General features: G+C 57.2%; 56 protein-coding genes (1 of these 56 running past the window's edge). 30 read left to right on the forward strand and 26 right to left on the reverse strand.

Annotated features, from left to right (window positions below):
• Positions 1-797 precede the first annotated feature (797 nt).
• From ABFB09_RS07145 to ABFB09_RS07190, 10 genes are all read left to right on the forward strand, one after another.
• A complete protein-coding gene (locus ABFB09_RS07145; protein WP_347000819.1) occupies positions 798-1,739 on the forward strand; it encodes a bifunctional riboflavin kinase/FAD synthetase in 942 nt (313 codons plus the stop codon).
• Complete coding sequence (gene tyrS / locus ABFB09_RS07150; protein WP_347000820.1) at positions 1,732-2,955, forward strand: tyrosine--tRNA ligase; 1,224 nt, start codon at positions 1,732-1,734, stop codon at positions 2,953-2,955. The genes ABFB09_RS07145 and tyrS overlap by 8 nt, the downstream gene beginning before the upstream one ends.
• 28 nt (positions 2,956-2,983) lie before the next feature.
• Positions 2,984-4,072, forward strand: coding sequence for an alanine--glyoxylate aminotransferase family protein (locus ABFB09_RS07155; RefSeq protein ID WP_347000821.1), 1,089 nt, complete (start codon positions 2,984-2,986; stop codon positions 4,070-4,072).
• Between the two features lie 61 nt (positions 4,073-4,133).
• Complete coding sequence (serA, locus tag ABFB09_RS07160) at positions 4,134-5,711, forward strand: phosphoglycerate dehydrogenase (RefSeq protein WP_347000822.1); 1,578 nt, start codon at positions 4,134-4,136, stop codon at positions 5,709-5,711.
• Between the two features lie 26 nt (positions 5,712-5,737).
• Positions 5,738-6,334 carry a pyridoxal 5'-phosphate synthase glutaminase subunit PdxT gene (gene pdxT / locus ABFB09_RS07165; RefSeq protein WP_347000823.1) on the forward strand — a complete coding sequence of 199 codons (597 nt, stop codon included), beginning with the start codon at positions 5,738-5,740 and terminating at the stop codon, positions 6,332-6,334.
• Between the two features lie 155 nt (positions 6,335-6,489).
• Positions 6,490-6,624 carry a DUF5679 domain-containing protein gene (locus ABFB09_RS07170; protein WP_347000824.1) on the forward strand — a complete coding sequence of 45 codons (135 nt, stop codon included), beginning with the start codon at positions 6,490-6,492 and terminating at the stop codon, positions 6,622-6,624.
• 150 nt (positions 6,625-6,774) lie between these two features.
• A complete protein-coding gene (locus ABFB09_RS07175) occupies positions 6,775-7,893 on the forward strand; it encodes an inositol-3-phosphate synthase (RefSeq protein WP_347000825.1) in 1,119 nt (372 codons plus the stop codon).
• Between the two features lie 44 nt (positions 7,894-7,937).
• Complete coding sequence (locus tag ABFB09_RS07180; RefSeq protein WP_347000826.1) at positions 7,938-9,119, forward strand: glycosyltransferase family 4 protein; 1,182 nt, start codon at positions 7,938-7,940, stop codon at positions 9,117-9,119.
• Between the two features lie 3 nt (positions 9,120-9,122).
• Positions 9,123-9,719, forward strand: coding sequence for a CDP-alcohol phosphatidyltransferase family protein (locus ABFB09_RS07185; RefSeq protein ID WP_347000827.1), 597 nt, complete (start codon positions 9,123-9,125; stop codon positions 9,717-9,719).
• Positions 9,720-9,812: 93 nt separating this feature from the next.
• Positions 9,813-11,096 (forward strand): adenylosuccinate synthase, encoded by a 1,284-nt coding sequence (locus ABFB09_RS07190; RefSeq protein ID WP_347000828.1) that lies wholly within the window; start codon positions 9,813-9,815, stop codon positions 11,094-11,096.
• Between the two features lie 74 nt (positions 11,097-11,170).
• Here the strand turns inward: ABFB09_RS07190 and ABFB09_RS07195 are convergent, their stop codons facing one another.
• From ABFB09_RS07195 to nusA, 12 genes are all read right to left on the reverse strand, one after another.
• Positions 11,171-11,797 carry a GNAT family N-acetyltransferase gene (locus ABFB09_RS07195; RefSeq protein WP_347000829.1) on the reverse strand — a complete coding sequence of 209 codons (627 nt, stop codon included), beginning with the start codon at positions 11,795-11,797 and terminating at the stop codon, positions 11,171-11,173.
• Between the two features lie 17 nt (positions 11,798-11,814).
• Positions 11,815-12,501, reverse strand: a complete 687-nt coding sequence (locus ABFB09_RS07200) for a GNAT family N-acetyltransferase (RefSeq protein WP_347000830.1) — start codon at positions 12,499-12,501, stop codon at positions 11,815-11,817.
• Entirely contained in the window at positions 12,491-13,399 is a 909-nt protein-coding gene (gene dapA / locus ABFB09_RS07205; protein ID WP_347000831.1) for a 4-hydroxy-tetrahydrodipicolinate synthase, read from the reverse strand. Before dapA ends, ABFB09_RS07200 begins: the two co-directional genes overlap by 11 nt.
• A gap of 2 nt (positions 13,400-13,401) precedes the next feature.
• Entirely contained in the window at positions 13,402-14,421 is a 1,020-nt protein-coding gene (locus ABFB09_RS07210; protein WP_347000832.1) for an aspartate-semialdehyde dehydrogenase, read from the reverse strand.
• Between the two features lie 107 nt (positions 14,422-14,528).
• Entirely contained in the window at positions 14,529-15,320 is a 792-nt protein-coding gene (dapB, locus tag ABFB09_RS07215) for a 4-hydroxy-tetrahydrodipicolinate reductase (protein WP_347000833.1), read from the reverse strand.
• A 90-nt stretch (positions 15,321-15,410) separates the two neighbouring features.
• The gene (locus tag ABFB09_RS07220) at positions 15,411-17,615 is read right to left on the reverse strand and encodes a polyribonucleotide nucleotidyltransferase (RefSeq protein WP_347000834.1); all 2,205 of its coding nucleotides are present in this window, start codon (positions 17,613-17,615) and stop codon (positions 15,411-15,413) included.
• Positions 17,616-17,673: 58 nt separating this feature from the next.
• Entirely contained in the window at positions 17,674-17,937 is a 264-nt protein-coding gene (gene rpsO, locus ABFB09_RS07225) for a 30S ribosomal protein S15 (RefSeq protein ID WP_347000835.1), read from the reverse strand.
• A 99-nt stretch (positions 17,938-18,036) separates the two neighbouring features.
• Positions 18,037-18,939: a tRNA pseudouridine(55) synthase TruB gene (truB, locus tag ABFB09_RS07230; RefSeq protein WP_347000836.1), complete on the reverse strand. Its 903-nt coding sequence runs from the start codon at positions 18,937-18,939 to the stop codon at positions 18,037-18,039.
• A 220-nt stretch (positions 18,940-19,159) separates the two neighbouring features.
• Complete coding sequence (gene rbfA, locus ABFB09_RS07235) at positions 19,160-19,525, reverse strand: 30S ribosome-binding factor RbfA (protein WP_347000837.1); 366 nt, start codon at positions 19,523-19,525, stop codon at positions 19,160-19,162.
• Positions 19,522-21,291, reverse strand: a complete 1,770-nt coding sequence (gene infB / locus ABFB09_RS07240) for a translation initiation factor IF-2 (protein WP_347000838.1) — start codon at positions 21,289-21,291, stop codon at positions 19,522-19,524. The genes rbfA and infB overlap by 4 nt, the downstream gene beginning before the upstream one ends.
• Entirely contained in the window at positions 21,284-21,574 is a 291-nt protein-coding gene (locus tag ABFB09_RS07245) for a YlxR family protein (protein WP_347000839.1), read from the reverse strand. The genes infB and ABFB09_RS07245 overlap by 8 nt, the downstream gene beginning before the upstream one ends.
• Positions 21,561-23,060 carry a transcription termination factor NusA gene (gene nusA / locus ABFB09_RS07250; protein WP_347000840.1) on the reverse strand — a complete coding sequence of 500 codons (1,500 nt, stop codon included), beginning with the start codon at positions 23,058-23,060 and terminating at the stop codon, positions 21,561-21,563. Before nusA ends, ABFB09_RS07245 begins: the two co-directional genes overlap by 14 nt.
• Before the next feature lie 210 nt (positions 23,061-23,270).
• Between nusA and ABFB09_RS07255 the strand changes: the two genes are divergently transcribed.
• From ABFB09_RS07255 to ABFB09_RS07300, 10 genes are all read left to right on the forward strand, one after another.
• Positions 23,271-23,726: a hypothetical protein gene (locus ABFB09_RS07255; protein WP_347000841.1), complete on the forward strand. Its 456-nt coding sequence runs from the start codon at positions 23,271-23,273 to the stop codon at positions 23,724-23,726.
• On the forward strand, positions 23,723-24,433 hold the full coding sequence (locus ABFB09_RS07260) for a M28 family peptidase (RefSeq protein WP_347000842.1): 711 nt from the start codon (positions 23,723-23,725) through the stop codon (positions 24,431-24,433). The genes ABFB09_RS07255 and ABFB09_RS07260 overlap by 4 nt, the downstream gene beginning before the upstream one ends.
• Before the next feature lie 285 nt (positions 24,434-24,718).
• The gene (locus ABFB09_RS07265; RefSeq protein ID WP_347000843.1) at positions 24,719-26,101 is read left to right on the forward strand and encodes a reductive dehalogenase; all 1,383 of its coding nucleotides are present in this window, start codon (positions 24,719-24,721) and stop codon (positions 26,099-26,101) included.
• A gap of 153 nt (positions 26,102-26,254) precedes the next feature.
• On the forward strand, positions 26,255-26,722 hold the full coding sequence (locus ABFB09_RS07270; RefSeq protein WP_347000844.1) for a metalloregulator ArsR/SmtB family transcription factor: 468 nt from the start codon (positions 26,255-26,257) through the stop codon (positions 26,720-26,722).
• Positions 26,719-27,201, forward strand: a complete 483-nt coding sequence (locus ABFB09_RS07275; RefSeq protein WP_347000845.1) for a permease — start codon at positions 26,719-26,721, stop codon at positions 27,199-27,201. Before ABFB09_RS07270 ends, ABFB09_RS07275 begins: the two co-directional genes overlap by 4 nt.
• Entirely contained in the window at positions 27,198-27,779 is a 582-nt protein-coding gene (locus ABFB09_RS07280) for a permease (RefSeq protein WP_347000846.1), read from the forward strand. Before ABFB09_RS07275 ends, ABFB09_RS07280 begins: the two co-directional genes overlap by 4 nt.
• Positions 27,779-28,879, forward strand: a complete 1,101-nt coding sequence (gene arsB, locus ABFB09_RS07285) for an ACR3 family arsenite efflux transporter (RefSeq protein ID WP_347000886.1) — start codon at positions 27,779-27,781, stop codon at positions 28,877-28,879. Before ABFB09_RS07280 ends, arsB begins: the two co-directional genes overlap by 1 nt.
• Positions 28,880-29,008: 129 nt before the next feature.
• Complete coding sequence (locus tag ABFB09_RS07290) at positions 29,009-29,230, forward strand: hypothetical protein (protein ID WP_347000847.1); 222 nt, start codon at positions 29,009-29,011, stop codon at positions 29,228-29,230.
• A gap of 142 nt (positions 29,231-29,372) precedes the next feature.
• Positions 29,373-30,401 carry a permease gene (locus ABFB09_RS07295; RefSeq protein ID WP_347000848.1) on the forward strand — a complete coding sequence of 343 codons (1,029 nt, stop codon included), beginning with the start codon at positions 29,373-29,375 and terminating at the stop codon, positions 30,399-30,401.
• A 19-nt stretch (positions 30,402-30,420) separates the two neighbouring features.
• A complete protein-coding gene (locus ABFB09_RS07300; protein WP_347000849.1) occupies positions 30,421-30,660 on the forward strand; it encodes a thioredoxin family protein in 240 nt (79 codons plus the stop codon).
• 19 nt (positions 30,661-30,679) lie between these two features.
• Here the strand turns inward: ABFB09_RS07300 and ABFB09_RS07305 are convergent, their stop codons facing one another.
• The 5 genes from ABFB09_RS07305 to ABFB09_RS07325 all read right to left on the reverse strand — a co-directional run bounded on the left by ABFB09_RS07305 (position 30,680) and on the right by ABFB09_RS07325 (position 33,179).
• Positions 30,680-31,162, reverse strand: a complete 483-nt coding sequence (locus tag ABFB09_RS07305) for a GNAT family N-acetyltransferase (protein ID WP_347000850.1) — start codon at positions 31,160-31,162, stop codon at positions 30,680-30,682.
• A gap of 9 nt (positions 31,163-31,171) precedes the next feature.
• Positions 31,172-31,681, reverse strand: coding sequence for a Holliday junction resolvase-like protein (locus tag ABFB09_RS07310; RefSeq protein ID WP_347000851.1), 510 nt, complete (start codon positions 31,679-31,681; stop codon positions 31,172-31,174).
• Entirely contained in the window at positions 31,639-32,202 is a 564-nt protein-coding gene (pyrE, locus tag ABFB09_RS07315) for an orotate phosphoribosyltransferase (RefSeq protein WP_347000887.1), read from the reverse strand. The genes ABFB09_RS07310 and pyrE overlap by 43 nt, the downstream gene beginning before the upstream one ends.
• The gene (gene lepB, locus ABFB09_RS07320) at positions 32,198-32,812 is read right to left on the reverse strand and encodes a signal peptidase I (protein WP_347000852.1); all 615 of its coding nucleotides are present in this window, start codon (positions 32,810-32,812) and stop codon (positions 32,198-32,200) included. Before lepB ends, pyrE begins: the two co-directional genes overlap by 5 nt.
• Positions 32,813-32,987: 175 nt before the next feature.
• Positions 32,988-33,179, reverse strand: a complete 192-nt coding sequence (locus ABFB09_RS07325; RefSeq protein ID WP_347000853.1) for a hypothetical protein — start codon at positions 33,177-33,179, stop codon at positions 32,988-32,990.
• A gap of 353 nt (positions 33,180-33,532) precedes the next feature.
• On the opposite strand from ABFB09_RS07325, the gene ABFB09_RS07330 reads away from it, so the two are divergent.
• A complete protein-coding gene (locus tag ABFB09_RS07330; RefSeq protein ID WP_347000854.1) occupies positions 33,533-34,282 on the forward strand; it encodes an SIMPL domain-containing protein in 750 nt (249 codons plus the stop codon).
• A gap of 176 nt (positions 34,283-34,458) precedes the next feature.
• Here the strand turns inward: ABFB09_RS07330 and ABFB09_RS07335 are convergent, their stop codons facing one another.
• The 5 genes from ABFB09_RS07335 to ABFB09_RS07355 all read right to left on the reverse strand — a co-directional run bounded on the left by ABFB09_RS07335 (position 34,459) and on the right by ABFB09_RS07355 (position 40,452).
• The gene (locus ABFB09_RS07335; protein ID WP_347000855.1) at positions 34,459-35,907 is read right to left on the reverse strand and encodes a DUF2779 domain-containing protein; all 1,449 of its coding nucleotides are present in this window, start codon (positions 35,905-35,907) and stop codon (positions 34,459-34,461) included.
• Positions 35,908-35,945: 38 nt separating this feature from the next.
• Entirely contained in the window at positions 35,946-36,716 is a 771-nt protein-coding gene (locus tag ABFB09_RS07340) for an ADP-ribosylglycohydrolase family protein (protein WP_347000856.1), read from the reverse strand.
• A 92-nt stretch (positions 36,717-36,808) separates the two neighbouring features.
• On the reverse strand, positions 36,809-37,576 hold the full coding sequence (locus ABFB09_RS07345; protein ID WP_347000857.1) for an adenosylcobinamide amidohydrolase: 768 nt from the start codon (positions 37,574-37,576) through the stop codon (positions 36,809-36,811).
• Positions 37,577-37,579: 3 nt separating this feature from the next.
• Complete coding sequence (locus ABFB09_RS07350; RefSeq protein ID WP_347000858.1) at positions 37,580-38,992, reverse strand: radical SAM protein; 1,413 nt, start codon at positions 38,990-38,992, stop codon at positions 37,580-37,582.
• A gap of 44 nt (positions 38,993-39,036) precedes the next feature.
• Positions 39,037-40,452 (reverse strand): radical SAM protein, encoded by a 1,416-nt coding sequence (locus ABFB09_RS07355; RefSeq protein WP_347000859.1) that lies wholly within the window; start codon positions 40,450-40,452, stop codon positions 39,037-39,039.
• 242 nt (positions 40,453-40,694) lie between these two features.
• On the opposite strand from ABFB09_RS07355, the gene ABFB09_RS07360 reads away from it, so the two are divergent.
• A complete protein-coding gene (locus ABFB09_RS07360; RefSeq protein WP_347000860.1) occupies positions 40,695-42,914 on the forward strand; it encodes a UvrD-helicase domain-containing protein in 2,220 nt (739 codons plus the stop codon).
• A 137-nt stretch (positions 42,915-43,051) separates the two neighbouring features.
• Complete coding sequence (locus ABFB09_RS07365) at positions 43,052-44,131, forward strand: type IV pilus twitching motility protein PilT (protein ID WP_347000861.1); 1,080 nt, start codon at positions 43,052-43,054, stop codon at positions 44,129-44,131.
• 23 nt (positions 44,132-44,154) lie between these two features.
• On the opposite strand, the gene ABFB09_RS07370 is transcribed toward ABFB09_RS07365, so the two are convergent.
• Genes ABFB09_RS07370 through ABFB09_RS07385 form a run of 4 tightly spaced genes read right to left on the reverse strand, consistent with a single transcriptional unit; the run spans position 44,155 to position 48,127 of the window.
• Positions 44,155-44,901 carry an ABC transporter permease gene (locus ABFB09_RS07370; RefSeq protein WP_347000862.1) on the reverse strand — a complete coding sequence of 249 codons (747 nt, stop codon included), beginning with the start codon at positions 44,899-44,901 and terminating at the stop codon, positions 44,155-44,157.
• Complete coding sequence (locus ABFB09_RS07375; RefSeq protein WP_347000863.1) at positions 44,898-46,001, reverse strand: ABC transporter ATP-binding protein; 1,104 nt, start codon at positions 45,999-46,001, stop codon at positions 44,898-44,900. The genes ABFB09_RS07370 and ABFB09_RS07375 overlap by 4 nt, the downstream gene beginning before the upstream one ends.
• The gene (locus ABFB09_RS07380; protein WP_347000864.1) at positions 46,001-47,149 is read right to left on the reverse strand and encodes an ABC transporter permease; all 1,149 of its coding nucleotides are present in this window, start codon (positions 47,147-47,149) and stop codon (positions 46,001-46,003) included. Before ABFB09_RS07380 ends, ABFB09_RS07375 begins: the two co-directional genes overlap by 1 nt.
• A gap of 57 nt (positions 47,150-47,206) precedes the next feature.
• Complete coding sequence (locus tag ABFB09_RS07385; RefSeq protein WP_347000865.1) at positions 47,207-48,127, reverse strand: ABC transporter substrate-binding protein; 921 nt, start codon at positions 48,125-48,127, stop codon at positions 47,207-47,209.
• Positions 48,128-48,369: 242 nt separating this feature from the next.
• On the opposite strand from ABFB09_RS07385, the gene pyrR reads away from it, so the two are divergent.
• From pyrR to ABFB09_RS07420, 7 genes are all read left to right on the forward strand, one after another.
• Positions 48,370-48,915: a bifunctional pyr operon transcriptional regulator/uracil phosphoribosyltransferase PyrR gene (gene pyrR, locus ABFB09_RS07390; RefSeq protein WP_347000866.1), complete on the forward strand. Its 546-nt coding sequence runs from the start codon at positions 48,370-48,372 to the stop codon at positions 48,913-48,915.
• Positions 48,908-49,885, forward strand: a complete 978-nt coding sequence (locus ABFB09_RS07395; protein ID WP_347000867.1) for an aspartate carbamoyltransferase catalytic subunit — start codon at positions 48,908-48,910, stop codon at positions 49,883-49,885. Before pyrR ends, ABFB09_RS07395 begins: the two co-directional genes overlap by 8 nt.
• Positions 49,882-51,186 (forward strand): dihydroorotase, encoded by a 1,305-nt coding sequence (locus ABFB09_RS07400; protein ID WP_347000868.1) that lies wholly within the window; start codon positions 49,882-49,884, stop codon positions 51,184-51,186. Before ABFB09_RS07395 ends, ABFB09_RS07400 begins: the two co-directional genes overlap by 4 nt.
• On the forward strand, positions 51,183-52,280 hold the full coding sequence (carA, locus tag ABFB09_RS07405; RefSeq protein WP_347000869.1) for a glutamine-hydrolyzing carbamoyl-phosphate synthase small subunit: 1,098 nt from the start codon (positions 51,183-51,185) through the stop codon (positions 52,278-52,280). Before ABFB09_RS07400 ends, carA begins: the two co-directional genes overlap by 4 nt.
• Positions 52,277-55,504, forward strand: a complete 3,228-nt coding sequence (carB, locus tag ABFB09_RS07410; RefSeq protein WP_347000870.1) for a carbamoyl-phosphate synthase large subunit — start codon at positions 52,277-52,279, stop codon at positions 55,502-55,504. Before carA ends, carB begins: the two co-directional genes overlap by 4 nt.
• The gene (locus tag ABFB09_RS07415) at positions 55,491-56,279 is read left to right on the forward strand and encodes a dihydroorotate dehydrogenase electron transfer subunit (RefSeq protein ID WP_347000871.1); all 789 of its coding nucleotides are present in this window, start codon (positions 55,491-55,493) and stop codon (positions 56,277-56,279) included. Before carB ends, ABFB09_RS07415 begins: the two co-directional genes overlap by 14 nt.
• A gap of 72 nt (positions 56,280-56,351) precedes the next feature.
• On the forward strand, positions 56,352-57,671 hold the 5' portion of the coding sequence (locus ABFB09_RS07420) for an NAD(P)/FAD-dependent oxidoreductase (RefSeq protein ID WP_347000872.1). The gene runs 42 nt beyond the window's last position; 1,320 of the gene's 1,362 nt are visible here — the first part of the coding sequence; it begins with the start codon at positions 56,352-56,354; the stop codon falls past the right edge of the window.

The raw sequence follows: 57,671 nt of genomic DNA on the forward strand, positions 1-57,671 counted from the left end.
TGATCTGCCGTCATGTCTGACCGGGTCCGCCCTGGACGCGTCGGTGCGGGCGGCGCGGCTTTCCCCGGAACCGGATTCGACTCAATTATCGAAACCCACGATTAGCCTAAAGCTGAGCGACGGAATTGTTTTATGAATTTTTATTTATTGGGTAACAATGATGTCGCCGCAAACTCTACGTAACACTCATCAATGACCCCTCCGGGGAAGGGGGAGCCGGACGGGGTTCCGGGAAAATTCACCGGTCGCCAAGCAAAACGCACTTTTAAAAATAAATATGAAGCGGCTGAGCGTTGAAGAACCTCCCATCCGTGGATCCTTACCCTTCGACGTTGCTCAGGGCGAAAGGCCGTGTAGGATGACATGGGGGACGGCGAGGGTTAGGGACCAGGGCACGCAGCAGCGTGCCCCTACCGTGGGGTGGGTACGAATCCGCCCGTCGATGAGCACCTGTCCAATCTCTATTCTCTTGGAGAAATTGCCAAAGGCTCAACTATTCGGAAATTCCGAATAGTTCAAATAGAGGGAGCGCTAGATGGCAGCAATGCTTCATAAGCCCTTCGGCGTTGCTCAGGACGAACACGATGACGGTTTGTGGGGAGTTTAGGAAATGGATCCTCCGCTTGCGCGCAGGATGACAAGGGGGCGAGGGAGAGTCCGCCTCTCCATCCGCAACACACGACTCGTAACTCGTGATGCAATTCGATTGAGCTTTTTGGCCTTTCGTGCTAATATAAGCCATCATTTCCAGAAGTTTTTTAGAGGGGATAGTTGTCCCCTCTTTGGTTTATTGAAGATTGACGCAACTGGAAACCGAACTTAACGCTATCAAACCCGCCCGGCCGATGGTCCTGACCATCGGCGTCTTCGACGGCGTCCACCTGGGCCACCAGGCGCTTATCACCGAAACCATCACACAAGCCAAAGCCGGCGGCTATCTGAGCGGCATAGTCACCTTTGCGGGGCACCCCCGGTTGGTGCTGGGGATGCATAAGGAACTGCCGCATTTGACCTCGCTCGAGCAGCGCCTGCGCCTGCTCAGGGGTACGGGCATCGATCACGTCATCAGCCTGACCTTTACCGAAGAACTGGCAGCCCTGCCCGCGGGCGATTTTGTCCGCCTGCTGATCAGGCATCTCTCGATGAAGGGGCTGGTGATCGGGCCGGATTTCGCCCTGGGCAAGGGCCGCGAGGGTAACATCGAATCACTCAAAGCGCTGGGTGGGGAACTCGGTTTCAGCGTGACTGTGGTTCCGCCGCGATTGAAAAACGGCCACAAGGTCAGCTCCACTCTTATCCGTAAGGCCATGGCCGAGAGCGATATGAAGAAGGTCCACGATCTTTTAGGCCGCTGTTTCAGCCTGGAAGGCCGCGTGGTCACGGGTGAAGGCCGCGGCGCCAAACTGGGCATACCCACCGCCAATCTGGAAGTGGCCCCGGATCAGGCGCTGCCCGCGGACGGCGTTTACGTTACCGTCGCTTTCGTCCAGGGTAAATCGGTCCCCGCCATCACCAATATCGGCACCCGCCCCACCTTCGGCGCCGGGCGGCGGACGGTGGAGACCCATGTGCTGGATTTTGACGGCCAGCTTTACGGCAGTATATTGGAAATTGCTATAATAGAGCAGATCCGGCCGGAGGAAAAATTCGCTTCGGCCGATGCGCTCAAGACCCAGATAGCCAGGGATATTTTGAAAGCCCGGCAAATTCTCATGAAAACGGAATGCTCCGATGCTTGAACTGGATTTCATTTTAAAACGCGCCGTGAGTGAGATCATCTCCGAGGAAGAGTTGCGTAAACTGCTGGCCTCCGGGAAGAAACTAAGGCTCAAAGAGGGATTCGACCCCAGCTCCAGGGACATCCACCTGGGACATATGGTGGGACTGCGGAAACTGCGGCAATTGCAGGAACTGGGGCACCAGGTCGTGCTCATCGTCGGCGACTGGACCGCCCAGATCGGCGATCCCACCGGCGCCTCCGTCACCCGTCCCACCCTTACCGCCGAGCAGGTGCGCGTCAATGCCGAAACCTACATGCAGCAGTTCTTTAAGGTGGTCGATAAATCGAAGACCGAGGTCCGGTGGCAGAGCGAGTGGTTCGGGGATTTCTCCCTGGCCGACGTCATCAAGCTCACCAGCCGCTTCACCATCGCCCAGATGCTGGCGCGCGAGGATTTCAAGAAACGCTTCGAGTCGAACCGTCCCATCACGATAACCGAGTTCCTCTACCCCCTGCTCCAGGCATATGATTCGACGGCGATACAGTCCGATGTCGAGTTCGGCGGCAACGATCAGAAGTTCAACCTCCTGGTCGGCCGGGAGCTCCAGGCGATGGTCGGTCAAACGCCGCAGCAGGTTTTTATGACGCCGATTCTCACCGGCACCGACGGCGTCAAGAAGATGTCGAAGAGCCTCAACAATTATATCGGCGTGGCCGAGCCGCCGGAGACCATCTTTGGCAAGGTCATGTCCATCGGCGACGATCTCATCATCCAGTACTTCGAACTGCTGACCGACGTTTCCGATGAGGAACTGCGGCACTTCCAGCGCGACATGGAAGGCGGCCGGACCAACCCGATGCTGCTCAAGAAACGCCTGGCGCGCGAGATACTCTTACAGCTTTACACCGAGGACGAGGCGGCCGATGCCGCCGCCCAGTTCGAACGCGTCCACCAGCGGCGGGAACTGCCGGAGGAGATCGCCGAGTGCCGGGTGTCTTTCAACGCGATGCGCACCGGGGACTGCGATGAGATCGATCTGCCCTGCCTGATGCTGGCTACCGGCCTGGCGGCCAGCAAGGGTGAGGCCAAGCGTCTCATCGCCCAGGGCGGTGTATCGATCGAGGGTGAGAAGGTCACCAGTGAAAAAGCGGCCCTGGCCAGCGGTTGCGTCGTCAAAGCCGGCAAACGCCGCTTTGCCCGCGTCATCGATTCGGATATACTGAAAGCTTCTTAATTTTAGCGTATATATAGGAGAGCGAGCTGTGCAGAACTTACGTATTCCCGGTCCCACCCCCTGCCCCCCGGAAGTCCTGGCCGCCATGAGCCGTCAGATGATCAACCACCGCGGCGTCGAGTTTTCCGAGATGGTCAAAGAAGTCACCGCCAACATGAAGCAGGTCTTCCAAACGAAAAACGACCTGCTGCTACTTACCGGTTCCGGCACCGCCGGGCTGGAAGCCGCCGCTGTCAACATGCTCTCCCCCGGCGATTCGGTTCTTTCCGTTTCCATCGGTGTTTTCGGCGAGCGCTTCGCCAAGATCGCCCAGACCTACGGCGCGGTCGTCGTGCCGTTGAACTTCCCCCACGGCCAGGCTGCCGATGTCGATGCGGTTAAAAAGGCGCTCGCCAACAACCCGCAGGTCAAGGCGGTGCTGGTCACCCATAACGAAACTTCCACCGGTATCACCAACGACCTCAAGGCTATCTCCGCCGCCGTCAAGGGCGCCGGCAAGCTGCTGTTGGTGGACTGCATCAGCTCTCTTGGATCGGTTAACGTCCCGGTGGATGAGTGGGGCATCGATGTCGCCATCTCCGGTTCACAGAAAGGCTGGATGGTACCGCCGGGTATGGCCATGATCTCCGTCTCCGAGGCCGGCTGGCAGGCATATGCCCAGGCTAAAATGCCTCGTTTCTATTTGGACCTCGGCAAGGCCAAGGCCGGCCTGGAAAAAGGCCAGACTCCGTGGACGCCCAACGTGTCCGTGGTCTTTGCTTTCCAGGTCGCTCTCAAGATGATGCTGGAGGAGGGTATCGAAAATATCTTCGCCCGCCACGAACGCCACGGCAAGTTCACCCGTGACGGCGTCAAAGCATTGGGCCTGAACCTCCTGGCTGACGAGCGCTACGCCTCCAATACCGTGACCTCGGTGGTGGCCGACCGCGGCCTGGACGCCAAGAAGCTCAACAAGATCATGCGGGACGAATTCGATATCGTACTGGCGGGAGGCCAGGGACCGCTCGAAGGCAAGATCTTCCGTATCGGTCACCTGGGCATGGTCAAGGAAGCCGACCTCCAGGCCGTTTTCGACGCCCTGAAAGTCGCCCTGCCCAAGGCGGGTTTTACCGGATAAACGATATGGGCGGCCGTACGGTCGCCGCGATGCTGATGATTGAGGAGAATTTGATATTTTGATGAAAAAAGTACTCGTCGCCGACGCCCTTTCGCCCGCCGGGGTGGAACGTATCAAGGCCGTAGCCGAGGTCGATATCAGGACCGGTCTCAAGCCGGATGAACTAATCGCCGCCATCGGAGATTACGACGCCCTCCTGGTGCGTTCCCAGACACAGGTCACCGCGGCGGTCATCGAGGCCGGCAAGAAACTCCAGATCATCGGCCGCGCCGGCGTGGGCGTGGACAACATCGATATCAACGCCGCCACCGAGCGGGGCATCATCGTGGTCAACGCCCCCACCGGCAACACCATCTCCGCCGCCGAACACGCCATGGCCCTGATGCTGTCGCTGGCCCGCCATATCCCCCGCGCCAACTCCTCCCTCAAGAGCTGCCAGTGGAAACGCTCCGATTTCATGGGCACCGAACTCAAGGGTAAAACCCTGGGTGTCGTCGGCCTGGGTAATATCGGCTCTGAAGTAGCCAAGCGCGCCCGCGGTTTTGAGATGCGCGTCCTAGGGTATGACCCCTACGTCACCGAAGAACGCGCCCAGAACATGCAGGTTGAACTGGCCACCCTCGAACGTATCTATAAGGAAGCGGATTTCATCACCCTGCACGTGCCGCTGACCCCGCAGACCAAGAACATGATAGGCGCCAAAGAACTGGCCATGATGAAACCCTCAACCCGGATCATCAACGCCGCGCGCGGCGGCCTCATCGATGAAGAGGCGCTGGTGGCCGCCATCAACGCCAAAAAGCTGGCCGGCGCCGCCATCGATGTCTTCGTCCAGGAACCCTGCACCGAGAGCATCCTCTTCGGCGTCGATAACATCATCGTCACTCCCCACCTGGGCGCCTCCACCGCCGAGGCCCAGGACATGGCTACCTCCGATGTGGTGGATCAGGTTATCGCCGTGTTCAACGGCCGTCCGGCCCGCTACGCCGTCAACGCCCCCTACATCCCGGTGGAAAGCCTGCCGGTGATCGCTCCTTATGTAAAGGTGGCCCGCACCCTGGGACGGCTCTTGCAGCAGATGGCGGAAGGCCAGTTCAAGAGCCTCACCATCAAGTACGGCGGTGAGATCGCCGCATTCGAGACCCGCGCCCTCAAAGCCACTGTGCTGGGCGGCATCCTGGAGCAGATATCAGAGGAGCGGGTCAACGTGGTCAACGCCGATATCGTCGCCTGCAAGCGCGGCATCGCCATCGCCGAACAGAAGGAACCGGTGTGCGACAACTACCAGAGCCTCATCACCGTTCAGGCAGTCACCGCCGGCGGCCCGCTGGCAGTGGCGGCCACCTTCATCCGCGGTGAGGTGCACGTCGTCAAGGTCAACGAATACTGGATCGATATCGTTCCCACCGGCGGCTACTTCCTGTTCGCCGCCCACCGCGACCGGCCCGGTCTGATCGGCGCCGTCGGCAACATCACCGGCATGGCGGACGTCAATGTCAGCTACATGCACCTTTCGCGCCTGAAACCCCGCGGCCAGGCGATGATGGTGCTGGCACTCGATGAAGCCCTGTCCGACGCCAACCTCAAGCAGATCACCTCTCTTGATGGCGTTCAGACGGCAAAATTGGTGAAGCTGTAACGGAAATACGAAGCACGAAAAACGGCTTGAAGATCGGTGTTTTAGCTTTGCAGGGCGCCTTCGCGGAGCATATTTGCGTGCTGGAACGCCTGGGCGTCAAGGCCGTAGCGGTGCGAAGGGCGGAAGAACTCGACGCCCTGAGCGGCCTCATCATCCCCGGCGGCGAGAGCACTACCATGCTGAAACTGGCCGGCATTTACCACCTGGATGAGAAGCTCAAGGCCTTATCCGCCAAAGGCTTCCCTATCTGGGGCACCTGCGCCGGCGCCATCCTTTTAGCCGGAGAGGTCGGCAACACCAATCCCAATATGCCCGCAGGCCTGGGATTGATGAAGATTGTTGTCCGCCGTAACGCCTTCGGCCGCCAGGTGGACAGCTTCGAGGACAAGCTGAAGGTCCCCGCGCTGGGCGAAGCCCCTTTCCCCGCCGTCTTCATCCGCGCTCCTCTTATCGAAAGCGCCGAACCACCGGCGGAGGTATTGGCGCGCCTGGGCAACGGCGCCATCGTGGCGGTGCGGCAGGATAACCTGCTGGCCACCAGCTTCCACCCGGAACTCGGCCTCGACGACCGCTTCCACTGCTACTTCCTGAAAATGGCGGAGGCCTACCAGGCTTACCGGTGATTCCTGCTTTCATCGCTCCGACGATTTGAGGGTAATAATGCTGATAATATTCCAATCGCACAACTTTCCAGTGCCGTTAGCTTAAAACAGCTTGACAAGAAAGCCCCAATGCATGATGATATGGGGCTGGAACGACAATCCAAGGAGTCAGTCGAATGGAAGCCTATTGCGTTAAGTGCCGCACCAAGCGAGTGATCAAGGACGCCAAGAAAGTCACTCTCAAAAACGGCAAACCGGCCACTCAGGGCCTGTGCCCTGTCTGTGGCACTAAAGTCTTTCGCATCGGCTAGGGCGAAACAGCCGGTCATCCACCGGTTTAACGGCATCCGGATTACCTGATGCCGCCTGACACAACGACGTGTCTCCGGATCGTTATTGATAACGGTTTGTCTTTCTGCGTTTATTAAACGGGCTATTATTAGAAAGGAGTTCCAAATATCTTGGGCAAGATCAATGTCGCCATCATTGGCGTAGGCAATTGTGCCTCGTCTCTGGTACAGGGAGTCCACTACTATCGTAAGGCAAAAGAGAATGAGTTCGTCCCGGGCCTGATGCATGTCAACCTCGGCGGTTACCACGTCAGCGATATCGAGTTCGTGGCCGCTTTCGATGTGGACAAGAACAAGGTCGGCAAGGACCTGTCAGAAGCCATTTTCACCACCCCGAATAACACTTTTAAATTCACCGATGTACCGTTGTCCGGCGTCAAGGTGGAACGCGGCATGACCCATGACGGTCTGGGCAAATACCTCTCCCAGATCATCGAGAAAGCCCCGGGCCCCACCGCCGATATCGTCGGCATCCTCAAGGAAAAGAAAGTCGATGTCGTTATCAACTACCTGCCGGTCGGCTCCGAAGAAGCCACCAAATGGTACGTGGAGCAGGTCCTCGAGGCCGGCTGCGCTTTCATCAACTGCATCCCGGTGTTCATCGCCCGTGAAAAATACTGGCAGGACCGCTTCATCAATAAAGGTCTGCCCATTATCGGCGACGATATCAAGAGCCAGGTCGGCGCCACCATCGTGCACCGCGTCCTGACCCACCTCTTCCGCGAGCGCGGCGTCAAACTGGAGCGCACCTATCAGCTCAACTTCGGCGGCAATACCGATTTCATGAACATGCTGGAGCGCGAGCGCCTGGAAAGCAAAAAGATTTCCAAGACCAACGCCGTGTCCTCCCAGTTGGACTACAAGATGAATCCTTCCGATATCCACGTCGGTCCGTCGGACTACGTACCGTGGCTGGAAGACCGCAAGTTCTGCCACATCCGCATGGAAGGCCGCACCTTCGGCGATGTGCCCCTGCTGGTTGAATGCAAACTCGAGGTCTGGGACAGCCCGAACTCCGCCGGCGTGGTCATCGACGCCGTCCGCTGCGCCAAGCTGGCGCTGGAGCGCGGTATCAAGGGATCCCTTTTCGGCCCTTCATCCTACTTCATGAAATCACCGCCGGAACAATATTCCGACGCCTGCGCTCATGACGCCACCGAAAGCTTCATCGCCGAAAGTGTGGCGGAACTCAAAAAGGGCAAAAAAGCCGAAGCCAAAGAGGCCAAATAGCGACCGGTCTTGTCCAGTGATATGAATGGGACGGGAGGCGGCCGGTGAAAATAGCCCTGGTGGCACCGTATGATTTTTCTCATCCCGGGGGGGTAGCCAACCACGTAACGGCCCTTGAACGGCAGTTGACCGCGATGGGGCACAGGGTGGTGGTCATCGCCCCCGCGTCCCGTCCGGTGACCACTTTTGAAGACAGGTTCGTGCACATCGGAACGCCGCGGCCGATGCCCGCTTCCGGGTCGGTGGCGCGCATCACCATTTCGGTGCGTCTGGCCAACAAGATCAAGGCGGTCCTGGCCAAAGAGCAATTCGATGTCATCCACTTACACGAGCCATTCATGATCATGCTATGCTCGGCGATACTGCGATATTCCAAAACAGTCAACGTCGGGACTTTCCATGCCGCCGATGCCAGACCGGGTTACAGTTTCGGCGGGCCGATCACCAAATTCATTCTGAACCGTCGCGCCCGCAAATTGCACGGTCATATCGCCGTCTCGCCGGCGGCGCAGGATTACCACTCGAAGTACGTCAAAGCGGAATACACCATTATTCCCAACGGCATCGACCTGGGGCACTTCAACACATCGGTCGAGCCAATACCTCAATATTGCGATGGTAAGGTGAATATCCTGTTCGTCGGGCGCCTTGAAAAACGCAAAGGCCTCAACTATCTCATCGACGCCTTCAAAAAGGTGCACAAGGACCATCCGAACACCAGGCTGCTGATCGTCGGACCGGGCACCCGCTTGAGACCAAAATACGAGAAAATGGTACGCAACGCCCACCTGGAAAACGATGTCGTCTTTACCGACGGTGTCAGCTACACCGACCTGCCGCGTTACTATAAGACGGCGGACATCTGCTGCGCCCCGGCCACCGGGCAGGAGAGTTTCGGCATCATTCTTCTTGAAGCGATGGCTTTGGGTAAACCGGTTGTGGCTTCCAATATAGCGGGGTATGCAGGTGTGCTGACGCATGAGAAAGAAGGTCTGCTGGTCAAACCCCGTCACGCCCATGACCTGGCCAATGCCATTTCCCGGTTGGTCGAAGATGAACCGCTAAGACACAAATTAGGCCGCCAGGGACTGGAAACGGTCCAGAACTATGCCTGGGACAAGGTTGCCCGGCGGGTGGCTGAATACTACCGGTTGGTGCTGGCCAGATGTGGCAAACCCCAGCCGGCGGATGCCGATACCGCGCCCGTTGAACCACTGACAGTCTGATAGATGGAAGGCAAATTGACGCTTAACGACACCAGGCGCCGTATCGGCGGCGGCATGACCGCCGGTCTGTCACGGGCGCTGGCTAAAAGCCGCATCAGCCCCAATGCAGTGACCGTAGCCGGTTTCATCATCACGATCGGTGCGGCATATGTCATTTCCACCGGGGCTCTGCTGGCCGGCGGTCTGGCGGTGCTGTTTGCCGGTTTCTTCGATATGCTTGACGGGGCACTGGCGCGGGCGTCGGGCCGTGTTACCCGTTTCGGCGCCATACTGGACGCCACCCTGGACCGGCTTTCCGAAGCCGCCCTGCTGATCGGCGTCATGGTCTATTTTGCCCCGGACGGCAACACCTGGCCGATAATGCTCACCGGTCTGACCCTGGCCGGGTCCTTGACGGTGAGTTACCTGCGCGCCCGTTCCGAAGCTGCCGGGCTCGAAGGCAAGGAAGGTATTTTTACGCGTCCGGAGCGGGTTATCGTGCTGGCGCTGGGCCTGCTTTTCAACTGGCTCATTCCCGCGCTCATTATTATCTGCGTAATGAGCTATATCACCGTGGGCCAGCGTTTATCGAGCGCTTACCGTCAACTTGACGGTAAATGACACCTAACGCAGAGTCTGTTAAAATAACTCTTCGGTTTTCCCCTCTTCTAAGCGGGGAAAGTGTCCGGTCAATTAAGACCTAGGGGGGAATCTATGCCAGTAACAGTCATCGTCGGCGCCCAATGGGGCGACGAAGGAAAAGGGAAGGTTATTGACATGCTCGCGGAGCGTGCCGATGCGGTGGTGCGATTCTCCGGCGGCGACAATGCCGGCCATACGGTCATCAATTCGCAGGGCACCTTCAAATTACACCTGATCCCATCCGGTGTCTTCTATCCGGATTGCACCTGCGTCATCGGCAACGGGGTGGTGGTCAATCCCGATATTTTTGTCAGCGAACGGGATGAACTCAACAGCCGCGGCGTAAACACCGATAACGTTTACATCAGCGATCGCTCCCACCTGGTCATGCCCTATCACATCCTGCTGGACGGTCTTGAAGAAGCAGCCCGCGGCAAGAAATCTCTCGGCACCACTCTTCGCGGTATCGGACCGGCTTTCGCCGATAAGGTTGCCCGCATGGGCATCCGCGCCGGAGACCTGATGGATCGGGGCATCCTCAGAACCCGGCTGGAATACGTCCTGGAATACAAGAACCAGATTCTGACCAAGCTTTACGGAAAGCCCGCGATCGACATCGACGAGCTTTATGAGATTTGCTGCGGCTATGCCGAGCAGTTGAAATCCAATATCAGGGAAACATCGTCCCTCTTGAACGACATGGTCGATGAGGGCAAATCGGTCATCCTCGAAGGCGCTCAGGGCGCCCTGCTCGACACTGATTTCGGCACTTATCCCTATGCTACATCCTCGTCGCCGCTTTCCGCCGGCGGTTGCCTGGGCGCCGGTATCGGCCCTACCCGGATCGATAACGTGCTGGGTGTTTTTAAAGCTTACTGCTCCCGGGTCGGCGCAGGGCCTTTCCCGACCGAACTTTTGGATGCCACCGGCAACCGCATCCGTGACCTGGCTCATGAATACGGCACCACCACCGGCCGGCCGCGGCGCATCGGCTGGTTCGACGGCGTTGGGGCGCGTTTCAGTGCCCGCATCAACGGCATGACCGGTATGGCCATCACCCGGCTGGACATCCTCGATTCGTTTGACGAGATCAAGGTCTGCACCGCCTACCGCCTCAACGGCGATCTCATTCAGGATTTCCCGGCTGAACCGGCGGTGCTTAACCAGTGCCAACCGGTTTACGAGACACTTCCCGGCTGGCGACAATCGACGACCGGCATCACCCGGCTGGAAGACCTGCCAAAACAGGCCAGGGAATTCGTCGCCCGGTTGGAAGAGCTCGCCGGATGCACGGCCTGTTACGTCTGCATCGGCCCGGTGCGGGAACAGACCATCGAAGTGAGACCAATGCTCTAAGTAACTCCATCGCAATATTAAAAGGGGCTGCCATATGGCAGCCCCTTTTTTACTTCGGCTTATCTCGAATACGATCATTCACTGGACTTCGCCGGATCTCGAAGCATCAAATACATTTTAAAGTCTGAACCCGGCATGGTCTCCTCCCGGAGAAGCCGAAACCCCCACCGCCCGTACATCGCCACGTTTTTAAGATTCTGGGTTTCCAGGTAAGCGGGCATCCCTTCTTCGTTGAGTCGTTCGAGCACCTGATGAATTAACTTGCTGGCAAACCCGTGTCCCTGATGAGCCGGATCGACAGCCAGGAGGGCCAGGTACAGATGCCGCCTGGGCGCCAATTCCCTTCGCAATTTACCAAAATGAGCATCAACGGCAGCTTCTCTGAAGAGATGCTGCCATCCGCACCGCAGCGGTAGAAACGGCCAACCGGCCCGGAAGTGATCCAGGACGGACTCCGAGGCATCCGGTTGCACCCAAACGGCTATCCCCTCGCATCCCGGCGATGTCGCGTAAACTTCATATCCCTTGGAAAGCACCGCCAATTTCAAATAGTACTCGAATGAATAACGAAGATTGGGGCGTTTGGATGGGTCAGGGATCAGGTAATGGGTGGAAGGATCGCCGGCAAAGGCGCGGGCGCAGGCTAAAGAGGCGGGTTCGACCAGATCGAGGGTCAGGGGTGTTAACTCGTTTATATGCATCGGCATTCCCCGGCATGTTAAACCTGAAATAATGCCTCTGTCAACGGTGCGCTGACCTCTTCGGACATCGATACCGATGCAGGCATGACCGGGCGTGGCGGACGTAACATGGCGAACAACGGGAAATTGGTGCCCGGTATTACCGCTGTTTCTTTCAGTTCAAACCCGAAACGCCGGTACATCTCCACATTCCGGAGGCTCTGCGTTTCCAGGTAGCAGGGCATGTCGTCGTTATCCAGCCGATGCAGCATCGGACGGAGGAGCATACTTGCAAACCCTTGACCCTGAAATTTGGGATCGACGGCAATCAGATCCAATTGCATGACACGGTCCGGCGCATGGTCGCGCAGCAGCCGCTGGCTTTCTTTATTGGCCGCAACGCCACGCTGCATCGATGTCCAGCCGCAGTGCAACGGCAGAAATGGGTAACCGGCGCGCCAGCGCGTCAGCCATGAATCGGTTTCTTCAGATGAAGCCCAGCAAGCGACGCCTTCACAGCGCTTCGATGTCAGATAGACCTCGTTGCGGCCGAAATAGCTGTACCGCAGATAGTATTCGAAGGAGTAATGCAGGTGACGGCGCTTAGCTTCATCAGGAATGAGATACTCATTCGACGGGTCTTCAGCGAAGGCTCGAGCGCAAGTGTGAGATGCCGGTTTTGTTAGTTTCAGACTGAGCGGCGTCAGGAGTGCGTCAGCGGTCATACCTTGGCAGGTCAATGTGGATGCCCGCGAGGGTATCCCGTATGATGGCTGCCGTCTTATCATCTGCCTCGGTCAGGGGCAGCCTGAGGCCGCCGACCCTGAACCCAATATGATTCAATGCGTATTTTACCGGAATGGGATTAGCCACCACAAAAAGGTTGTTGAAAACGGGCGTCAGGCGGCGGTGAATAGCGGCTGCTTGAACGATATCCCCGGCAACGAAACTTTCCATCATCTGCTTGATCTGAGTCCCAACGAGGTGTGAGGCCACGCTGATGACGCCGTGGGCGCCGATAGCCATCATCGGCAGGATATCTGAGTCATTGCCGCTCCAGACGGTGAAATCCGGCCTAACCTTTTGAGTCTCATCGATGATCCGGGCGATCTCACCCAGGTTGCCGCTGGCTTCCTTGGTGCCGACGATGTTAGGGATCTTCGACAGGCGGATCGTTGTATCGGCGGAGAGTGAAGTGACGGTACGGCCCGGCACGTTGTAAAGGATGATGGGAAGGGTGGTAGCGTCGGCGACAGCCTTAAAATGGCGGTACAGCCCCTCCTGAGTGGGCTTATTATAGTAGGGCACCACCAGCAAGGCGGCGTCAACACCCAGTTTTTCGGCCTTAATGGTATTCTCCACAGCCTCCGCGGTGGAGTTGGAGCCGGTGCCGGCGATCACCCTGGCCGAACCGCCGACGGCGGCCCGCACAGCCATGAAAAGCTCATGCTCTTCTTCCCAGGTTACAGTGGGCGATTCACCGGTGGTGCCGGCGACAACTATGCCATCGCTGCCGGAAGCAACGAGCGCTTTGGCCAGCAACCTGGTCTGGTCGAAATCGATGCTGCCGTCGTCCTTGAACGGCGTAACCATGGCGGTGATAAGGCGTCCCAGTTCTTTCACGATCAGCCTCCCAGCCAGCCGCGCCGGAGCATTTCCTCGGCGATCTGAACGGCATTGAGCGCCGCGCCCTTCCGGACGTTATCGGCGACGATCCACATGGTAATACCGCCCACGTGAGACGTATCTTCGCGGATACGTCCGACATAGGTCTCATCGGTGCCGGCGGCCATCCAAGGGGTGGGATAAAGGCTTACGGTCGGATCGTCCAGCACCCGGACGCCGGGGGCTTTCGTCAGGATAGCGCGGGCATCGTCGGCGGACATGGGGCGTTCGAACTCGATATTCACCGCTTCGGAATGACCGATGAAGACCGGCACCCTCACGCATGTGGCGGATAAAAGCAGGTTGGGCAGATGCATGATCTTGCGCGTCTCCACCATCATCTTCCACTCTTCTTTGGTGTACCCGGTATCCAGAAAGGTATCTATCTCCGGGAGCAGGTTGAAGGCGATCTGATGAGGATAAACGTGCGGCGTTACCGCCTGGCCGTCTAGTACGGTGCGGCTTTGCCCGGTGAGTGCTTCTATGGCGGCGGTGCCGGTGCCGGACACGGCCTGGTAGGTGCTGACCACCACGCGCTTGATGGGGTTGACCTTATGCAGAGGCGCCAGGGCCATCACCATCTGAATGGTGGAGCAGTTGGGGTTGGCTATGATACCCTTGTTGTTCCGGGCGTCTTCCATGTTTACTTCCGGCACCACCAGCGGCACCCCGGACTCCATGCGGAAGGCGGCGCTGTTGTCGATAACCAGCACCCCTTTCCGCGCGGCGATGGGGGAGAAATGACGGCTGATCTCGGCGCCGGCGGAAAAAAGCGCCAGGTCAATATCGTTGAAACTATCGGGGGATGTTTCCTGAACTTCCAGTTCCTGTTCCCTGAACCACAGCTTTTTCCCGGCGCTGCGGTCGGAAGCGAGCAGGGACAGGCTCTTCACCGGGAAATCTCGTTGAGTCAGGACCTTGATGAATTCCTGACCTACCATACCGGTAGCCCCGACTATGGCCACTCGTAATTCTTTCAAGTGAGACTCCCTAAAAACAAAATTCGAAATCCGAAATTCGAAATCCGAACAAATTCTAACTCATTGAGAATCAAATTCCAAAACGGCTTTGTGGCCCGGAATAAGCACTAGAATCCCAGCAGTTTTTCCAGGCCGAAAATAAACCGGCCGGGATGCCTGGGTATCTCCCGTACCGCCGTCAGCACGCCGGGCATGAAGCTCTCGCGGTTGATGGTGTCGTGGCGAATAGAGAGCGTCTGACCCAGGGCGCCGAAGATCACTTCCTGGTGCGCCACCAACCCCGGCATGCGGACGCTGTGAACCGGTACACCGTCGATCTCCTCTCCCCGGCTCGGCCGATCGTTACCGGCAGACGGGGATTCAAAAGCCTTATCCCGGGAAGCCGCCATGGCCCTGGCGGTGGCGATGGCCGTGCCGGAAGGGGCATCCGCCTTCTTCTCATGGTGCAATTCGATTATCTCCGCCCAGTCGAAATGGCGGGCGGCAATTCGGGCCAGTTCCATCATGACGATGGCGCCCAGGGCGAAATTAGGCACTACGATAGCCCCGATGTTGTATTCCTTGGTGAGGTTCTCAATGCGGCTGAGCATCTCCGGGCTGAGGCCGGTAGTGCCGATGACCAGGGACACCCCGGCGCGGGCGGCGGTCTCCGCCGATTGCGGCACCGCCGCGGCCAGGCTGAAGTCCACCAGTACGTCCGGCCGGGTGGCCTCCAGGAGACTTGCGAGGTCGGCACTCAGGAGGATGCCCCCTGCGATACCATCGACGGTCGATGATGTGTCCCCAGCCTTGGAATCGCAAGCGCCGACCAGTTCAAGGTCAGGCGCCGCGGAAACGGCCTTCATGACCTCCCGCCCCATCTGACCCAGGGCACCCTGAACAGCTACTTTTATGGTCATACCGGTCAACCCTATCTTGCACCGAAATCCGAAACATTTTTCATTTGTTTCGGATTTCGTGATGCACGATTCGTATTTAACTTCTGTGTTTTATCTTCGGAAAGGAGGCCGTCCGCCGCCTTCCATGGGGGCGCCGGGTCCGGCGCGCCGGAAACCGCCCTGCTGGGGCGGCGGCTGGTTGCGCGCCATTTCTTCCTGCTCTTCCGGGGTCGGCGGCGCCAGAAGGGCGCGGCGGGATAGGTTGATCCGTCCCTGGGAATCTATCTCGGTGACCTTGACGGTGACCATGTCGCCGGTTTTCAGTATGTCTTCGACCTTGTCGACGCGGCGGTTGGCCAGTTCCGAGATGTGTACCATGCCCTCTTTGCCGGGCAGTATCTCGATGAAGGCGCCGAAGCTCATGATACGGGTAACTTTACCGGTATAGACGGTGCCGGCCTCGATGTCCTTGGTCAGACCCTCGATGATGGCGATGGCCTTCCGCGCGGATTCGCCGTCGGTGGCGCCGATGATCACGGTGCCGTCGTCCTCGATGTCGATGGTGGTCTTGGTTTCTTCAATGATGGAGCGGATGACGCGGCCGCCGGGGCCGATGACGGCGCCGATCTTGGAGGCATCGATCTTGAGCTTGTACATCCGCGGCGCGTAGGGGGAAAGGTCGGCGCGGCTGTGGCTGATGGCCTTGTCCATGACATCCAGGATGGTCATCCGGGCACCGCGCGCCTGGTTGAGCGTCTGCTCGATAACCTCAAAGCTGATACCCTTGAGCTTAATATCCAATTGAATCGCGGTGATACCGTCACGGGTGCCAGCCACTTTGAAGTCCATGTCGCCGTAGTTATCTTCCAGGCCTTCGATGTCGGTCAGGGTGACGAAGCGAGCGGGATCGGCGTCGTCGGTGATGAGACCTACGGAGATACCGGCCACGGCCTTTTTGATAGGCACGCCGGCATCCATGAGCGCCAAAGAAGAAGCGCAGGTACTGGCCATGGAGGTCGATCCGTTGGAACTCAAAGCTTCTGACACCAGTCTCAGGGCGTAAGGAAATTCAGCCTCGGACGGGACAACGGGTAAAAGCGCCCGCTCCGCCAGCGCCCCGTGGCCGATCTCGCGGCGGCCGGTGCCGATACGCTTGGTTTCGCCGGTGGAATAAGGCGGGAAATTATAGTGGTGGATATAGCGCTTGGAAGTATCCGGGGCGATGTTGTCCAGTTTCTGTGCCGCCTGGAGCGAACCCAGGGTGACGACGTTCAGTATCTGTGTCTGCCCGCGGGAGAAAAGGGATGAGCCGTGGACGCGCGGCAACAGACCGACCTCAGCGGAAAGCTCACGGATCTCTTCGATTCCCCGGCCGCTGACGCGTTCCTTCTTATCCAGTATGGTGGAGCGTACGAGTTGCCGGATCTTCTTGTCATAGGCGCTGATGATGGCGTTGCAGTCGAATTCGCCGCTGAGGGCATCGAGCAGTTCGCCTTTGATCTTCTCCAGGTTCTCCTGGCGCTGGGACTTGTCCGCCTGGTAGAAAGCGGCGGCCAGTTTGTCATCGACCATGGCGGCAACCTTGGCCAACAGGCCGGGATCGACCACCGGGGCATCCACATGCCACTTGGTCTTGCCGATAGCGGCGATGATCTCTTCCTGAAGGGCGATGATCTCCTGATTGGCCTGGTGGCCGAAGCGGATGGCTTCCAGCATCAGCGCTTCCGGGGCTTCATGAGCGCCGGCTTCCAGCATGGTGACCGCTTTTTTAGTGCTGGCCACCACCACCTCCAGCGTGCTCTCCGGCAGCTGGGAGAAGGTGGGGTTCAGCACGAACTGGCCGTCGATATAACCGACGTGCACCGCGGACAAAGGGCCTTCGAACGGCATCTCAGAGATGCCCAGGGCGCAGGAAGCGCCGATAACGCTCAGGACGTCCGGATCGTTCTCCTGATCCGCGGCCAGTACTGTGGCAATGACCTGGATCTCACGGCGCCAGCTCTTGGGCAGCAGCGGGCGGATTGGGCGGTCGGCCAGGCGGCAGGTCAGAATAGCGTTCTCCGATGGGCGGCCTTCGCGGCGGATGAAACCGCCGGGGATGCGGCCCGCGGCATACATCCGTTCTTCGACCTCAATGGTCAGGGGCAGAAAATCAATGCCGGGCTTGGCATCCTTAGCTATGGTGGCGGTAACCAGCACCTGAGTTTCGCCGTAGCGCAGAGTGACGGCGCCATTGGCCTGCCAGGCCATCTTGCCGCTTTCGATGACGAGCTTGCGCCCGCCGATGTTGCGTTCAAATGTTTTAACTATTGACAACAGACTCTCCTTGTTATATTTACAGTAATCCCGACCTTCCCCGGCTGGGGGGATCAGGTTACTTGCGCAGGCCGAGCTTAACGATCAGATCCTGGTAGCGGGTAGCGTCTTCCTGCCTCAGGTAGGCAAGCATGCGCCGCCGTTGACCGACCAGTCTCAGCAAATTGCGCTTGGTATGAGAGTCCTGCTTGTTGGCCGTCATGTGGGCGGTCAACTGAACGATGCGCGCGGAAAGGATGGCAACCTGTACCTCGGCGGAGCCGGTATCCTTGTCATGGCGCTTGAATGCATCGATTACGCTGACTTTGTCTTGTTTTTCCAATGTCTTTCCTCTTTATCTTTTATCAAACAAGAAGTATAGCACAATCCATCGTGGGGGTAAAAGATGAATAGATTGTGTGTCTTTATTTTCAACGGCGGTTTACTCCGCGCTCTCAGCGCCCGGCTGGTGGGCGATAAAAACCTTCAGCCTCAATTCCTCACCGGCCGTGTCCGCCACGGCCAGGAGTTCCCCGTCCGTCCGGTAAAGCCGGTAGGCCTGTTTGCCTGTTAGCCGGGCTGACAATTCCTCGGTCACCACGCCGCAGATGACTTTAGCGGCGGCAGGTTCGTCAAGTTCAAGCGACGGCAGGGCTGCGAGCGCCGTATCGACGGGTAAAAGAACAGCGGCCAGGTCATCGGGGGACGAGAGGTTGTCAAGGGGGATGGACTGTGTTATGTCAAATATGCCATAACGGGTGCGACGGAGACTCTTGAGGTGCGCCCCTACCCCCAGCCCTTGCCCCAGGTCATATGCCAGCGACCGGATGTAAGTGCCGCCGCCGCACTCCACGTCGATGGTGACCAGCGGTGAGGCGAAATCGACGAGAATCAGGCAGTGAATGGTGACCGGGCGGGCTTTTACTTCTACAGCTTCGCCGCGGCGGGCCATATCGTACATGGGGCGGCCGTTTTGCTTAAGGGCGCTGTAGATCGGCGGTACCTGCTCTATCTTACCCACAAATGATTTCAGGGCGGCTTCGACGGCACTCCGGTCGATATTTGAAGCATCGGCGCGCGCGGTGACAGCGCCTTCGGCGTCATAAGTATCGGTGGTCACGCCAAATTCGATAACGGCGCGGTAGGTCTTAGACACCTGGTGGAGGAATTCCACCGTCCGGGTAGCGCGCCCGATCGCCACCGGGAGCACCCCGGTAGCTAGTGGGTCCAGAGTGCCGGCGTGGCCGATGCGACAACGCCCGGTAAGTCTTTTCAAACGGGCGATGACCTGATAAGAGGTCATGCCGGGGGGTTTGTCTATGTTAAGCCAGCCGTTAAGACCCATTTTTCAAAATACTACCAATACTACAAATACCCGCCATCCCCCCGTTGTCTTTGTGAGCGGCAGCGAAGAATCTCAATGTTTTTGTTACCGATTTATTCAAGCCAATTCAGAGTCTCACGGATAGCCGAAACATGGAGTTGACCAAGATTTCGATCGAATCGAAAAAGACACCCTTTGGATTTTTGATATTTGGATTTGCTTAGATATTGGGTATTAGAAATTAGGTATCGTTCGGCGGTTCCGGTGGCGGCTGGTTGGCAACGTCAATAAGATGGCTGAGCCGCGCGCCGCGCTCAATGGAATCATCCCAGTAGAAGGCCAGTTCCGGGACATGCCGCAGGGTCAGAACCTTACCCAGTTCACCCCTGAAATAGCTCTTGGCGCCGGTCAGAGCCTTCAATATCTCTTCTTTGTTCTCCGAGGTGGTCAGATGACTGACGTAGATCTTGGCGAACGTCAGGTCGGGAGCGGTTTCCACTGCGTTCACCGAAAGAAACTCAAAGCGGGGATCGCGCACATCACGCTGCATGATGCGGCTCATCTCCTCGCGGATCAGCTGGTTGACCCTTTCGACCCGGTGGCTCAAGCGCTTTTCTCCTTGCGGATGAACTCAAGCACGTCGCCCACCTGGAATTCGTTGAATGTCTCCAACCCAACGCCGCCTTCGAATCCCGCCAGGACCTCGCGGACATCGTCCTTGAAGCGGCGCAGCGAAATCATGGGACTCTCCGCCAGCGCTTCACCGCCGCGCATCACCCGGACGCGGGCGCCGCGGGCGGCTTTGCCCTCAAGGACGTATATGCCGGCCACGTTGGCCTTTTTACCCGCGGAGAAGACAGCACGCACCTCGGCGCGGCCTTCGATGATCTCCTTGATCTCGGGTTCGATCAGACCCTTCAAAGCCTTGTCGACTTCCTCGATCAGCTTGTAGATGATGTCGTAATGCCGGACGTCGATTTTCTCAGCGTCGGCCAGGCGCTGAGCGCCGGATTCGATGCCGGTGGAGAACCCGATGACCAGGCCGTGTGAGGCGATGGCCAGCATGATGTCGTTCTCAGTGACGTTGCCGGTGCCGGAGTGAATGATGTGGACGGTCAGGTTCTCAGTCGCCAGTTTCTCCAGCGAGGTGCGGATGGGTTCGATACTGCCCTGGACGTCCGTTTTCAAAATGATGTTGAGCTCTTTGACCTTGCCGGAGGCGATCTGGTCATGGAGGCTGGCCAGGCTGACGGTAGCCGGCTTCTTAGCCGTCCTCTCGGAAAGCAACTGGCGCGCCTGCCGCTCGTTGACGGCTACGGAAAGAGTATCGCCGACGCCGGGTACCGCCGGGAGGCCCAGGATGGCGGCCGGGGTGGAGGGTTCGGCCTTGCGGATCTGCTTGCCCTGGTCATTGAACATGGCCTTGACCTTGCCGAAGATGTCGCCAACCACCACGATATCGCCCACCTTAAGGGTGCCGTTCTGCACCAGGACGGTGGCCATGGCGCCGCGATTCTTGTCCATCTCGGCCTCGATGACCACGCCGGTGGCGGAAGCGTTGGGGTCCGCGTGCAGGTCCTCGATCTCGGCTACCAGCAGCACGTTCTCCAGAAGATCGTCGATGCCGATGCGTTCCTTGGCGGAAGTGCCGACGGCGATGGTATCGCCGCCCCATTCTTCGATCACCAGACCCTGATCTGCTAGTTGCTGCTTGACGCGGTCGGCGTTGACGCCGGGCTTATCTATCTTATTGATGGCCACGATGATGGGCACACCGGCGGCGCGGGCGTGGTCGATGGCCTCCAGCGTCTGGGGCATTATGCCGTCGTCGGCGGCCACCACCAGGATGGTGATATCGGTAGCGCGGGCGCCCCGGGCGCGCATGGCGGTAAAGGCCTCGTGGCCGGGGGTGTCGAGGAAGGTGATCTTCTGGCCCTTGATCTCCACCTGGTAGGCTCCGATGTGCTGGGTAATGCCGCCGGCTTCGCTCTCCATGACATGAGTCTGGCGGATGGCGTCCAGGAGGCGCGTCTTACCGTGGTCGACGTGGCCCATGATGGTCACTACCGGCGGCCGCAGCGGCAGGTTTTTGAGTTCTTCCTGTTCCGGCCTCTTGCGCTTCAGCGCGGCAGACCGGACCGCCTGAGGCCGGGCTTCAATGCCAAAATCAGCGGCCAGTTTAGCCGCCGCTTCAAAATCTATCACTTCGTTGATGTTGGCCATCATGCCGTTACGCATGAGCTGCTTGATGACCTCGATGGGATGCTGCCGGAGGGTAGCGGACAATTGCCTGACGCTGATAGCCGGAGGCAGCTCCACTACCGGTCGGGCGGGCGCCGTATTGGTTGAACTGTCTCTTTTTTCTTCAGACACTTGACTGCTCCTTAATGATTTCGCTGATGGCCGCCTTCAGTGCCTCCCTGTCCTCTTTGGCGAGTTTGACCTTCAAGACGTGTTCCAGTTGATTGCCTTTGACGGCGGCGGCGAGACAAGCGGTTTCACGGCACAGATAAGCGCCGCGACCGGACGCCCTGCCGGTGGGGTCTGTCATCACCCGGCCTTCCGGGGTGCGTACGACACGCAGGAGACCTCGTTTGCCGCCGACGGTCCGGCAGGCGACACAGGTGCGCTGGGGTGTTCTCTTAGAAGTAGTCATCACCTAGATCGAATTCACCGGCGCCACCGCTGCGTTTCTTCTTGCCCCGGCTGCCATCATCGGTTTCCCTGCCGCCCCGGCGTTTCTTCTTTTCCGCGCGCTCTGCGGCACGTCCGAGGATATCCTCGGCAAAGCGGACGCCGGATTTACTTTCGGCCGGGGTCTGCGGAACCCGTTCCGCCATATCGAGCGAGAGCTTGAGACCGGCTTCCTCGGGTACCGGCGGTGCGGCCTGGGGCACGCTGACCAGCACCGGTTCCAGTGTCTCCGGCGGCAGTTCCGGCAGCTTCTCGACGGCTTTTTCCGCGGGTTTCTCCACCGGTTTGGCGGCAGGTTTCTGCGGCGCTTTCTCCGGGGCCGGTTCAACCGGCTTCTCCACCGCTTTTTCCGGCGCTTTCACTACTTCCACAACAGGAACCGCGACCTGAGGCGCTGGCGCTGGATGGGCGGCTTCATAATCTGAAATACTCTTAATATCGATGCGCCAACCGGTCAGTTTGACTGCCAGGCGAACGTTCTGTCCTTCTTTGCCGATAGCCAGACTCTGCTGCCGGTCCGGGATGATCGCCGTGGCCGATTTCTCAGCTTCGTTGACGATGACCCTGGCGACCTGAGCCGGGCTCAAGGCGTTGGCGATAAGGATAGCCGGATCGGCGTTCCAGGCAACGACATCGATCTTTTCACCATTCAGCTCGCTGACGATGTTCTGAATCCGGATGCCGCGCAAGCCGACGCAGCAGCCCACCGGATCGATCCCCGTCTGGCGGGCGGCCACGGCGACCTTGGAGCGGGCGCCGGCTTCCCGGGCAACCGATTTGATCTCCACCATGCCGGAATATATCTCCGGGATCTCCATCTCGAAAAGGCGGCGCAACAGGCCGGGATGAGAGCGGGAAACGACAACCACCGCCCCCTTGACCGTCTTGGCCACCTCTACCAGGTAGACCTTGAGGCGCTGGCCGGGACGGTAGCGTTCCGTGTGAACCTGTTCCGACGGCGGCATGACCGCTTCGGCGCGTCCCAGGTCGATTACGACCTGCTTGGGATCCGCGCGCTGGATCAGGCCGGAAACTATATCTCCGGCTTTACCCGCGTATTCATCGACGATGGCGGTGTTTTCGGCCTCATGCAAGCGTTGCAGGATGACCTGTTTGGCCGTTTGCGCAGCAATGCGGCCGGCGTCATGGGGCGTATCCTCGACGATCACCGGTTCGCCCAGTTGAATGCTGGGCTGGAGGCGCCGGGCTTCGGGCAGGGTTATTTCGGTGCGCGGATCGTTTACCTTCTCCACGACCGTTTTCTCCGCCCAGACCCGCACCCGGCCGGTTTGATGATCGATCTTGGCCTGAATGTTCTGATTGGGGGCAAAACTCTCTTTACGGTAAGCGGAGACAAGCGCCGCTTCCACCGCCGCCAGAACCACCTCTTTGGAGAGGTTTTTCTCGGCGGAGAGTTGAGTGATAGCGAGCAAAAAGTCGCTTTTCATCTCGTTTTTGCTCCCTCCTTCAATTATTCCTTACAATAAAAAAGTGGGATTTCAACCCACTTCACAGGTTCTCTTCAACTAACAAAACAGTATATCACGCCGATTAGCCTTTTGCAATAGGTATCACTCCTATATAATGCGTCATAGCCGCCATTCCGGAACGCCTTTCGGCGTCCTTTTGATGTCGAATCTGCTAAGGAGAGCTGATCGATGGAACGACATATCCTGGCAGGTAAAGCACATACCTATATAGACTCCATCTGCGCACCACCTCACCGGCGTACCGGTTCCGGCGGCAACCGGACCACCGTCGAGTTCTTTACCAAAACGATCGGTCAATGGGGTTATGCCACTGATACGACGCCGTTCCCCTGCCTGGATCACGAAACCGGAGCCGTTTCTCTCGCTCGCGAGGAACATGATTTTGAAGTTTTCATCAGCCCTTTCTCGCTGGCTGCCGATGTCGAAGCGCACCTGGTGGCGATCTCGACGGTAGAAGAACTAGCAGGTTGCGAGTGTCGCGACAAGATACTGCTCCTCAATGGCGCCATCGCCGCCGAGCAGTTGATGCCTAAAAACTTCACTTTCTATAACCCTGAGCACCATCAGCAAATCTACACCCTGCTGGAGGATAAACGGCCGGGGCGCTCTACCCGTTCCCCATGATCGAGGACGGGGATTTCGACATTCCCTCGGTTTATTGTGCCGACACTACCGGCGAGGCCATCGCGCGTCACGGCGGCGAGGTATTTCATTTGAAAGTCGAGGCCAGCCGCATCCCTTCAGCGGCTTCGAACGTCATCGCCCGGAAAAACCCCGGCACGGCGGCGAAAGTAGTCGTTTGCGCCCACATAGATACCAAGGAAACCACCCCCGGCGCCATCGATAACGCCTCAGGGATCGCGACGCTGCTGCTCCTGGCCGAGTTGATGAAAGACTACGAGGGACCTCTGGGGATCGAGATCACAGCCATCAACGGTGAAGACAATTACAGCGCCGGCGGCGAGATGGACTATCTGCGGCGCTACAGCGACCGGCTGCCTGAGGGTTTATTCGCCGTCAACATCGACGCCGCCGGTTACATCGAGGGAAAAACCTGCCTTTCCTTTTATAACCTGCCGCCGGGCATCGAGGCGAAAGCACGGGAGGTTATCGAGTCAAATCCGGGCCTGATGGAAGGTTTCCAATGGTACCAGAGCGACCACATGGTCTTCGTCCAAGCCGGTCGCCCCGCCATAGCCGTTACCTCGGATAAATTCGTAGAACTGAGCGCCACGATCACCCATACGCCTAAAGACACCGTGGACATCGTCGACACCGGCAAACTGGTCGAACTGGCCGCGGCGCTCAACACCCTGATCCGAACCCTGTAACCACCAACCGTCATTATGAGCCGCAGCGAAATGAACTCAATGCCGTTACCAACTCACAACGCATGGTCGCTATCCTACCCTTTTCACGGTTAACGTCCCGCCCCGCCCCAGTATCAATTATTGCCCCCTTGTTATTAGTATTTGTAACTTTAGTCATATTATCATCCACGCGAATAGTGTATATTATGTCATGTAAGGTCAGACCACCAGGCGCAGCCAATGCAGAGGGTTGGCTCGCCAGCGTTACGGCCGGACCTAATAACACAACCTCGTGAAGGTATTAAAATGAAAACCTATCACACTACCGTAACCCGCCGCGATTTCATGAAGGCTTTAGGCCTGACGGGCGCCGGCCTCACCGCCGCCGCCACCGTCCCCTCTTTCGTCGATCTCGATGACGCCATCTCCCAGGGCGCCGTTAAACGCCCCTGGTGGGCTCGCACCGTCGAAACCCCCACCACCGAAGTTGACTGGCCTAATATGAAGAAGTTCTCCGAGGGCAACACCATGCGCGGCAGCGCCGCCAAATACATGCCCACCTATATCGACCAGGCCGAAACCGAACGCCGTGCAGCCTTGAAAAAAGAGGTCGAGGACGGCTACAAGGCCGACAAGAAAGCCGGTTACACTGTACGCGATTATGCGTTCAGTGGCTCCGCTGGCCAAGGCGCTGTCTCCAATTCGTTTATGGGCCCCATGAAGGCCAAGACCCCGCAGCAACTGGGTGTGGCCCCGTGGGAAGGCACCAAGGAAGAGAACGCCGCAATGTTGCGCACCGTTCTGCGCTTCTTCGGCGCCATGAGCGTCGGTTTCACAGAGCTCCATGAAGACACCACCATGAAACTGATGTACGAGAAAGGCCCTGGTAACAAACAGGAGTATATCTTCGCCGATGTCGATGAGCCGTCGGAGACGGCCACCGAACAGATCTTCCCCAGGAAGTGTCGCTGGGTAGTCACTATCGTCAATCAGGAGAGTCAGGAATTGTGGAAACGCAACCCCACTCCCCTCCAGGTGCAGATCCGCTACTCCCGCGCCCAGAACATCCAGGAGCAGTTCCAGGAGTTCATGCGCTCGCTCGGTTACCTCGCCCTGTCAGAGGGCGGTAACGGCACCGGTATCGCTCCGGCCTTCGGCGTCATGTCCGGCTTGGGCGAAATGGGCCGCATGAACCGCATGATCACCACCGAGTACGGCCCGACGGTCGGTATCTTCCGCTACGTCACCGACATGCCGCTGCCCGATGAAAAACCGATCGACGCCGGCTTCCTGCGCTTCTGCAAGACCTGTATGAAATGCGCCGATGCCTGCGGTGAGGGCGCCATCTCCTTTGAGAAGGAACCCTACTGGGAAGTCGTCGGCGGCTGGAACAACCCGGGTCACCGGGCCTGGTTCGAGGATTCACGCAAGTGCCGCGCCTACAAGATGCTGCCTGACTCCTGCAACGCCGGCAAATGTCTGTCGGTCTGCACCTTCACAAAATACGAAAAGGCAGGCGTTCATGGGCTAGTGAAGGCCGTCTCTTCAACCACCCCGGTCTTCAATGGATTCTTCCGCAACATGGACGACATCTTTTACCATGATGGTCTGAAGGACCCGGCTACCTTCTGGGAGACGCCGGTACCGGTGTACGGCATCGACGGTTCGATCGGCCTGAACACTCAGTAAACCGCGACAACCAGAGCTTCAAGGGAGGGGGGAATTCCCCCCTCCCTTTTTGTATTCCTACCGCATCAAGAATCAGATTATTCGAACTTCAGAGCCAGGCCCGCGCTCTCCCGTTGACTTGGAAATCGATCTTGCTTTATAATATATGCGTATATGCGCATATTAGACAATAACCCTGACCGCCTGGCCGATCTAATGAAGGCGTTATCCGACGCCACCCGGCTGCGCATCCTGAACCTGCTCATCGAGCGCGAATGCTGCGTCTGCGAGGTCATGCAGGCGCTTTCCATTTCCCAGACCCGTGCCTCTCGTAACCTGTCGCAGCTCTATGACGCCGGATTACTGGCGCAGCGGCGGGAGGGGTTATGGACTATCTACTATCTGTCGCCGGAGGCCGCCGCGGACCACCGCGGTCTCATCATTCAGGCCGTCGAAGAAGCGCTTAAGGACAATGACCAGGCGGCTGCCGACCGCCGCCGCCTGCGTGAGAGCGCGCGCCTCTGCCCACCGGCCGATCTGCCGGGGCTGGGTACATCGAACCATCCCGACATCGAAGAACCCGCCTGCCCGGTATCCTCCGGAACTGATTCCGGACAGGCGTCAATTAAAGGAGTAATTTGAGCAGCAACGCCATCATCTTCATATCCCTGGCTGCCGTCCTATCGGCGGTGTCGTTCTTTCTCGACCGGGACAAGACCGTCGCCGGCTTCAAGAAAGGCTGGCAGATGTTCAGAAAAATGCTTTTGCCTCTTCTCAACATCCTCATTATCGTCAGTGTAGCTCTGTACGCCATACCGCCTAGTGCCATCGATGAATACCTCGGTGCCGGGTCCGGTATCGGCGGCTTTTTCGTCGCCGCGGTCGTCGGTTCGATCGCCTTTATCCCGCCGTTTATTTCCTACCCCATCGCCTCGGGTCTTCTGCAGCAGGGAGCAACCTATGCCGTGGTGGCCACCTTCATGACCACTTTGATCATGGTCGGCATAGTTACCCTGCCTTTAGAGATACAATACCTCGGCCGCCGCGCAGCCATTGCGCGCAACGTACTCAATTTTTTTGCTGCCATCATCGTCGGTCTGGCTATCGGAGTCGTCCTGTGAAAACACTCGCCAAAAAGTACCAACCCTATATCTGGTTAGCCGCTTTCGGCGTAGCGACTATCGTTTCCTTCTCCCTGGGTTTCGATCCGGGCAAGACGGTCTTCACTAATTTCAGGGTGTCGGTCTTCGAGTTGCTGTCGTTCGTCCCTTTCATCTTCATCATCGTCGGGCTGTTTGATGTCTGGGTGCCCAAGGAAAAAATACAGAAACACCTCGGGAAGGACTCCGGCGTCAAGGGCATGTTCCTGGTAGTCCTCCTGGCCATGCTCCAAGCCGGACCGCTCTACGGCGCCTTTCCGGTGGCTTACGTCCTTCACAAGAAAGGTACCAGCGTCCGCAACATTTTCATCTACCTTGGAGCCTTCTCCTCGATGAAGATCCCAATGCTGGGCATCGAGATCGGCTACCTGGGCGTAGAGTTCACTTTAGCGCGGACGCTCATTTCACTCCCGCTTTTCATCGCCATCGGCCTATTGATGGAACGCTATCTGAAAGGCACTGAGTTCGAAGTGATGAACCCAGGCGAAAAACCATCGGCGCCGGCACAGGCGAACCTCCAACCCGCCGGGGGGAAATGATGAACCGGCCCGACGCAACCTGCGCCGTCACTCCGGACGCCGGATGCCCCACCACCCTGTCTTTCCTGGACCGGTTCCTTACGCTGTGGATATTTCTGGCCATGGCCGCCGGCGTCGGCCTGGGATTCTTCCTGCCGGGATTCGGCGATTTTATCGATTCGCTCTCGATAGGCACAACTTCGATACCCATCGCCATCGGCCTCATCCTGATGATGTACCCGCCCCTGGCCAAGGTGAAATATGAGGAACTGGGCAAGGTCTTCCGCAACTGGAAAGTGTTGCTGCTGTCGCTGATACAGAACTGGATCATCGGCCCCATCCTGATGTTCGCCCTGGCCGTCATCTTCCTGGCCGATTTCCCGGAGTACATGGTGGGCCTGATCATGATCGGGTTAGCCCGCTGCATCGCCATGGTCATCGTCTGGAACGAGTTAGCCAAAGGCGACTGCGAGTACGCCGCCGGGTTGGTGGCTTTCAACTCCATCTTCCAGATCGTGTTCTTCTCGGTTTACGCCTACGTCTTCATCACCGTGGCGCCGCAGTGGTTCGGCTTGGGCGGTGCCGTCGTCAATGTTTCCATAGGGGAGATCGCCCGCAGCGTGCTAATCTACCTGGGCATCCCGTTCTTCGGCGGCATGGCGACGCGGTACTTCCTATTGAGGCGCAGGGGTCGCAAGTGGTACGAAGGCAAGTTCATCCCCCGCATCAGCCCCATCACCCTGACGGCGCTCCTCTTCACCATCGTCGTCATGTTCTCCCTCAAGGGCGATGTCATCATCGAATTACCCCTCGACGTGGTACGCATCGCCATACCGCTCTTGATCTACTTCGTGTTCATGTTCCTGGTGAGCTTCTACATGGGGCGGCGCATCGGCGCCGACTATTCCCAGACGGCGGCCATCTCTTTCACCGCCGCCTCCAACAACTTCGAACTGGCCATTGCCGTGGCCATATCGGTCTTCAGCATCGGCTCCGGTGTCGCCTTCGCTGCCGTCATCGGACCGCTGGTGGAGGTGCCGGTACTTATAAGTTTGGTGAATGTGGCCCGCTACTTCCAGCGGCGGTATTTTCAGCCGCCGTTTACCGTAAACAAAATATAGAAGGAGATAAAAATGTCAGAACAACAGGTCAACATCATCGTATTCCCTGCCCCTCTATCCGGGTCGTGCTGAGGCCCCCAGGGACAATCGTCGGAGACGATTGAAGCGATCAAAACAGCCGTCGAGGGCGTGACCGGCGGGACCGCGGCCGTCATCGACGTTGAAACCATCGATGCCGATGACCCGGTCTTTGCCCCGGTAATCAAGGCTTTCGACGCCTACGGTACCTGGGCCCTGCCCGTCGTCACACTGAATGGCCAGGTAGTGTCGGTGGCAGTCTCCGCGCCAGGCCAGATAGCAGCGGCTCTAGACCAGGCACTCAAGGCCGCGGTAGACCCTTCCACAGCGTAGGGGCACATTGCGCATACACGGGTGTAGGGGCGGGTCTGAGACCCGCCCGCCCGGTCTCCCGTTTTGAAGGGACACGCCGTGCCGTGTCCTCCCAAGCCTCAATTTTAATTGTAAAATTTGAATAGTGTAAGACGATTGTAATTTGGACTTCATCTTAAATATGCTTTCAGGCGGCGTCGCTTCTCTCTTCGACTATCTATCGGCACACGTACTGACCTGCCTGGTGCCTGCCTTCTTCATCGCTGGTGGCGTTGCTGTGTTCATCTCAGCTCCAGCAGTGCTGAAATACTTCGGCCCCCAGGCCAACAAGTTCCTGAGTTATGGCGTCGCCTCGGTTTCCGGCAGTATTCTGGCCGTTTGTTCCTGTACGGTTTTGCCGCTCTTTGCCGGTATCTACAAACGCGGCGGTGGTATCGGTCCGGCCACAACCTTCCTGTTCTCCGGTCCGGCTATCAACATACTGGCTATCGTTTATTCTGCCCGCTTGCTTGGTTGGGATATCGGCTTAGCCCGGGCTATCGCCGCGGTATCGCTGGCTATCGTCATCGGCTTAATCATGGCTTACCTTTTCCGTAAAGACTCTGAAAACCAACCAGCTTCCGAACTGTTTGCCAGCGACGGTGATGATTCCAAACGGTTATGGCAGACGCTCCTTTTTTTCGGCACACTGGTCGGCATCCTAATCTTCGCCTCCGCCGCCAATTGGCCGGTAACCATTCTCCTGCTCGTCGCGTTGGGCTTGGTTCTCCGGCGCTATTTCAACCTTGATGAGATCAAACACTGGCTCCGGGAAACCTGGGCTTTCGTAAAACTGATCTTTCCCTGGCTTATCGGCGGCGTGTTCCTGGCTGGGGTTATCAGGACCATCATTCCGGCGGACCTTATTACCGGGGCGGTAGGCGAGAGCAACTTGTCTTCAAATATCCTGGCATCCGTTTTTGGCGCGCTGATGTACTTCGCCACGCTGACCGAAGTCCCCATCCTGAAGGCCTTTCTGGAATTAGGCATGGACAAAGGCCCTGCTCTAGCGTTGCTGCTGGCAGGCCCGGCGCTGTCACTGCCCAGTATGCTGGTTATACGTAAGATAATGGGCAATAAACGGGCGTTCACCTATGTTGGCCTGGTCGTTGTATCATCTACATTAGCGGGCATGATCTTCGGAATGTTCTAGAAGATAGGAGTATTGAACTATGAAAATTAAAATTCTGGGTACCGGGTGCCCCAAGTGTAACCAGCTGGAAGCCGTAACCCGCGACGCGGTAAAGGAATTAGGCCTTGACGCCGAAATCGAAAAAGTCAAAGACATCACTAAAATAATGGCTTACCCGGTGATGATGACTCCCGCGCTGGTGATCGATGAAAAAGTGGTCCTATCGGGTAAGGTGCCCGGTAAAGCCGATATAATCGCTCTATTAAAAAGTGCCCTGTAGAAGCAATCCCCTAAGGGTCCTACCGGGTAGAATTTTCCAACCGCTTGGTCATCTTGTAATACTCCAGCGGTTCCCCCTCCACCAGCTCCACCTCATGAGACTTGACCTCGTAGCCCAGAGATTGCCAGAAATGGCGAGACCCTATCGCAGCGTCGAGTTCCAACGATTCGATCCCCCGCCCCGCCGCCAGCCTCTCCAGTTCAACGGCTATCGATCTGCCGTAGCCCTTACCCTGATACTCCGGACGGACAAATACCCTCGATACATAGCCGCCGATGAGGCTGCCGGTAGACACCGGTTCGTTATCTATCCAGCCGATGACGATGTCCCCGGCGGCGGCGTCCTTGCGAATGTTTTCCGCCGAATGAAATTTGATGAAAAGCTGGATGACCGCGGGGGTGTAGTGTAGTCCGTAGGAACGTTCAACGGTGTTATGGATCAGGCGGAGGAGGTCCGGCAGATCATCTTCGGCGAAAGGTCTGATGGCAAGGGAATTCGGCATGGATAATGCTTATTCCAATGTTTCGTCGCCGTCAGGCTGACACCTTCGCTCGATAAGCTCCCATCTCACCATGCCGTCCTCGATAAGCTGCCTGATCTTGCGCTCGGCGGGGGTCAGCACGCAGTTCTTGCCGCTTTTGACCTCCACGATGACCACTTCCTTGGGGTCGCCGCTGGACAGGCCGGGGAAGACGACGAAGTCGATGGGACTGCCGATGAAGCGGGCCTCGGTGGGATCGTATTTGAACTCGGGGAGGAAGGGCGCCATCTGCTCGGTGAACTTGCCCCCCAGCACCGCCCGGCTCTGGGTTACCGCCTGTTTTGAGGAGTGGCCGATCTCCGCTTTCCAGTAGGCCTGCTCCTGCGCCTGCCACTCCCGGAAACGCGCCTCGAAACGCCATTTGATCATGTAATAGTTGACGGTGATGATGAGGAAGGCGGCCACCACCACCAGGACGATGATGAGCACCGTGTCCACTAGCTGCTCCCGGGTTTTTTTAGCGGGACGCCCGACCGGCACAGCGGGCAGTCCTCCGGCTCATAGGCCGGGGTGACGGCGCGCAGGCAGGCAAAAAGCGGCGCGCCGAAGTCATGCTGGTGTTCCGAGCGGTCCACCAGCACGCCGATGCCGACGATGTCACCCTGCTGTTTGTTGACCGCGTCGATGACCTCGCGCACGCTTTTGCCGGTGGTCAGCACGTCATCGACGATGAGAATGCGCTCGCCCGGCTTGATCTTGAAACCGCGGCGGAACTCGCGCTCGCCGGTAGCCATTTTCTCTGCAAAGGCCGCCGGCAGTCCCATCTGGCGGGCAACCTCGAAGGCCAGGATGATGCCGCCGGTGGTGGGGCCGACGACAAGTTCGATGTCTTTATTTTTGAAATGTTCAGCGATCATACCGCACAGCGGCACCGCCGCCGCCGGGTTTTCGATGACCCGGAATTTCTCCCAATAGACCGGCGAGTGCAGGCCGGAGGTCAGCAGGAAATGTCCGTCCAGTCGTGCACCGGACCGGATGAATAATTCTTCGACGTCGTTAATTTATATTCTCCCTGATCTTGCCGTAAACCCGCCGGGCCGGGAACAGTAATAACACCGGCACGAGCAGCACCCCGGCAACGATCTCTTCGAACTCATGGTTGGGGGCGCCGCCGAAACTGCCGAGAGGCCAGAAGACCACCCAGGCCTTGCCGTGAATATCCTCGCGGCTGACCGTCCAGCCCTGGGAAGAATCCAGGCTCACCGGTCGGTTGTCGCCCCGGACGTAGTATTCGCCCTCGGGAATGGTCACAGCGGGGTATGAGCGGTTGTCGCGGTTGACGATGTAGGGTTCGTCGAGTTCCTGGCCGTCGATGAAAATGATGCCGTTCCTGACCTCGACCGTGTCACCCGGCATGCCGATGATACGTTTGATGAATTCGCGCCCATCCTCGTAGGGTGAGGGAAAGACGATGATATCGCCGCGTTCTGGCTCGCTGAAAGCATAGCTAACCTTGCTGACCAGCAGCCGGTCCTCATCCATCAGGTTAGGCTCCATGCTGGTGCCTTCGACGATGGAATTCTGTAAGGTAAACTGAAAGATAATGAAGATAGCCAGCGCCCCGACAAGGACATAGGCGATCTCTATAAGTGCCGCTTTAAGTGCTTTCAAAATGTCTCCAGAATTTTCCTAATTATAACAGCCGGAGCCGCCGCGTCAACAATTCCTGGGACGGTTAACGGCATTCTTTGCCCGTGTCCGTAAAAAACAATGAACGAGGGAGGCTTCATCTCCCTCGTTCCGGTACCAGGCTAGACCGGTCTTTTTAACCATCACATCCGATGGTTTACCGGCATGCAGCTTCCATAACCCTGACGGAACCGGCTACCGGGGTCAGCGGCTCAATCTCCAACCTGCATGCTTCCTCGGAAGTCAGTTTCATCAGGTGACCGTTGACCATGATTTCCAGCAAGGTGGAGCGATGACCGATCCCATTCTGGTTGAATACCATGGGAATGATGCTTCTTATCTCGATCACGCCGTTGATCTTCAGTCCTGTCCGCTAACACCAACGATGGAAATCCGGGCTGCCTTTGATCTTCAACACCCTTGCTGACTGGCCTTCCTGCATCTCGGTTAACTTGTACATTCACTATCATCCTTTAGAGTTTCACTTTATCTCAGGCATCAGGATACACGGCCGGGCGGCGGAAAGATATCCGTACCTTTACCTAATTATTAATCAATAATCCCTTAGTCGCCTTCAAATTCTATCGAGAACCATCCGCCAAACTCCAATTTCTGGAAATTCTTTGACGCGCCCCCTATCCCAACCCCCAGCTCCGCCGTTATACTCTATGAAACCCACTAAACAGAAAAGGAGAACAGGAAATGAAAAGGGGAATTACCATCCTGGTCTCAGCGATACTGATCGTAGCGCTGGGCATCGGAGCGACCGGTTGGGCGGCGGCTCAATCCGGCGAGGTCATCAACACCACGCAACAGGTCGGCATCTGGGTCAACGGCACCGGTAAAGTGACCGCCACTCCGGATACCGCCAATCTGTCTCTTGGCGTCCAAGTGGAGGCCGCCACCATCACTGAGGCCAACCAGAAGGCCGCCGCAGCCATGGAATCCCTGATAGCCACCCTGAAAGGCCAGAGTGTGGCCGACAAGGACATCAAGACCCAGTACTTCAACGTCTATCCCGTGTATGATTACGACCGCGACACCGGCAAGAGCACCATCCGGGGTTACCAGGTGTCCAACAACGTTGAGGTCAAGGTCCGTGTCATCGCTAACGCCGGCCCGATCATCGATGCCGTCGTAGCCGTAGCCGGTGATGTCATCCGGGTCAACAACATCTACTTCACCATCGAAAACACTACCGCCCTGGAAGCGCAGGCCCGTGAACTGGCCCTGCTGGATGCCAAGGCCAAGGCCGAACAGATCGCCAACGTCACCGGCGTCAGCCTGGGTCAGATCAGCTTCGTCTCGGACAGCTCCAGCGGCAGCGGCCGAATCGCAATGCCCACCCCGTCCTTTGACGCCAAAGCCGGCGCCGAGTCATCCGTCACCCCCATCCTGCCCGGTGAGACCGATATCTTCATCCAGGTGCAGGTCATCTTCAACATCAACTAGTTCCCGCCTCCTCCATATGAAAAAGCGCCCCGCTCACCCCGGGGCGCTTTTCTTTTTTGAATCACTCTACCCTTCCAGCAACAACGAATCGGCTGCAATCAACTACCGTGTTACGTAAAATACCGCATCAAGTGGAGCAACATGTCAAGCAGTCTGTCGGATTTCGATATTCGGATTTAGGATTTTGGCCAATCAGGCGCGAATTCTCGAAGCCTCTCGACGATGCGAACCATCCCTTCCGTATCCTGGCCGCAATACTCCAGGAGGTCGGTGAAGACCTGCGCTCTCTCAGCCTCCGGCATGCCGCCAAAAACGGCGGCCATGAAGCGAAGGCTGGCTATCTGTCCGTTGCCGATGTTCAGGTCGTCGTAGCCGATGCCGGTCAGGGCGGGCAGGACGTATTTCAGGGAGGCGCTGCCGCGCTGGGCGGGGTGGTAGTAGTGGAAAGCGCGGAAAGGCACGATGAGATCCACCATGCGGGATACGACGTCATCCACCCATCCGCCGTATTCCGGGAAGGCCGCCGCCAGGTCCTTCAGTACCCCCTGCTCGAAGCTCTGGTTATAGACGACGACGTTGCCGCCCTCCCCCATGGCAGCTTTAAGGGCGGCGAGGAATTCCGGGCGGGGATCGTGGCCGCCGCGGGCCAGGAAATGGCGGTGCTCCAGAGCCTTCCCTTCTGCGGCGACGGCGTGGAGCGAGAACTGGAAAGGGATATTTTGGTACGGCCACATGCCGTCGAACAGTGGTATTGCCGTGGCGAAGGTCTCGAAATCGAGGTAGTAATGCGGGTAGCTTAGGGTCTCCAAAAACGTGGCGATGCCCTCGTAATCGATATGCGGTTGGCCGCACTCGACGCAGGTGCGCTGGATAACCTGCTTCTCGTTGAGTTTAAAATCCGCGGGGATATCGGCGATGGCGGTCACGCCGCTCCGGAGAAGTTCATCAGCTTTGGCGCCGATACGATAAAGGTCCGTTACCGGATGCTCCGGCATCGCCGCCCAACACTCGGTCTTCAGCGGGCAACTGTAGGGAGCGTCGCAGGTCCGTCCGATGTCAGGGTCGGGACACGGTCCGGCCATGGTCTCAAGCATGTCGTCCACCATATCGGCCATGCCTCCAGCCAGTTCGGCGACGTCCTCGGTGATTTCCTCGGCGATGAGCAGGGCGGCGGGGTCGATCTCACCCTGCTTCACGAAGTCCCGGTTGATATGCATCAGAAAGCAGCGGTTGATCCGGATGCCCGACTGGACGCAGACATAGCGCTGGAAAGCCACGTCGGCCTTGTTCTCGTCTTTGACCGAGGTGCTGCTCTTGACCTCGATGATATCCCAGCCACCGTCCTCCGACGGGTTAAGGATGTCGATGCGGGCATAAAGTTGCCCTGACTGCACCGCGGCTTCAAAGAGGGGCTTACCGTCAGCCAGGCGCGCCGCCGTTTCAGTCAGCATCTCCCGGAACCCGAGTCCGGCCATATCGACGCCACCGGGAAACAGCCGCTTGGCCATATCCCCGACCTCGTGTCCCTGGTCGAAGGTATGCTGGGTCACCATATCCGGCTGGGGGATCCGCTTCGGCTCGTTGACATAGACCCACAGGTAACGCGGGCATTGTAGCCCGGCCATGAATTTGGACTTGGTTAATAATTTAGCGGAGCGGTTTCTCACAGCTTGAACCTCTCGTTGAACTCATCGATGGTGCGCAGCAGCGGCGGGTCGAGGCGCTGCCTGGCTTCCACCGCGATGGCCACCGGCACACACCCGTAATATGCCTGGGCGATGCCTCCCGCGATGCAGGCGATGGTGTCCGAATCCCCGCCGAGGGAGACCGCCTGCCGCACCGCATCTTCGTAACCCTTGGATTCGAGAAAGGCGGTGATAGCCTGGGGTACTGAACCCTGGCAGGTCTCATCGAAACTATAGCGCGGCCGGATCTCCTCGATCGTCCGGGTCAGCTTATAACCGAAAGCGTCGGTGATGTACTCCCTGATGTAAGGCTTGTCCCAGCCCCGGCGGGCCAGGAAGATAGCGGCGGCCACCGCCTGAGCGCCCTTGATGCCTTCCGGGTGGTTGTGGGTCACCTCGGCACTGCGCCGGGCTTCCACCAGGACCTCATCCAGGGTGTCACAGGCAAAACCAACCGGCGATACGCGCATCGCCGAACCATTGCCGAAGCTGTTATAGGGCTTACGGTCATCCGATCCAAGCCACTCGGAGAAACGGCCACCATAACCGCGGTCGGGATAGCGGTTGCCGTATTCCTGTATGGTGCGAGCGTAGTCCCTGCCATGAAGGAGACAATCGGCGACGGCCACGGTCAGGACAGTGTCATCGGTAAAACGGGAATGCTGGGAAAATAGTTCGAAGTCATACCGCCGGGTGTTATTGAACTCGTACACAGAGCCAATAATGTCTCCGGCGATGGCTCCGAGCATAACAACTCTCCTGACTTAACGATTTCGAATTATTATAACACAGGCATTACGATAGGAAAGCTGATAAATGACCAGAAATGCCCTCTGATTTCTTATTGGTTCTCGGAGCGTACCTTGTTGATCGCCTCAGAAACACCGCGGGTGACCGCCCGTGCAATCAGTTCACCAAGTTTGACCTGCCCTGAAACGTAGAAGCAGCGGTCGCCGTTGCCAGGCACAATGCAGATTTGGTCGGTGCTGGTGCCGGTGGCCTGCCATTGGGGATTATAAGAACTTCTGATGTCCAGATCCTGAAGAGCCGCAGTCTTGGCCTCGGTGATTGTGATGAAACTGGAGGCCATGGCCGCCTGCCCCATATCGGCGGAGGTCAGTACGATGATGTTGATGGTACCGAACGGCTGCCAGAGGCCACAGCGCTCGATACCGAAGGCTGAGTCGCGGCCAACCCGGATGGCGTTAGTCCTGACACCGGCGGTCACCCAGGCCTGCACCCACAACTCCTCATAGGTTTCCTCGACCATGACGTGCTTGTGCATGTCCACACCGGTGAAAAGGAGTGCCGTCTTTTCACCGGGTGCCACCTGTTTGATCATCTCGCGGTGAACCCATCGGGTGTATTCCCAATAGGTCCGCCTGGTATTGTCCACGGTATGCCAGGATTCTTTAGGGTGGTAACAGTTCAGTACCGCCGAGACTTTACGATAGCCCTGGTAGGCGCACAGTACCCATTTCGGTTGCGGCAGCCTAAGGACGAGGGTGTTGGCCGGATAATCCCAGACACAATGGCTGACAATCTCGGCTTTGATGCCGTGAAATTCCCCAATCGGTTCACGCGATGTTATCTTCGATACCGGTTCCATATCTTATCCGTGAAGCGGGCGAGTAACGTAGTAACGCCACCAGAAGCGAATGACCCGCAGAATTTCCTTCGGGCTCATGTTCACAGGCAGATAAAAAGCGAACATCCCATGCCTCAGGGCAAAGCTGGTCCGCCGCCAGAAATAGTATTTTACCAACTTCCGCTTGAATTCGGCGGTCATTTCCCGGGGAACTTCACCCCATTTTATACCGCAATCAGGCTGAGAAATGAAAGCTGCCCATTCTTCTGTCGTTTTCGGCGGTTCCAGCCCCCGCTGGACGCAATAATTATAAAGCTCCGTGCCGGGATAAGGCAGGAAGCTGACATATTGGTAAGGCGGGTTGCCCAATTCCCGGATCAATTGCTTTGTAGCCTCAAAGTCCTCGATAGTTTCGGTGGGCAGTTCGGAGATAAGATATAATTTGGGCAGTATCTTGTATTTGACCAGCAGTTTGAAGGTTTCCTTGATGTCTTCCAGTCGCGCTGTTTTACGAATGAATTTGAGAAGCCGCGGCGAACCGCTCTCCACCCCGAAACCCACCGAGGCGCAACCGCTCTGCTTCATCAGTCGCACGTCTTCTTCGGTCAGGCCGGCACGGGCGTCGCAATCCCAGCGAATCTTCATCTTTTTATCGATGACCAGTTGGCAGAAGCGATGAAGCCGCGGCCGGTTGTGGCAGAAGTCATCCTCAAAGAAGCGGAACAGGGTCACATCGTATCTTCCCTTGAGTATCTCCATCTGCCCGACAATACGGTCGGCGGAAAACTCACCGAGCTGACCTTTGTGAAAGGGCGGATTGTAACAGAAAATACATTTCGAAGGGCAACCGCGGGATGTATTGAGAGATTTCTCCCAGTAATCATCCATCGGCACCAAGTGCCAGGAAGGATCCGGCAGTTCGTCGAGGTTTTTGATGAAAGGACGATCAGGGTTTATTACGACCTGTCCGTTCTCCTTGAACGCCAAGCCTTTGATGTCAGTGAGATGAGGAGGCTGGCTTTTTTCGAGGTGTTCGGCCAGTTCCAGCAGCGTGTATTCACCCGGACCGATGGCCACGAAATCGACATAGTCCTCGGCCAGGGTCTGTTCCGTCAACATGCTGGGGTGAACATTGCCCCAAACGATCTTAATGTCCGGGTTGATGCGCTTGAATTCCCGGGACTGGTCGATAGCTTCATAAATAATGCCGCCGACGGAGACAGAGAAACCCACCAGCTGCGGATCAAAATCTCTAAGGAAATCGGCTGGCTGGCGATCGTCAACCTGCTGATCCCAGATTTGAACCTGGTGTCCGCCTTTTTCTAGCACCGCGCCGATATACAGCAGGGAATTCGGCAGCACCGTCGGCTGTAATGACCGGGTTTTTCCGAGGAATCCTTTGAACCTTTTAGCAGGATTGACCAGCAAGATACGCATTCTAAGTTAAGTTCCCAACCTAGAAAGTTCGAAATGCCACAGCATCACCTGAGCTGTCCCCTGATACTGCCCTCCGGCAGCGGGCGGGTGTTGAAATACAGATAAAAACGTTTCATTCCTTTGAGCAGCGCAGCCGGTGTCGGGGTCAGACGGGTAAAATAAAAGGGCATATGGCGCAATGCGAAACGCAGGGGACGGAGGAAATAGAAGTGCCTCAAATCGTCTAGCGCTTTATCCAGCATTTCCGGCGGGACTTTGAGGTACGACGGATTGATGGCACGCAACGTCAGTACCCCGGCCCATTCAGCCAAAGTAGCCGGTTCTTTAATGAGACCTTCTTTGATGATATAGTCATAGAGCACCGTGCCGGGGAAGGGCATGTAGGGCATATACTGGTAAGGCGGCTGGTCAAGCCTCTTGATAAGGTCCTGGGTCTCTTTAAACTCCTCCACCGTTTCGGTGGGCAGCTCGGCGATAAAGTAAAGACGGGGCATGATCTTATGGCGGGCGAGTCGTTCGATGGTCTCTTCTACCGCTTTAACCGTGATGCCCTTTTTGATGAACTTGATGACGCGGGGCGATCCGCTCTCTATCCCGAGTCCAACCGAAAGACAGCCAGCCTTCGACATCAGCGCGATGTCTTCATCGGCCAGTCCGATCCGGGAGTCGCAGTCCCATTGCACCGGCACCTTGCGTTCGACCATCAACTCGCAAAACCTGCGCAGCCGGTCTCGATTGCAGGTAAACGTATCCTCGAAAAAACGCATGAATTTTACATTGTAGGTTTTATTCAGGTGTTCGATCTGGCTGACGATACGTTCGGCGGACAGGTCGCCAGAGTACCCCTTATAGAAGAGCGGCGAATAGCAGAAAGTACACTTGGAAGGGCAGCCGCGGGATGTATTGAGGGATTTTTCCCAGTAGCTGAGCACATCGATCAAATGCCACGCTGGGTCCGGCAGTTCGTCGAGGTTTTTGATGAAATCGCTCGGCTCGTTGGTAATGACCTTTACGCCATCCCTCCATACCAACCCCTTGATCTTATCGATCGAAGGCGTGCCGGTTTCGAGATGGTTAGCCAGTTCCACCATAAGGTATTCGCCAGCGCCAACGCAAAGATAATCGATATAATCTTCGGCGATGGTCTGTTGCGGCATGACGCTTGGATGAACGTTACCCCAGATGGTCTTCACGCCGGGTAGCAGCGCCTTGAAGTCTTTGGTTTGCTGAATAGCTTCAGCGATGTTGGGACCGGAAAGCACCGAAAAACCAATCAGTTGCGGGGCAAAGTCAATAAAATCCTTCGGCTCACGCAGGTCCACCTGATTGTCGTAGATGCGGACCTCATGCCCGGCTTTCTCCAGCACAGCCGCGATATAGAGCAGGCTGTTAGGGAATACGCTATGGCGGCCAAACGTCTCAATGTGCTTGCGCGCGGGATTGACGAGCAAAATTCTCAACGCTAATTCTCCGAACAGGATTGAAAGATCGCGATACGGAATGCCGGTCTATTGTAAATGACGATAAACTCCGGCAATGACCCACATCGCAAGGTAGATAGCAATAACTGAGACAATTAAAAATCCCATAGGTTCGTTATCATTATGGCTTATAGGACGCAGATGGTGCAACTATCGATCATTGCCCAAAAAAGGGCGAAACGGCTGACCCGGGCGCTCTAATAATGCTATAATGGGCGGCTTTGAAAACCGATATATTATCAGGTCTGAATCCCGCCCAACGAAAAGCCGCCGAGGCTATCGACGGCCCTGTGCTCATCCTGGCAGGTCCCGGCTCCGGCAAGACCCGTGTCATCACTTACCGTATCGCTTACCTGGTGCAGGTGGTCGGGATAAACCCTCATCATATCCTTGCCGTCACTTTCACCAACAAGGCGGCTCGGGAGATGAAGGAGCGCCTGGAAAAACTTACGCCCGGCTCGGTCAAAAACATGACCATGGGTACCTTCCATGCCATCTGCGCCGGTATCCTCCGGCGCGACGGCGAGGCCATCGGCATAGAGCGGGAGTTCGTCATCTTCGACGCCGACGATCAGGAAAAGCTCCTGAAACAGGCTGCAATCGAAACCGACATAGATCCCAAAAAGTTCCCGCTGAAGAAGATCGCCGGAGCCATCAGCCAGGCCAAGAGTCAAATGATAACGCCGGAAAAGCTCAGGGAACAGGGTAAGGATTACTTCGACGAGATCGTGTCCCGCATGTACGAACGCTATGAGAAAATGCTGCGGCAGAACAATGCCGTCGATTTCGATGATCTGCTATTAAAAACCGTATTTCTCTTCAAACGGCAACCACAGATATTGAAACGCTACCAGGAACGCTACGTGCACATCATGGTAGACGAGTTCCAGGACACCAACCTGGTGCAGTACGAATTGGTGAAACTGCTTGCAGCGCACCACCGTAATATCGCCGTGGTCGGGGATCCGGACCAGTCGATCTACTCCTGGCGCGCGGCGGATCTCAGAAACGTTTTCAACTTCGAGCGGGACTTTCCCGACGCCCAGATACATTACCTGGAGCAGAATTACCGCTCCACCGCTAAAATCCTCGAGGCGGCTTCCAGCATCATCGCCGACAACCGCGCCCGTAAAGACATCAAGTTGTGGACGGAGAACGAACCGGGAGAACCGGTTTGCATCATCGAAGCTTACAATGAGCAGGAAGAAGCGCAGATGGTTGTGCGGGAGTCGGAACGCCTGACTGCCACCGGAAAATACCGGCTGGCCGATCTGGCCATTTTGTACCGCACCAACGCCCAAAGCCGTGCCCTGGAAGAAGCTTTCATCCGCTACGGGGTACCCTACAAATTGGTAGCCGGTACCCGATTCTACGAACGCCGGGAAGTCAAAGATCTTATCGCCTATTTCCGCCTGATCCACAATCCCGCCGACAGTGTCAGCCTGATGCGTATCATCAACGTGCCGCCGCGGGGACTGGGAGAGCGTTCCATCGTGGAGATGCAGGCCTGGGCAAGGGAAAAGGATATCTCCTTTTATGAGGCGCTCGACCTGGCTGCCTCCAGCGCCGAAAAACCGCCACTCAACTCCCGCGCCCTGGCGTCGTTTGATCTCTTTTTCAGCACCATCAGATCACTCATCGAAACCAGTAAAACTGCGTCCCTGATGGAACTTTTCGACTTAGTTTTGGAGAAAAGCGGCTATCAGCTTTACATGAAGGCACAGCCGGACGGTGAGGAAAGACTGGAAAACATCGCCGAGTTGCGCACCGTGGCCGAGCAGTTTAATGATCTGCCACCTGGAGAGGCGCTGTCGCCTTTTCTTGAGAGTGTCAGCCTGGTCTCGGATGTGGATAACCTGGACGAAACCGAAGGCGGTGTTACGCTCATCACCCTGCACCAGGCCAAAGGCCTCGAATTCCCGGTGGTCTTCATCGTAGGCCTTGAAGAGGGGGTTCTACCGCACTTCCGTTCCTTGGACGATCCGACCCAAATGGAGGAGGAACGGCGACTATGCTATGTCGGCGTTACCCGAGCCAAGCGGAGGTTGTACCTCTTACGTGCTTTCCGCCGCAGCCTCATGGGCGGCAGTATGACCAACCCGCCGTCGCGATTTCTCGACGCTATCCCGTCGCATGTGACCGCTGAGGGAGGCATCCGTGAGGAAGCACCTAAACCGCAACCCGTGCAGAAAAAATTGTACGAATACTCCACCCGGCCGCCTCAACCCCAGGTGCAAACCCGTCGTCCGGTAACATCCTCGACCAACAATCTGCTCCCGCCTCCATTTAAAACCGGCGACAAGGTCAGTCATCCCGTCTTTGGCTATGGTGTGGTGATCAGCACCCTACCAGTGAAAAGCGACCATGAGATCGTGGTATCGTTCAAAACGGATGGTTTGAAGAAACTGCTTCTAAGTTTTGCGAAACTGACGAAAGTCTAAGTCAAAGCCAATTTTTCTCGGATGGCAATGCCCCATTCCGCCCCACAGTACTAATGACATGGCTTGAATATACTTAAGTACCATTGACGGCGATGAGTCCGGCTGGTACTTTTATATATAGTAGTGGGGGAAGAGATATGACTGTACCTTTAGAGAAACTATTGGAATTCATCGTTGCCCGGAACGCCACCGACCTCCACCTCACTGTTCCGTCTGTTCCAGTATTGCGCATCGACGGCGAACTGATTCCTTTACCGGAAATACCTCCGCTAACACCGGAGGAGATCGAAAAAATATTTGAGCGTATCACCACCGAAGATCAACGCTCAGTCTTCAAAGAACGCCGGGAATTGGATTTCACCTACAGCATGAGTGGCATATCTCGATTTCGCGTTAGCGCCTTACGCCAACGCGGTTCCATCAGCCTGGCGATCCGGCCGGTTCCCTTTAAGATACCCAGTATCGATGAGTTGGAACTGCCTCAGATTTGTAAATCACTGGTAACGAAACCTCGAGGCCTGATTTTGGTTACGGGAGCGGCGGGTACGGGAAAATCCACTACCCTTGCGGCCATGATTAACCATCTCAACGAGATAGTGAAACGGAACATCGTCACGGTGGAAGATCCTATCGAATTCCTTTTTCCCAACAAGCAGTGCCTTATCCGTCAACGCGATCTTGGCGACGATACCCATTCTTTTTCCAAAGCACTGATCCACAACCTTCGACACGATCCCGACGTTCTGGTGATCGGTGAGATGCGGGATCTTGACACCATGAGCACCGCCATTACCGCCGCTGAAACCGGTCACCTGGTGATCGCTACATTACATACAGTTGATGCCGCACAGACCATCGACCGTGTTGTAGATGTGTTTCCACCGGAGCAGCAGCGGCAGGTCCGTTATCAGTTGTCCCAGGTGCTTCTAGCTGTCCTTTCGCAACGGTTGTTACACCGGGCCAGAGGCGGACGAATCGCCGCTTTTGAGATAATGCTCAATAATCCGGTGGTTTCTCGGCTCATCCGCGAGGAGAAGATATTTGACTTGCAGGCTAATATCGAAGTCAGTCTTAAAGAAGGCATGCAAACCATGGATCAGGCATTGGCTGATCTTATTAAGCGCAAGGTGATTACTCGCGATGAAGGCATGCTCTACAGCACCATGCCATCCAGGCTGCAACAACTATTACAGGCGGAGCGAGGAACGGTCTATTAGATTCACCCTACACCAATCAGCGATTATCTTCCATCATCACCGTAGTCGAACAGAGACTCCACGTTTGCCAATATCCGGTCGGCGATGATTGCCAGAAAAGCCGCGGGCACCACTCCCTGCAGGATATAGGCGATGTTGTCCTGCACCAGCCCGGCGACTACCGGCGAACCGAGGCCACCGGCGCCGATGACGGCGCCAATCATAGCCGTGCCGATGTTTATGATGACCGATATACGGATACCGGCTATTATCACACGGGCAGCCAGGGGTATCTCGATTCTGAAAAGGGCCTGGGGGCGGCTCATACCCAGGCCGTAAGCAGCGTCCAGGGAAGCTGCCGGTACCGCTTGGAGACCGGCGATGGTGTTCCTGACCACTGGCAGCATGCCGTAAAGAAAAAGTGCGAAAACGGTAGGCTTGAGACCGAACCCCAGCACCGGCACTGCAAGGGCCAGCACCGCGACCGGCGGAAAAGTTTGCCCGATAGAAACCAGGTTATTCGCTATCGGCTGAAAACTCAGACCGGAACGCCTTGTTACCCAAATACCCAGGGGTAACCCAACCGCGATCGTCATGCCGCTGGAAATAGCTACCAGTTTAAGGTGCTCACCGGTAAGTTGTACTAGCGAGGCACGGAGATAGACAACCTGCGCCTCGTCCGGAAAAAAATACCGCAGAGCACTTTGCCACCACTCCGGATTGGCGATGATAATGCCGAACAGGAAGATGGCCAGACCCAGTAGAACCCAGGCTCGAAGGCGCTGTTTCACGGTTCAGTCTCGGCGGTGGCTTTTTCGACATCGCTCATGCGCACTTCACCTAATAAACGCTCTTCACTATCAACCACCGGCAAATTCTTGATGCCCTGGCTAAGCATTCGCGACAACGCTTCCCTGAATGATGCCGTGTCGGTCACCGCCAGGTCTGCCACCGCCACTTTCTCCATGACATCCGCCGAGAATACGCCTGGTTTCAACGCCGTCCGATCCAGCCAGCCAATCAACCGACTATCCCTGCCGGTGACCCACACCCAGCGACAAGAAAGGCAGGCTGAGGCGGCTTCATCAGCAGTGGCATCGATCATTACCGAGGGCGCAGGGTGGATAAAAGGCCTAATGCTAATGCGGGACAACCGCTTAAGAGCCCGGTCTGAACCCACAAAGTCATGGACGAATTTATCAGCCGGTTTACTTAAAATTGCCTCCGGTGTGTCAAACTGCACGAGTTCTCCAGCTCGCATGATGGCGATCCGATCAGCCAGGCGGATGGCTTCGTCGAGATCGTGAGTGACCAGAATGACCGTTTTCTTAAGCTGGCGCTGGATATCCAGGAACTGTCCCTGGAGCCGTTCGCGGGTTAACGGGTCAACCGCTCCGAACGGTTCGTCCATCAGCAGTATCGGAGGATCGGCGGCTAGCGCCCGGGCCACACCGATCCGCTGGGCTTCACCGCCGGATAACTGGTGAGGGTATTTCCCGGCGTAGGTGTCCGGCTTGAGACCTACCAGTTTCAAAAGCTCACTTACCCGATTGGCGATCCGGTATTTATCCCAATTCAGAAGTTCCGGTACTACCGAAATATTGCCGGCTACCGTCATATGCGGAAAAAGCCCGACGCTCTGGATGGCGTAACCGATGGACCGTCTTAAATCTTCCGGTTTGCGGGCGCCGACATCCTGCCCGTCAATTATTATCCGGCCGGAGGAGGGCTCTATCAAACGATTGATCATGCGTAAAGTCGTGGTTTTACCGCATCCCGAGGGACCGATAAGCACAACTACTTCTCCGCTTTCAACGGTGAGTGACAGGCGATCAACCGCCGGTACGCTTGCCTGTGGGTATTTTTTAGTGAGTGTTATCAGTTCGATCATCAATCGCTCCGTTTCAAGCCTCGAGGTGACCCCAGGTTAACCGCCAAACGCATCAATCCGTCTACTACCACCGCCATGAAGATAATGGGCAGTGTCCCCAGCAGTATCATGTCCGGCGCCGCCTGCCCCAGGCCTTGAAAAATGAACCACCCTAGACCGCCGGCTCCGATGAGCGCCGCCACCGCCGCCAGACCGACAGCCTGAACCGAAGCGATACGCAGACCTTCCAGCACCAATGGGGTTGCCAGCGGAATTTCTATACGCCGGAAAAGCTGGCTGCGGCTCATGCCCATGCCCCGGCCGGCTTCGAGGACGCCCGGATCGATCTGGCGCAGGCTGATATAGGTGTTGCGGACGATGGGCAGCAGGGAATAGATGAACAGCGCGATAATGGCCGGCGCCGCCCCGATACCACGTATACCCAATTCACGTAATACCGGGAATTGGAAGGACAACGCCGACAGCGGGGCGATCAACAGGCCAAAAAGCGCCAGGCTGGGTATGGTCTGAGTAATATTGGTCACGCCAAAGATATACTTTTCCGCTTTGCGCTGCCGCGCCGCCCAGATGCCCAACAGCACCCCTCCCAGGCTGGCCGCGGCCACGCTGATCGTTACCAGAAAAATGTGTCGTCCCAGTTCCTGACCGAAGCGTTCCTGTTGAGCGATGTATTCCCGCATTACGGATAGCTGATCGAAGGCGCCGCCCAGAATCATGGCCAGCAAGACAGCGACACCTGTGACGGCTACCAGGCGCTGTGCCCATGGTGTGGCGGACAGTCCCCGGTAAGCTGCGAAAATTACGATGTAAGACGCAAAAAGGGTAAGCCACACGCCGCCACCCAGCGATACCCGGGCTGAGGCGGCAGACCCTTCCAGCAGGTTAGAGCTCGTGATGCTGACAAGGACGGAGCTGGCGATCAAAATGACACTAACCGAAATCCCTAACGCCAGGTATACGCGTCTCCCCCGCCGGCTCAGCGCCAGGCTCAGGCAAATAATCCACAGGGTCAGGAGTAGCAGCGTACCGCCCCAGCCGGCAGCCGAGTGCAAATTCAGATAATCCCCTTCAGCCAGCCGGTTGGCTTTCAAGGTGAACCACCCGGCAGCCAGCGATCCGAGGCCGAACAAACTGCCAGTAAGAGCCACTTTATCAGCGCCCGATATTAGCGAGGACAGACTGAGTCTCAAAATTTTAAGCTCGGCTTATTTTAGGAAACCCTTTGATTCCAGGTAGGCTTTGGCGACCGCCGCGGCCGACTCCCCGTCAACGACGATTTTGCCGTTAAGAGTTCGTAAGGTTACCAAGTCCAGCGAGCGGAAGACCGGATCGAGGATGTCGGCGATCTCCGGATACTGGGCTAGTACCGAACCGCGGACGATGGGTGCCGGTTCATAAACCGGTTGGACGCCGCGGGGATCGGTCAACACCACCAGGTTGAAAGCATCGATGCCGCCATCTGTGCCGTAGGCCATGGCGGCGTTTACCCCGTCGGTGCCGAGGGAGGCGGCCTGCTCGGTCTGGGCCGTATCGCCGCTGCCCACGATGATTGTCTGGACGGGCTCAAGGCTAAAGCCGTAGGCTGCCTGAAAAGCGGGCATGGCCACCTCGCTGTCGAAGAATTCGGCGGAACCAGCCAACTTGAAATTACCTCCATCGTTTACATAGGCGGCCAGATCGTCCAGCGAGGTCAGGTTGGCGCTTTGGGCTAGTTCCCTGGTCACGGCTATAGCCCAAGTGTTGTTGGCTGGCGCCGAGGACAGCCATTCGATGTCGTTCGCGGCCTTGTCTAGTTCCTTGACCCGTTGCCAGCCTTGCTGGGCGTTATGCCACACGGTTGAATTAGTTTCGTCAAAAAAGAAGGCACCGTTGCCGGTGTATTCTGGGTAGATGTCAATCTCACTGGAAATGATGGCGTTTCTCACTATGGAAGTCGCCCCGGTGCCGGTCCGATCATTAACGTCGAAGCCGTTATCACGCAGCATAAGGACGATCATCTGTCCCAAAAGAGCGCCCTCGGTATCGATTTTGGAACCGACAGTGATTGTTCCTTTTGCAGAACATCCTGTGGCGATGAATGCCAATATGGTAACCATCACCAAGGCGAAACAAAGTAGCTTTTTCATCGAACCTCCTTGTATTTCGGCAGGACTCGTAAGCCCCTTCTTTCAAAATGTATTGGTATTTATAGGTAATGTCAACGTCTTCTGAAATACAGACCCTTGCCTCGACTAACCCACCCTGTTATAATGATACTAATTTAATAAACGCCCACCTTTAACGAACAGTCCTGTGAGGCTGGCAAGGGAATCGGGAATGGTCGCGCTTATGCACCTCTTGCCGGCAAAGGTTGGTAAGAGGTTTTTTAATGCCCGAAAAAACGGTAATGACCGCCGAGGACATGCGACGGACGTTGTCACGCATCGCGCACGAGATCGCCGAACGAAACAAAGACACCTCATCACTGGTGCTGGTGGGCATGCGCACCCGCGGTGTACCGCTGGCTGATCGATTGGCGTCGCTGATCAGCGAATTCGAGGGTGTCAAAGTGCCGGTGGGAGCACTCGATTTCAGCTTATACCGCGATGACCTGAACCGGGGCAATTTTAACCCCCAGGTCAAATCCACCGATATTCCGGTCAGCATCGACGACAAGGTCATCATCCTGGTGGATGACGTGCTGTACACCGGACGCTCCACTCGCGCCTCGATGGACGCACTCATCGACTTCGGACGGCCGCGGGTCATCCAATTGGCGGTTCTAATCGACCGCGGCCACCGGGAACTTCCGATCCGCGCCGATTATGTGGGCAAGAATATCCCTTCCGCCGCCACCGAGAATATCAGGGTAAAGCTGGCCGAAATCGACCAAATTGATGAAGTGGTCATTTCATCCGGTGAGCGGCATGGTTAACGAAACGATCGCACCATCGAGAACCAGCGACTGGAATCATCGTCACTTGCTGGACGTGGACGACTTCACGCCGGAGGAGTTCGAGTTGGTCTTCCGAACCGCCGACGCCATGAGCGAAATCCTGGCCCGCCCGATTAAAAAGGTGCCGGCGCTCCGCGGCCAGACGGTGGTCAACCTCTTCTACGAAAACAGCACCCGCACCCGCGCGTCTTTTGAGATCGCCGCCAAAAACCTGTCTGCCGACGTGCTTAATATCACCGCTTCGGCATCGAGCGTCGCCAAGGGCGAGAGCCTGATCGATACGTTAAAAACCCTCGAGGCTTTGGGAGCTAACATCATCGTCATGCGACACCTTCACTCCGGCGCGCCTTACCTGGCCGCCAAACACAGTAAGGCCAATATTATCAACGCCGGCGACGGCTGGCACGCCCACCCCACACAGGCGCTACTCGACCTCTTCACTATCCGGAAACACAAAGGCAGCCTCAATGGACTCAAAGCAACCATCGTCGGTGATGTCCGCCACAGCCGGGTGGCCCACTCCAACATCTGGGGCATGACACGGCTCGGTATGGAAGTCACCGTCTGCGGACCGCCGACGCTGCTGCCTTACGGCCTCGATGAACCCGGCGAATATTTCCCCAAGACAAAAGTCGAGACCGATGTCGAAAAGGCGATCGAAGGCGCTGACGTGGTCATGGCTTTGAGATTACAGCGGGAACGCCAGCAGAGCGGTTTGCTGCCTTCCGTACGCGAGTACATTCAGCGCTATCAAATAACCCCCGGACGGCTGAAAAAGGCGGCTAAAGGCGTGCTGGTGATGCACCCCGGTCCGGTCAATGAAGACATCGAACTGGCGACGGAATCGGCTTACGGTGAGCAATCGGTGATCAACGAGCAAGTTCAAAACGGCGTAGCGGTACGTATGGCTATCCTGTATCTCCTTAGCGGCAGGCAGAGTGAACTATGAAAAGCATCTTGATTGAAAACGGGCATCTCATCGATCCCGCCCAGGACATCGACGACAGGTTCAACATCGCAGTAATCGACGGCAAGATCGCATGGATCGGTACCGGTGAGCCGCCCAAGGGGGATTATCGGGTCATCGATGCTACCGGAAAAATCATCGCTCCCGGTTTCATCGACCTGCACACCCACCTGCGCCAGCCTGGGTTCGAAAACAAAGAGACCGTCTCAACAGGGACGAACGCGGCGGCGCGGGGCGGCTTCACCACCGTCTGCGCTATGCCTAACACCAGCCCGGCCATCGACAATCGCGCGACTGTCGATTATGTCAAATACGTTACTTCCATCGAAGCGGCGGTGAGGGTGCTCCCCATCGGCTGCATCAGCAAGGGACGAAAAGGTGAAAACCTGGCTGAACTGGGTGAAATGGCTGACGCCGGGGTGATCGGTTTTTCCGACGACGGATCGAGCGTGCCGGGCGCACGCTTGCTTAAACAGGCCATGGAATATTGCACCGCACTTGACCTGCCGGTGATCGAACATTGCGAAGACATGAGTTTAGCCGAAGGCGGCCAGGTCAACGAAGGCGTCATCGCCACCCGGTTGGGATTAGCCGGCATCCCCAACGCCGCGGAGGACACTATCGTCGCCCGCGACATCGCGCTGGCTGAGCTGACCGGAGCCCGGCTGCACCTGTGCCACATCAGCACTAAAGGCGCCGTAGAACTAATCCGCCAGGCTAAAGCAGGCGGCATAAAAGTCACCGCCGAGGTCACCCCCCACCATCTCACCCTGACTGAGGACCGGACACTGGGCTACGACACCAACGCCAAGGTCAATCCGCCGCTACGGGCGCAGGCCGACATCGATGCCCTGATCGAGGGTTTACTGGACGGGACTGTCGATGCCATCGCCACCGACCATGCCCCGCACTCGTTCAATGATAAATGTTGTGAATTCAGCCTGGCGCCGTTCGGCATCTCCGGCCTGGAAACAGCCTTCGGCAGCCTCATGAAACTGGTGCACGGCGGCAAATTGCCGTTGAAACTCATCATCGAAAAGCTGACCGCGGCGCCGGTATACATCATCGGTGACAAGCACGGCATCAATGGCAGTCTGAAAGTCGGCGGCCCGGCGGATATTGTGATTCTCGACCCGGATGCCGAATGGAGAGTCGATACTAGCAAGTTCGCCTCCAAGGGTAAAAATACGCCTCTCGCCGGAACAACGCTTAAAGGCAAGGTGACGGTTACCATCTTTGGCGGCACTGTGGCATATCAAGAAGAAAACAAGGATAACACATGATCAAACGCGCCATATTAGTACTGGCAGACGGCAGCGTCTATGAGGGCAACAGTTTTGGGGCGGAAGCTGACGCCTTCGGCGAGGTGGTCTTTGCCACCAGCATGACCGGCTACCAGGAAATGCTAACCGATCCGTCATTCGCCGGGCAGATACTCATCCCCACCTATCCGCTCATCGGGAACTACGGAGTCAACCCCGCCGACTGGGAATCGGAAAAGTTGCAGGTGCGGGGCTTCGTTGTGCGCGAGGAATGCTCCGAACCCTCCAACTACCAGTGCGCCGGCACCGTCAACGATTATTTGGTTCAGGGCGGCATTCCCGGAATCTGGGGACTGGACACCCGAGCCATCACCCGTAAACTACGGAACCACGGCGTGATGATGGGCATGATCACTTCCGACAAGACACCAGGACAAGCCCTGGAATTGTTGCGAACCACGCCGGATTACGGTATCACCGATTTCGTGAAAGAGGTTTCCACCAGGGAACCATACGAGTGGGATTCCACCGATCTGCCCGACGATGCACCAAGAGTCGCCCTCCTGGACCTGGGCTGCAAATTTAATATCATGCGCATCTTGAAAGATCATGGCTGCCGCGTCACCGCCTTCCCCTGCACCGCCTCCGCGGCCGATATGATTTCGATCAACCCCGACGGCATCATGCTGTCCCCAGGCCCCGGCGACCCGGAACTCCTCGATTACGCTACCGAAACGGTGAAAACACTCGTTGACGGCGGCAAGCCTATGATGGGTATCTGCCTGGGCAACCAGCTTATCGCCAAGGCCTTCGGCGGACGAAACTTCAAACTTAAGTTCGGCCACCGCGGCGGCAACCATCCGGTAAAAGACCTCCTTAACGGCCGCATCCACATCACCGCCCAGAACCACGGTTATGCCGTCGACCCGGAATCTATCGAAAGCAGCGGGCTGGAGGTGACCCATGTCAACCTGAATGATTGCACAGTGGAGGGAATGCGGCACCGTACAAAGCCCATCTTCACCATCCAGTACCACAGCGAGGCTTCCCCGGGACCGCTGGATAATATCTATCTATTTGAACAGTTTATGAAAATGATGGGAGCCGCCAGATGACCAAACCCGCCAAAGTCCTGATCATCGGCAGTGGCCCCATTATCATAGGGCAGGCGGCGGAATTCGACTACGCCGGCACTCAGGCGTGCAAGGCCATGCGCGAGGAAGGCGTGATTTCCGTACTCGTAAACTCTAACCCCGCCACTATTATGACCGATGAAGAGATCGCCGATATCGTATATATCGAGCCGCTGACCGTCGAGGCGGTGTCCCGCATCATCGAACGGGAGCGCCCGGACGGCCTGCTGCCGACGCTTGGCGGCCAGACCGGTCTCAACCTCGCCGTGGAACTGGCCGACGCCGGAGTATTGGAAAAATACGGCGTCCGTGTCCTGGGCACACCCATCGAGACAATCAAAAAAGCTGAGGACCGGGAACTGTTCAAACGGTTGTTAATTTCCATCGATGAACATGTTCCGCCCTCGCGGACCGTCACCACTGTCTCCGAGGCTAAAGAGGTAGCCGCGGAACTTGGATTACCCCTCATCATCCGCCCCGCCTACACCATGGGCGGCACCGGTGGCGGAATAGCCAACGATATGGATGCTTTCGAGGAAATCGCCGTTGGCGGCATCTCCGCTTCACCGATACATCAGATCCTCGTGGAAAAATCCGTTGCCGGCTGGAAAGAGATCGAGTATGAGGTTATGCGGGACGCCGCCGACAATTGCATCACCGTGTGTAATATGGAGAACTTCGACCCCGTCGGAGTTCACACCGGGGATTCCATAGTCATCGCTCCTTCACAAACACTGACAAATAAAGAGTACCAGATGCTGCGGACAGCCAGTATCAAGATCATCCGGGCGCTGGGCATCGAGGGCGGTTGCAACATCCAGTATGCTCTGGATCCGGTGTCCGCCACTTATTATGTCATCGAAGTAAACCCCCGTGTCAGCCGCTCATCGGCCCTGGCCTCGAAAGCTACCGGTTATCCAATCGCCCGGGTAGCAGCCAAGATCGCCGTGGGTAAAACGCTCGATGAGATACCCAACGCCGTCACCGGCAAAACGGCGGCCTCTTTTGAACCGGCGCTGGACTACGTGGTAGTGAAAATACCGCGCTGGCCGTTCGATAAGTTCGCCACCGGCGACCGGATAATCAATACGCAAATGAAGGCAACGGGTGAGGTCATGGCCATCGACCGCACTTTCGAGGCAGCACTTCAAAAAGCGGTAAGGTCTCTCGAATTCGGTAAGAAATCGATTCTCTGGGAAGACCCGGAATGGGTTCTCGGCGACGACATAGCCGGCTACCCGCTGAAACCAACGGATATCCGGCTTTGGGCGGTGATGGCGGCGCTGCGGCGCGGCCTGACTCCCCAGCAGATTTTTGAGGTCACCAAGATTGACCTGTGGTTCCTCAATAAACTTTTGAATCTCGTCGGCATGGAAAAGCGGCTGCTCTCGGAGACGCTGAATCCGGAACTGCTGCGACAGGCCAAACGTTTGGGATTCGGTGACGAGCAGATCGCTACCCTGGCCGACCGGCTGCCGGAACAGGTGCGCGATCTGCGCAAACAGTGGAACCTTCTGCCGACCTACAAGATGGTGGACACATGCGCCGCTGAGTTCGACGCTGAAACACCGTACTTCTACTCAACGTACGAGGATGAGAACGAGGCTGTTCCAGATAACTGCAATAAAGCCCTGGTCATCGGTTCAGGTCCGATCCGCATCGGCCAGGGTATCGAGTTCGACTACTGTTCGGTGCATGCCGCCATGGCGTTGTCCAAAGCGGGATACCAGTCGATCATGGCCAACTCCAACCCGGAAACGGTCTCCACAGATTTCGACACCTCCAACCGGCTGTATTTCGAACCGCTGGACGCCGAGAGCGTGCGCGATATTCTGGACAACGAGAACGCCGGATGCTCCGCCAGTACGCCCTCGATCTGCCAGTTCGGCGGTCAAACCGCCATCAACCTGGCGGGGACGCTGACCCAAACCGGATATCCCATCATCGGCTCAAGCGCCGAAACCATCGACCTGGCGGAGGACCGCCGCCGCTTCGAGGTCTTCCTGTCCGAACTGGACATCCCTCAGGCGCCTGGCGCCGGGGTGACCACTTTAGATGAAGGATTGAACGTAGCCAGCCTTATCGGTTATCCGGTGCTGGTTCGCCCCAGCTACGTGCTGGGCGGGCGGGCGATGGAGATCGTTTACGACGCCACCGAACTGGTCAGGTTCATGAAGCTGGCCATGGAGCTTCAGACCGGCCATCCGGTGCTCATCGACAAATATCTCATGGGTAAAGAGGTTGAGGTGGATGCCATCGCCGACGGTGAGCGCGTGCTTATTCCCGGTATCATGGAGCACATTGAACGTGCCGGGGTCCATTCCGGCGATTCCATGGCCGTGTATCCCGGACTCAATCTGACCCAGGAAGAAACAGACACCATCGTGGACTACACCACTCGCATCGGCCTGGCTTTGAACATCCGCGGCCTGATGAACATCCAGTTCGTCATCACCCGTGAAGAGGGACAGAGCAAGATCTATATCCTGGAGGTCAACCCCCGCGGATCCCGTACCGTGCCGTTCCTATCTAAGGTTACCGGTGTGCCCATGGTGGACGTAGCCGTCAATGTCATGCTCGGCAAAAGTCTGATGGAACAAGGCTATGAAGGCGGACTGTGGCCGGCACGGCCACTGGTGGCCATCAAAGCCCCGGTATTCTCCATGTCCAAGCTTATCGGCGTGGACACCTACCTGGGACCTGAGATGAAATCTACCGGCGAGGTTATGGGAATCGATCATGATTTCAATGGGGCTCTCATCAAAGCGCTTATGGCCGCCGGACTGTCGCTGCCTCCGGAGGGCAACATCCTCGTATCAGTCGCCGACCGCGATAAGGCCGAGGCACTACCGCTTATCCGGAAACTGCACGCCTCCGGTTATCATCTGTACGCCACCGAAGGCACCGCCACCATGATCGAGGCTATCGGCCTGCCGGTCAAACTTATCTCCAAGAAGCTGTCGGAGGGTCATCCCAATATCGTCGATATCGTCAGGAACGGTACCGTGGCCGGCGTAATCAACACCTCCACCGGCGACCGGGCACCACTTCGCGACGGCTTCCATATCCGCCGCGCCGCCGCCGAAAAGCGAATACCCTGCTTCACATCACTGGATACGGCGCGGGTGGCTATCGACGCTTTAACCAACAAGGGTTACAATTACAACATAAAACCGGTGCCGGAGTATCGACGTGGCCGAAGCTAAACCTTACCTGGGAACCGCGAGTGTCTTATCCGTCGAGGACATCATGCCCGGCGTTTTCCGGTTGCGATTGCAATGCCCTGAAATAGCCGCGGAGGCAAAACCCGGCCAGTTTGTCATGCTCAAATGCGGCGACCAACTTCTGTTAAGACGGCCGATCAGTATCAGTGATGCGAACGCCCCCAGCGGCCAGATCGGCCTCATGATCGCAACTGTCGGTAAGGGTACCGAGTGGCTGTCACTCAGGAAACCGGGTGAGGAACTGGATATTCTCGGTCCGCTAGGAAACGGCTTCACTATCGGCGAAAAGGCAGAGAAACTCCTGCTCATCGCCGGGGGCATGGGCATCGCCCCGCTCAATTTCCTGGCGAGAAAGGCCGCCTCGCTAGGTAAAAAAGTGACCCTCGTCCTCGGCGCCCGCACCGGCGAACTACTGTGCCCACCGTCCCACCTGCCCAAGGTCGATGAATGCGTGATCTGCACCGAAGACGCCTCAATAGGCATCAAGGGCCGCGTCACCGACTGCCCCGATGCCCACATCGCCGAATCACAGCAGGTCTTCGCCTGCGGACCGCTGCCGATGTACCGGGCGCTGGCAAAGGATCATCGCTTCAATGAGAAATCGATGCAAGTCTCGCTGGAGGTCAGGATGGCCTGTGGCATCGGGCTTTGTTACGGGTGCACCGTAAAAACCCGAAACGGTCTGAAACAGGTCTGCCAGGACGGCCCGGTTTTCCAGATGGGGGACATTTCCTGGGGAGACCTGGCCGACCTTTAGCTCTCATCCCGATCGATCAAAACGTCGGGACATCGAAGTGACTTTCTGTTTCCGCGCCTCTACAATATATCCATGAAAATAAAGGACGATTCTTCTCAACTGAATACACAACGTGTTATTGTCATCGGCGGTGGCGCCGCCGGTCTGCTGGCCGCGGGCCGGGCGGCGGAACTGGGTGCTTCGGTCACGCTACTTGAACGCATGGACGAACCGGGCAATAAATTGCTCATCACCGGTAAAAGCCGCTGCAACCTTACCAATATCGCTCCCCTTAAGGAGTTTTTGACGGCGTTCGGTCCCAATGGGAAATTTCTTTATGGCGCTTTCTCCCGCTTCTTCCGGGACGAATTACTGGGGTTTTTCCTCCGTTATGGCATCGAAACTAAAAATGAGCGTGGCGGACGGGTATTTCCGGCATCGGATAATGCCGCTGATGTCGTCGCGGCATTGATGTCTTACATCAAAGACCATGGTGTCGATTTGAGACTTAGCAGTCGTGTCGCCGGTATCGAGCGCGACGACAGAGGCGTTACCGGTGTCATACTCGACAGTGGAGAGTTCATTCCGGGAACTGCGGTGATCTTAGCCGCCGGAGGGTCTTCATACCCCGCAACCGGCTCCGCCGGCGATGGTTTCAGACTGGCCGAAAAACTCGGGCACAAGGTAAACACTCTCTACCCGGCTTTGGTGCCACTCGTTATAAAAGAGATCAGTTATGCCATTGCCTTTCAGGGGGTCAGCCTTAAAAATGTGCGCCTGACCGCCTACGCCGTTAATAAAGCGTCGATTCCCGAAATGACCATCGAACACGACTACGGGCGCGGAACCGGCTGGGAGAAGCCGCCGGCGCCGATTATCGAAAGCCGTTTCGGTGAGATGCTGTTTACCCATTTCGGCATCGGTGGACCGATCACTCTGCTTATGAGCCAGGCAGTAGCTCGGGCGCTGGACGCCGGTCCGGTATCCGTGTCCATTAATCTTAAGCCAGCATTGACCAATAAAGAACTTGACGCTCGGCTGCTGCGCGAGTTTGCCGTCTCTCCGAAACGGCAGTTGCCCGCCATTCTCCGGGAACTGCTACCGGAAAAGATGGTTGATCTAATGGCCGGCATATCCGGCATTCCCATGGGCCGAACCGCTTCGAATTTTACCACCGAGGACCGTCACCGACTCGTAAAGCTACTCAAGGGGCTGACCTTCGACGTGAAAACCCCTCTGCCGATTGGCGCGGCCATGGTCACCGCCGGAGGCATCGATCTGAAAGAAATAGATCCGCGGACGATGGCGTCAAAGCTGGTTCCGGGGCTGTATCTGGCTGGCGAGGTCCTGGACCTGGATGCCGACACCGGTGGCTACAACCTGCAAGCAGCCTTTTCGACGGGCTGGGTGGCG

This window comes from Dehalogenimonas sp. THU2 (genome assembly GCF_039749495.1).
In the GTDB taxonomy this organism is placed as follows: Bacteria; Chloroflexota; Dehalococcoidia; order Dehalococcoidales; family Dehalococcoidaceae; genus Dehalogenimonas.

Bases quoted from the DNA above. Each gene is read 5' to 3' on its own strand.
- tyrS (WP_347000820.1), top strand. From the start codon at position 1,732: ATGCTTGAACTGGATTTCATTTTAAAACGCGCCGTGAGTGAGATCATC.
- serA (WP_347000822.1), top strand. From the start codon at position 4,134: ATGAAAAAAGTACTCGTCGCCGACGCCCTTTCGCCCGCCGGGGTGGAA.
- ABFB09_RS07170 (WP_347000824.1), top strand. From the start codon at position 6,490: ATGGAAGCCTATTGCGTTAAGTGCCGCACCAAGCGAGTGATCAAGGAC.
- ABFB09_RS07185 (WP_347000827.1), top strand. From the start codon at position 9,123: ATGGAAGGCAAATTGACGCTTAACGACACCAGGCGCCGTATCGGCGGC.
- ABFB09_RS07190 (WP_347000828.1), top strand. From the start codon at position 9,813: ATGCCAGTAACAGTCATCGTCGGCGCCCAATGGGGCGACGAAGGAAAA.
- ABFB09_RS07195 (WP_347000829.1), bottom strand. From the start codon at position 11,797: ATGCATATAAACGAGTTAACACCCCTGACCCTCGATCTGGTCGAACCC.
- ABFB09_RS07200 (WP_347000830.1), bottom strand. From the start codon at position 12,501: ATGACCGCTGACGCACTCCTGACGCCGCTCAGTCTGAAACTAACAAAA.
- dapB (WP_347000833.1), bottom strand. From the start codon at position 15,320: ATGACCATAAAAGTAGCTGTTCAGGGTGCCCTGGGTCAGATGGGGCGG.
- truB (WP_347000836.1), bottom strand. From the start codon at position 18,939: ATGGGTCTTAACGGCTGGCTTAACATAGACAAACCCCCCGGCATGACC.
- ABFB09_RS07245 (WP_347000839.1), bottom strand. From the start codon at position 21,574: ATGACTACTTCTAAGAGAACACCCCAGCGCACCTGTGTCGCCTGCCGG.
- nusA (WP_347000840.1), bottom strand. From the start codon at position 23,060: ATGAAAAGCGACTTTTTGCTCGCTATCACTCAACTCTCCGCCGAGAAA.
- ABFB09_RS07255 (WP_347000841.1), top strand. From the start codon at position 23,271: ATGGAACGACATATCCTGGCAGGTAAAGCACATACCTATATAGACTCC.
- ABFB09_RS07260 (WP_347000842.1), top strand. From the start codon at position 23,723: ATGATCGAGGACGGGGATTTCGACATTCCCTCGGTTTATTGTGCCGAC.
- ABFB09_RS07265 (WP_347000843.1), top strand. From the start codon at position 24,719: ATGAAAACCTATCACACTACCGTAACCCGCCGCGATTTCATGAAGGCT.
- ABFB09_RS07270 (WP_347000844.1), top strand. From the start codon at position 26,255: ATGCGCATATTAGACAATAACCCTGACCGCCTGGCCGATCTAATGAAG.
- arsB (WP_347000886.1), top strand. From the start codon at position 27,779: ATGAACCGGCCCGACGCAACCTGCGCCGTCACTCCGGACGCCGGATGC.
- ABFB09_RS07300 (WP_347000849.1), top strand. From the start codon at position 30,421: ATGAAAATTAAAATTCTGGGTACCGGGTGCCCCAAGTGTAACCAGCTG.
- ABFB09_RS07305 (WP_347000850.1), bottom strand. From the start codon at position 31,162: ATGCCGAATTCCCTTGCCATCAGACCTTTCGCCGAAGATGATCTGCCG.
- ABFB09_RS07330 (WP_347000854.1), top strand. From the start codon at position 33,533: ATGAAAAGGGGAATTACCATCCTGGTCTCAGCGATACTGATCGTAGCG.
- ABFB09_RS07335 (WP_347000855.1), bottom strand. From the start codon at position 35,907: ATGGCCGGGCTACAATGCCCGCGTTACCTGTGGGTCTATGTCAACGAG.
- ABFB09_RS07340 (WP_347000856.1), bottom strand. From the start codon at position 36,716: ATGCTCGGAGCCATCGCCGGAGACATTATTGGCTCTGTGTACGAGTTC.
- ABFB09_RS07345 (WP_347000857.1), bottom strand. From the start codon at position 37,576: ATGGAACCGGTATCGAAGATAACATCGCGTGAACCGATTGGGGAATTT.
- ABFB09_RS07350 (WP_347000858.1), bottom strand. From the start codon at position 38,992: ATGCGTATCTTGCTGGTCAATCCTGCTAAAAGGTTCAAAGGATTCCTC.
- ABFB09_RS07365 (WP_347000861.1), top strand. From the start codon at position 43,052: ATGACTGTACCTTTAGAGAAACTATTGGAATTCATCGTTGCCCGGAAC.
- ABFB09_RS07375 (WP_347000863.1), bottom strand. From the start codon at position 46,001: ATGATCGAACTGATAACACTCACTAAAAAATACCCACAGGCAAGCGTA.
- ABFB09_RS07385 (WP_347000865.1), bottom strand. From the start codon at position 48,127: ATGAAAAAGCTACTTTGTTTCGCCTTGGTGATGGTTACCATATTGGCA.
- pyrR (WP_347000866.1), top strand. From the start codon at position 48,370: ATGCCCGAAAAAACGGTAATGACCGCCGAGGACATGCGACGGACGTTG.
- ABFB09_RS07395 (WP_347000867.1), top strand. From the start codon at position 48,908: ATGGTTAACGAAACGATCGCACCATCGAGAACCAGCGACTGGAATCAT.
- ABFB09_RS07400 (WP_347000868.1), top strand. From the start codon at position 49,882: ATGAAAAGCATCTTGATTGAAAACGGGCATCTCATCGATCCCGCCCAG.
- carA (WP_347000869.1), top strand. From the start codon at position 51,183: ATGATCAAACGCGCCATATTAGTACTGGCAGACGGCAGCGTCTATGAG.
- carB (WP_347000870.1), top strand. From the start codon at position 52,277: ATGACCAAACCCGCCAAAGTCCTGATCATCGGCAGTGGCCCCATTATC.